The organism is Sphingomonas faeni (assembly GCF_030817315.1).
In the GTDB taxonomy this organism is placed as follows: Bacteria; Pseudomonadota; Alphaproteobacteria; order Sphingomonadales; family Sphingomonadaceae; genus Sphingomonas; species Sphingomonas faeni_C.
Genome location: NZ_JAUSZF010000001.1, coordinates 491,275 through 547,670, shown reverse-complemented (window position 1 = coordinate 547,670; position 56,396 = coordinate 491,275). Strand labels below are relative to the sequence as shown.

General features: G+C 66.3%; 53 protein-coding genes, 1 tRNA gene and 2 pseudogenes (2 of these 56 only partly in view). 22 read left to right on the top strand and 34 right to left on the bottom strand.

The annotated features are described in order from the left end of the window. The 3 genes and pseudogenes from QFZ54_RS02610 to secG all read right to left on the bottom strand — a co-directional run. Positions 1–98: pseudogene (locus tag QFZ54_RS02610) on the bottom strand (TonB-dependent receptor); it reaches 2,327 nt to the left of the window's first position. A 289-nt stretch (positions 99–387) separates the two neighbouring features. After that, the gene (locus tag QFZ54_RS02605; protein ID WP_307084150.1) at positions 388–2,022 is read right to left on the bottom strand and encodes a CTP synthase; all 1,635 of its coding nucleotides are present in this window, start codon (positions 2,020–2,022) and stop codon (positions 388–390) included. A 92-nt stretch (positions 2,023–2,114) separates the two neighbouring features. Beyond that, complete coding sequence (gene secG, locus QFZ54_RS02600) at positions 2,115–2,504, bottom strand: preprotein translocase subunit SecG (protein WP_307084148.1); 390 nt, start codon at positions 2,502–2,504, stop codon at positions 2,115–2,117. 247 nt (positions 2,505–2,751) lie between these two features. On the opposite strand from secG, the gene QFZ54_RS02595 reads away from it, so the two are divergent. The 8 genes and pseudogenes from QFZ54_RS02595 (at position 2,752) to eda (ending at position 10,236) form a co-directional block, all read left to right on the top strand. Then, the gene (locus QFZ54_RS02595; RefSeq protein ID WP_254686617.1) at positions 2,752–3,096 is read left to right on the top strand and encodes a MarR family transcriptional regulator; all 345 of its coding nucleotides are present in this window, start codon (positions 2,752–2,754) and stop codon (positions 3,094–3,096) included. Between the two features lie 49 nt (positions 3,097–3,145). Further along, positions 3,146–3,454, top strand: a complete 309-nt coding sequence (locus QFZ54_RS02590; protein ID WP_307084146.1) for an SH3 domain-containing protein — start codon at positions 3,146–3,148, stop codon at positions 3,452–3,454. Continuing rightward, positions 3,451–4,376: pseudogene (gene argC / locus QFZ54_RS02585) on the top strand (N-acetyl-gamma-glutamyl-phosphate reductase). The gene QFZ54_RS02590 and the pseudogene argC overlap by 4 nt, the downstream one beginning before the upstream one ends. Positions 4,377–4,399: 23 nt before the next feature. After that, the gene (zwf, locus tag QFZ54_RS02580) at positions 4,400–5,863 is read left to right on the top strand and encodes a glucose-6-phosphate dehydrogenase (RefSeq protein ID WP_307084144.1); all 1,464 of its coding nucleotides are present in this window, start codon (positions 4,400–4,402) and stop codon (positions 5,861–5,863) included. Between the two features lie 122 nt (positions 5,864–5,985). Beyond that, positions 5,986–6,690, top strand: coding sequence for a 6-phosphogluconolactonase (pgl, locus tag QFZ54_RS02575; protein ID WP_307084142.1), 705 nt, complete (start codon positions 5,986–5,988; stop codon positions 6,688–6,690). 2 nt (positions 6,691–6,692) lie between these two features. After that, on the top strand, positions 6,693–8,507 hold the full coding sequence (gene edd, locus QFZ54_RS02570; RefSeq protein WP_307084140.1) for a phosphogluconate dehydratase: 1,815 nt from the start codon (positions 6,693–6,695) through the stop codon (positions 8,505–8,507). Between the two features lie 155 nt (positions 8,508–8,662). Further along, the gene (gene glk, locus QFZ54_RS02565; RefSeq protein ID WP_307084138.1) at positions 8,663–9,631 is read left to right on the top strand and encodes a glucokinase; all 969 of its coding nucleotides are present in this window, start codon (positions 8,663–8,665) and stop codon (positions 9,629–9,631) included. Then, positions 9,628–10,236, top strand: coding sequence for a bifunctional 4-hydroxy-2-oxoglutarate aldolase/2-dehydro-3-deoxy-phosphogluconate aldolase (gene eda, locus QFZ54_RS02560; RefSeq protein WP_120299114.1), 609 nt, complete (start codon positions 9,628–9,630; stop codon positions 10,234–10,236). Before glk ends, eda begins: the two co-directional genes overlap by 4 nt. Positions 10,237–10,360: 124 nt before the next feature. Here the strand turns inward: eda and mltG are convergent, their stop codons facing one another. The 6 genes from mltG to fabD form a co-directional block, all read right to left on the bottom strand. After that, positions 10,361–11,329, bottom strand: coding sequence for an endolytic transglycosylase MltG (gene mltG / locus QFZ54_RS02555; protein WP_307084135.1), 969 nt, complete (start codon positions 11,327–11,329; stop codon positions 10,361–10,363). A 98-nt stretch (positions 11,330–11,427) separates the two neighbouring features. Then, positions 11,428–12,690 (bottom strand): beta-ketoacyl-ACP synthase II, encoded by a 1,263-nt coding sequence (gene fabF / locus QFZ54_RS02550; protein ID WP_121904024.1) that lies wholly within the window; start codon positions 12,688–12,690, stop codon positions 11,428–11,430. Between the two features lie 121 nt (positions 12,691–12,811). Next, on the bottom strand, positions 12,812–13,048 hold the full coding sequence (locus QFZ54_RS02545; protein ID WP_031393971.1) for an acyl carrier protein: 237 nt from the start codon (positions 13,046–13,048) through the stop codon (positions 12,812–12,814). A 77-nt stretch (positions 13,049–13,125) separates the two neighbouring features. Next, positions 13,126–13,863 (bottom strand): 3-oxoacyl-[acyl-carrier-protein] reductase, encoded by a 738-nt coding sequence (gene fabG, locus QFZ54_RS02540; RefSeq protein ID WP_307084129.1) that lies wholly within the window; start codon positions 13,861–13,863, stop codon positions 13,126–13,128. An 11-nt stretch (positions 13,864–13,874) separates the two neighbouring features. Beyond that, positions 13,875–14,294: a GxxExxY protein gene (locus QFZ54_RS02535; protein ID WP_307084127.1), complete on the bottom strand. Its 420-nt coding sequence runs from the start codon at positions 14,292–14,294 to the stop codon at positions 13,875–13,877. Between the two features lie 27 nt (positions 14,295–14,321). Next, entirely contained in the window at positions 14,322–15,281 is a 960-nt protein-coding gene (gene fabD / locus QFZ54_RS02530) for an ACP S-malonyltransferase (protein WP_307084125.1), read from the bottom strand. Between the two features lie 209 nt (positions 15,282–15,490). On the opposite strand from fabD, the gene QFZ54_RS02525 reads away from it, so the two are divergent. The 4 genes from QFZ54_RS02525 to rplI all read left to right on the top strand — a co-directional run bounded on the left by QFZ54_RS02525 (position 15,491) and on the right by rplI (position 17,293). Further along, complete coding sequence (locus tag QFZ54_RS02525; protein WP_307084123.1) at positions 15,491–15,847, top strand: RcnB family protein; 357 nt, start codon at positions 15,491–15,493, stop codon at positions 15,845–15,847. 175 nt (positions 15,848–16,022) lie between these two features. After that, positions 16,023–16,457: a 30S ribosomal protein S6 gene (rpsF, locus tag QFZ54_RS02520; protein ID WP_132739164.1), complete on the top strand. Its 435-nt coding sequence runs from the start codon at positions 16,023–16,025 to the stop codon at positions 16,455–16,457. 2 nt (positions 16,458–16,459) lie between these two features. After that, on the top strand, positions 16,460–16,684 hold the full coding sequence (gene rpsR, locus QFZ54_RS02515; protein WP_031393978.1) for a 30S ribosomal protein S18: 225 nt from the start codon (positions 16,460–16,462) through the stop codon (positions 16,682–16,684). A 12-nt stretch (positions 16,685–16,696) separates the two neighbouring features. Next, a complete protein-coding gene (gene rplI, locus QFZ54_RS02510) occupies positions 16,697–17,293 on the top strand; it encodes a 50S ribosomal protein L9 (RefSeq protein ID WP_307084114.1) in 597 nt (198 codons plus the stop codon). 403 nt (positions 17,294–17,696) lie between these two features. Here the strand turns inward: rplI and rmuC are convergent, their stop codons facing one another. The 3 genes from rmuC to recR all read right to left on the bottom strand — a co-directional run bounded on the left by rmuC (position 17,697) and on the right by recR (position 20,762). Further along, positions 17,697–19,148: a DNA recombination protein RmuC gene (gene rmuC, locus QFZ54_RS02505; protein ID WP_307084112.1), complete on the bottom strand. Its 1,452-nt coding sequence runs from the start codon at positions 19,146–19,148 to the stop codon at positions 17,697–17,699. 437 nt (positions 19,149–19,585) lie between these two features. Continuing rightward, on the bottom strand, positions 19,586–20,110 hold the full coding sequence (def, locus tag QFZ54_RS02500; RefSeq protein WP_307084110.1) for a peptide deformylase: 525 nt from the start codon (positions 20,108–20,110) through the stop codon (positions 19,586–19,588). Between the two features lie 55 nt (positions 20,111–20,165). Then, the gene (recR, locus tag QFZ54_RS02495; RefSeq protein WP_307089232.1) at positions 20,166–20,762 is read right to left on the bottom strand and encodes a recombination mediator RecR; all 597 of its coding nucleotides are present in this window, start codon (positions 20,760–20,762) and stop codon (positions 20,166–20,168) included. A gap of 52 nt (positions 20,763–20,814) precedes the next feature. Between recR and fmt the strand changes: the two genes are divergently transcribed. Next, complete coding sequence (gene fmt / locus QFZ54_RS02490) at positions 20,815–21,741, top strand: methionyl-tRNA formyltransferase (protein WP_307084107.1); 927 nt, start codon at positions 20,815–20,817, stop codon at positions 21,739–21,741. Beyond that, positions 21,738–22,496, top strand: coding sequence for a tRNA pseudouridine(38-40) synthase TruA (gene truA, locus QFZ54_RS02485; RefSeq protein WP_307084105.1), 759 nt, complete (start codon positions 21,738–21,740; stop codon positions 22,494–22,496). Before fmt ends, truA begins: the two co-directional genes overlap by 4 nt. Before the next feature lie 55 nt (positions 22,497–22,551). Here truA and QFZ54_RS02480 read toward each other — a convergent pair whose 3' ends face one another. The 11 genes from QFZ54_RS02480 to dapA form a co-directional block, all read right to left on the bottom strand. Then, entirely contained in the window at positions 22,552–23,766 is a 1,215-nt protein-coding gene (locus QFZ54_RS02480) for a class I SAM-dependent RNA methyltransferase (RefSeq protein WP_307084103.1), read from the bottom strand. Further along, complete coding sequence (locus tag QFZ54_RS02475; RefSeq protein WP_307084101.1) at positions 23,763–25,247, bottom strand: NAD(P)H-hydrate dehydratase; 1,485 nt, start codon at positions 25,245–25,247, stop codon at positions 23,763–23,765. The genes QFZ54_RS02480 and QFZ54_RS02475 overlap by 4 nt, the downstream gene beginning before the upstream one ends. Continuing rightward, positions 25,244–25,600, bottom strand: coding sequence for a hypothetical protein (locus tag QFZ54_RS02470; RefSeq protein ID WP_307084099.1), 357 nt, complete (start codon positions 25,598–25,600; stop codon positions 25,244–25,246). Before QFZ54_RS02470 ends, QFZ54_RS02475 begins: the two co-directional genes overlap by 4 nt. A 19-nt stretch (positions 25,601–25,619) precedes the next feature. Continuing rightward, on the bottom strand, positions 25,620–27,341 hold the full coding sequence (ilvD, locus tag QFZ54_RS02465) for a dihydroxy-acid dehydratase (RefSeq protein WP_307084097.1): 1,722 nt from the start codon (positions 27,339–27,341) through the stop codon (positions 25,620–25,622). 329 nt (positions 27,342–27,670) lie between these two features. Next, complete coding sequence (locus QFZ54_RS02460; RefSeq protein WP_056062573.1) at positions 27,671–28,021, bottom strand: response regulator; 351 nt, start codon at positions 28,019–28,021, stop codon at positions 27,671–27,673. Positions 28,022–28,080: 59 nt separating this feature from the next. Beyond that, positions 28,081–30,462, bottom strand: coding sequence for a hybrid sensor histidine kinase/response regulator (locus QFZ54_RS02455; RefSeq protein WP_307084095.1), 2,382 nt, complete (start codon positions 30,460–30,462; stop codon positions 28,081–28,083). Between the two features lie 487 nt (positions 30,463–30,949). Next, positions 30,950–32,998, bottom strand: coding sequence for a M13 family metallopeptidase (locus tag QFZ54_RS02450; RefSeq protein ID WP_307084093.1), 2,049 nt, complete (start codon positions 32,996–32,998; stop codon positions 30,950–30,952). 142 nt (positions 32,999–33,140) lie between these two features. Then, complete coding sequence (locus QFZ54_RS02445) at positions 33,141–35,228, bottom strand: M13 family metallopeptidase (protein WP_307084090.1); 2,088 nt, start codon at positions 35,226–35,228, stop codon at positions 33,141–33,143. 93 nt (positions 35,229–35,321) lie between these two features. Further along, entirely contained in the window at positions 35,322–35,861 is a 540-nt protein-coding gene (locus tag QFZ54_RS02440; RefSeq protein ID WP_373458578.1) for a DUF2062 domain-containing protein, read from the bottom strand. 24 nt (positions 35,862–35,885) lie between these two features. Continuing rightward, a complete protein-coding gene (smpB, locus tag QFZ54_RS02435; protein ID WP_055879372.1) occupies positions 35,886–36,368 on the bottom strand; it encodes an SsrA-binding protein SmpB in 483 nt (160 codons plus the stop codon). A 209-nt stretch (positions 36,369–36,577) separates the two neighbouring features. Beyond that, the gene (gene dapA, locus QFZ54_RS02430) at positions 36,578–37,462 is read right to left on the bottom strand and encodes a 4-hydroxy-tetrahydrodipicolinate synthase (RefSeq protein WP_307084086.1); all 885 of its coding nucleotides are present in this window, start codon (positions 37,460–37,462) and stop codon (positions 36,578–36,580) included. 123 nt (positions 37,463–37,585) lie between these two features. On the opposite strand from dapA, the gene QFZ54_RS02425 reads away from it, so the two are divergent. The 4 genes from QFZ54_RS02425 to QFZ54_RS02410 all read left to right on the top strand — a co-directional run bounded on the left by QFZ54_RS02425 (position 37,586) and on the right by QFZ54_RS02410 (position 41,312). Beyond that, positions 37,586–39,571: a lytic transglycosylase domain-containing protein gene (locus QFZ54_RS02425; protein WP_444965512.1), complete on the top strand. Its 1,986-nt coding sequence runs from the start codon at positions 37,586–37,588 to the stop codon at positions 39,569–39,571. Between the two features lie 24 nt (positions 39,572–39,595). Continuing rightward, positions 39,596–40,072: a transcription elongation factor GreB gene (greB, locus tag QFZ54_RS02420; RefSeq protein WP_307084082.1), complete on the top strand. Its 477-nt coding sequence runs from the start codon at positions 39,596–39,598 to the stop codon at positions 40,070–40,072. 84 nt (positions 40,073–40,156) lie between these two features. Beyond that, a complete protein-coding gene (locus tag QFZ54_RS02415) occupies positions 40,157–40,537 on the top strand; it encodes a DoxX family protein (protein ID WP_307084080.1) in 381 nt (126 codons plus the stop codon). A gap of 10 nt (positions 40,538–40,547) precedes the next feature. Continuing rightward, positions 40,548–41,312: an NYN domain-containing protein gene (locus QFZ54_RS02410; RefSeq protein WP_132897656.1), complete on the top strand. Its 765-nt coding sequence runs from the start codon at positions 40,548–40,550 to the stop codon at positions 41,310–41,312. Between the two features lie 127 nt (positions 41,313–41,439). Here the strand turns inward: QFZ54_RS02410 and QFZ54_RS02405 are convergent, their stop codons facing one another. The 6 genes from QFZ54_RS02405 to QFZ54_RS02380 all read right to left on the bottom strand — a co-directional run bounded on the left by QFZ54_RS02405 (position 41,440) and on the right by QFZ54_RS02380 (position 50,421). Then, the gene (locus QFZ54_RS02405; RefSeq protein ID WP_307084078.1) at positions 41,440–42,954 is read right to left on the bottom strand and encodes an MATE family efflux transporter; all 1,515 of its coding nucleotides are present in this window, start codon (positions 42,952–42,954) and stop codon (positions 41,440–41,442) included. Positions 42,955–43,293: 339 nt separating this feature from the next. Further along, complete coding sequence (locus QFZ54_RS02400) at positions 43,294–46,098, bottom strand: valine--tRNA ligase (RefSeq protein ID WP_307084076.1); 2,805 nt, start codon at positions 46,096–46,098, stop codon at positions 43,294–43,296. Between the two features lie 134 nt (positions 46,099–46,232). Then, a complete protein-coding gene (locus QFZ54_RS02395; protein ID WP_307084074.1) occupies positions 46,233–46,808 on the bottom strand; it encodes a DUF2497 domain-containing protein in 576 nt (191 codons plus the stop codon). Positions 46,809–46,843: 35 nt separating this feature from the next. Then, on the bottom strand, positions 46,844–48,373 hold the full coding sequence (locus QFZ54_RS02390; protein ID WP_307084073.1) for a TolC family outer membrane protein: 1,530 nt from the start codon (positions 48,371–48,373) through the stop codon (positions 46,844–46,846). Positions 48,374–48,381: 8 nt separating this feature from the next. Continuing rightward, positions 48,382–49,011 (bottom strand): protein-L-isoaspartate O-methyltransferase family protein, encoded by a 630-nt coding sequence (locus QFZ54_RS02385; protein WP_307089229.1) that lies wholly within the window; start codon positions 49,009–49,011, stop codon positions 48,382–48,384. A 351-nt stretch (positions 49,012–49,362) separates the two neighbouring features. Further along, entirely contained in the window at positions 49,363–50,421 is a 1,059-nt protein-coding gene (locus QFZ54_RS02380; RefSeq protein WP_307084072.1) for a helix-turn-helix domain-containing protein, read from the bottom strand. A gap of 219 nt (positions 50,422–50,640) precedes the next feature. Between QFZ54_RS02380 and QFZ54_RS02375 the strand changes: the two genes are divergently transcribed. Together QFZ54_RS02375 and QFZ54_RS02370 are read left to right on the top strand one after the other, a co-directional pair. Further along, positions 50,641–50,714, top strand: a tRNA-Cys gene (locus QFZ54_RS02375). A gap of 328 nt (positions 50,715–51,042) precedes the next feature. Beyond that, positions 51,043–51,366 (top strand): hypothetical protein, encoded by a 324-nt coding sequence (locus tag QFZ54_RS02370; protein ID WP_307084071.1) that lies wholly within the window; start codon positions 51,043–51,045, stop codon positions 51,364–51,366. A gap of 374 nt (positions 51,367–51,740) precedes the next feature. On the opposite strand, the gene QFZ54_RS02365 is transcribed toward QFZ54_RS02370, so the two are convergent. Next, positions 51,741–52,181, bottom strand: coding sequence for a (deoxy)nucleoside triphosphate pyrophosphohydrolase (locus QFZ54_RS02365; RefSeq protein ID WP_373458421.1), 441 nt, complete (start codon positions 52,179–52,181; stop codon positions 51,741–51,743). Between the two features lie 63 nt (positions 52,182–52,244). On the opposite strand from QFZ54_RS02365, the gene QFZ54_RS02360 reads away from it, so the two are divergent. Continuing rightward, the gene (locus QFZ54_RS02360) at positions 52,245–52,418 is read left to right on the top strand and encodes a Flp family type IVb pilin (protein ID WP_307089225.1); all 174 of its coding nucleotides are present in this window, start codon (positions 52,245–52,247) and stop codon (positions 52,416–52,418) included. 66 nt (positions 52,419–52,484) lie between these two features. On the opposite strand, the gene QFZ54_RS02355 is transcribed toward QFZ54_RS02360, so the two are convergent. From QFZ54_RS02355 to QFZ54_RS02340, 4 genes are read right to left on the bottom strand one after another with little or no spacing between them, the layout of a single operon-like run. Further along, complete coding sequence (locus QFZ54_RS02355; protein WP_307084070.1) at positions 52,485–53,432, bottom strand: acetyl-CoA carboxylase carboxyltransferase subunit alpha; 948 nt, start codon at positions 53,430–53,432, stop codon at positions 52,485–52,487. 9 nt (positions 53,433–53,441) lie between these two features. Continuing rightward, positions 53,442–54,362: a tyrosine-type recombinase/integrase gene (locus QFZ54_RS02350; RefSeq protein WP_307084068.1), complete on the bottom strand. Its 921-nt coding sequence runs from the start codon at positions 54,360–54,362 to the stop codon at positions 53,442–53,444. Then, on the bottom strand, positions 54,359–56,194 hold the full coding sequence (locus QFZ54_RS02345) for a hypothetical protein (protein WP_307084066.1): 1,836 nt from the start codon (positions 56,192–56,194) through the stop codon (positions 54,359–54,361). Before QFZ54_RS02345 ends, QFZ54_RS02350 begins: the two co-directional genes overlap by 4 nt. Next, positions 56,178–56,312 (bottom strand): hypothetical protein, encoded by a 135-nt coding sequence (locus tag QFZ54_RS02340; protein ID WP_267904487.1) that lies wholly within the window; start codon positions 56,310–56,312, stop codon positions 56,178–56,180. The genes QFZ54_RS02345 and QFZ54_RS02340 overlap by 17 nt, the downstream gene beginning before the upstream one ends. An 80-nt stretch (positions 56,313–56,392) precedes the next feature. Here QFZ54_RS02340 and QFZ54_RS02335 point away from each other — a divergent pair, with 80 nt between their 5' ends. Continuing rightward, on the top strand, positions 56,393–56,396 hold the start of the coding sequence (locus QFZ54_RS02335) for a shikimate kinase (RefSeq protein WP_307084062.1). The gene runs 560 nt beyond the window's last position; 4 of the gene's 564 nt are visible here — the first part of the coding sequence; its start codon is at positions 56,393–56,395; the stop codon falls past the right edge of the window.

Below are 56,396 nucleotides of genomic sequence, written 5' to 3'. Positions count from 1 at the left end.
GGCTCGGGCGCCTGATCCCCGGCGGGCGCCTGGGGGGTGACCGGTGGCGTGACGGTAGCGGCCTGACCGGCGAGCAACAGCGCGAGCGTAAGCGACATGAATTTTTCCCCTGAACCTCGGCGCGCAAAGTCTACTGATTTGGGGGAGATTCAATGCGAGCTTGTCTTGGGGGGTGGAAAGCGGGACTTCGCGATGGTCATTCGCGCACGCAAACGGTTGATGCGTCCGCCACGCAGCCGGAGCAGCCGGCGTCCGCCACCGTGTGTCCCCGCGAAGGCGGGGACCCAGACTGGGCTCCCGCCTTCGCGGGAGAACAAGGAGATGGACGGCTAACGCTGCAAGTGAGGCGCTGGAATATCCCTCTCCTTTTAAGAGAGGGAGTTCAGGTCAGACCAGGCGGCTCTGCTTGACGGCGGCTTCGATGAAGCTGGCGAACAGGGGGTGCGGGTCGAAGGGCTTGGACTTCAGTTCGGGGTGGAACTGGACGCCGACGAACCAGGGGTGGTCGGGGCGTTCGACGATTTCAGGCAGCGTGCCGTCGGGGGACATGCCCGAGAAGACGAGCCCGCCCTGTTCGAGCGCTTCCTTATACCCGGTGTTGACCTCGTAGCGGTGGCGATGGCGCTCCGAAATCTCGGTCCCGCCATAGATCGAGGCGACGACACTGTTGCCGGTGAGCTTCGCGTCATACGCACCCAGCCGCATCGTGCCGCCCATATCGCCTTCGGCCGCACGCGTTTCGAGGCCTTCGCGGCCCATCCATTCGGTGATCATGCCGACCACCGGCTCGTCGGTCGGGCCGAACTCGGTCGACGACGCATTGGGGATGCCGCCGAGATCGCGCGCGCCCTCGACGCAGGCCATCTGCATGCCGAAGCAGATGCCGAAATACGGAATCTTTCGTTCGCGGGCGAACTTCACCGACGCGATCTTGCCCTCGGCACCGCGCTCGCCGAACGCGCCGGGGACGAGGATCGCGTCGCACGGTTCCAACTGACCGGCGATGTCGCTCTCGGCATTCTCGAACAGCTCGGCATCGATCCAGCGGACGTTGACCTTGACGCGATTCGCGATGCCGCCGTGGACCAGCGCCTCGTTGAGCGACTTATACGCGTCCTGAAGGCCGACATATTTGCCGACCACGCCGATCGTGACTTCGCCTTGCGGGTTGGTCAGGCGGTCCATGATCTCGGTCCAGCGCGACAGATCGGGCGCGTCGGCGGGTTCGATCCCGAACGCGCGGAGCACTTCGATATCGAGCCCTTCGCCATGATACTGGAGCGGGACGGCGTAGATGCTCTTCGCATCGAGCGCTGGGATGACGGCACTGGCGGGGACGTTGCAGAACAACGCGATCTTGGCGCGCTCCGACGGCGGCAGCGGGTGTTCGCAGCGGCACACGAGAACGTCCGGCTGGACGCCGAGCGCTGCGAGTTCGCGGACCGAATGCTGGGTCGGCTTGGTCTTCAATTCGCCGGCGGCGGCGATGTACGGCACCAGCGTGACGTGGATGCTGATCGCGTTGCCGCGGCCTTCCTCGTTCTTGAGCTGGCGAATCGCCTCGATGAACGGAAGCGATTCGATATCGCCGACGGTGCCGCCGATCTCGCAGAGAACGAAATCGATGTCGTCGACTTCGGCGCGGGCGAACGCCTTGATCGCGTCGGTGACGTGCGGGATGACCTGGACGGTGGCGCCGAGATAATCGCCGCGACGCTCGCGCGTGATGATCTGCTGATAGATGCGGCCGCTCGTCACGTTGTCCGACTGGCGCGAGGGAACGCCGGTGAAGCGCTCGTAATGGCCGAGATCAAGATCGGTCTCGGCGCCGTCGTCGGTGACGTACACCTCGCCGTGCTGATAGGGCGACATCGTGCCGGGATCGACGTTCAGATACGGATCGAACTTCCGAATCCTGACGGTATATCCGCGTGCCTGGAGGAGAGCGGCAAGCGATGCCGCCATGAGACCTTTACCGAGCGACGAAACCACGCCCCCGGTGATGAAAATGTACCGAGCCATGGGAAGAGTCTCGTAGCGTGTGTTGGGGACGAACGACAAGAGCCCCGCGGTTCACGCAGGGTCATTTGTCGGCGAATGGAGTGTTTAGTTGGCTAGCGGGACCGCGCCGTTATCGGCCGGCGTGGTCGTGCCGGCGCGGGGACCCCGGCATTCTCGGCGCCACCGGCGAACGGTGCCGCGTCGCCCTTGGGCTGCGCGGTCGGGACGGCCGTTGCCGCCGCCGGGGTGCGCGCGAGCGACGTGTCGATCGTGGTGGTGCGGTGATTCGCCGCGAGAACCGCGAGCAGGATCGAGAACAGCACGAACATCGTCGCCAGAACGCCGGTCGCGCGGGTCAGAAAATCGGCCGCGCCGCGTGCCGACATGAGACCCGACGGGCTACCGCCCATGCCCAGACCGCCGCCTTCCGACCGCTGCATGAGGATCACCGTGACGAGGGCGGCCGCGATGATCGCGTGGATGACGAGCAGGAAGGCGAACATTGCGCGGAAAACCCCGGAACTTTTGCGAAGGCGCGCACATAGGCGACACCGCGGCTTCGATCAACCGGGCGATCAACCGGATCGGTGGCACGGCATATCGCATGCCGCGTGCGAAACTACGGAAACAAGCCGTGCGGGCGGGCGTTGTGAACCCGTAATGACGCTCATGACTGGGTATCGTGCATATAAATTCAGATGGCGGATCAACGCTGTGGCATCAATGGCAGCCAATACCTTATCGACCTGGATGACCGCTCTGGTGGATTATGTCCGCTCGGGCGAACCCGATCTGACCAATCGTCAGATGGCATTGCTCCTGCTCGTTTACCTTAAACCCGGACCGCATACGGTGCGCGGCCTTGCCCGGGCGCTGAACGTATCGAAGCCGGTCGTCACGCGCGCCTTGAACAGATTGGGTGCCCTCGGCTATCTGCGCCGGCAACGTGACGACAGCGACAAGCGCAACATTTTCGTCGCGCGCACGACCGAAGGGGCAGATTTTCTTGAAGAGTTCGGGCAATTCATCGGCGACGGCCCCGCCCCCAACGATGCTGGCGCCGGCTCAAACGGCCGTACCCCCGCTCACGCTTGAGCCATTCGACGACAAGGCCCGTACGAGCTTTTCGCTGACCGGCCGTTCGGTGAATCTGGACCCGCGCACGCATGCGGTTCGGCGCGATATCGCCGACATTCGGTTGGCCGAATACGTATTCGCTCCACACTATGCCGTGCCGATGATACGGGCCGTCGCGCGCACAGCTTTGTTGCGCAGTGGACGAGACGAAGCGAGCGATACGATGGTCGACCTCAAGCCTGGCGACAGTTTCGAAGTACTGGAGATTGCTGGCGTTTCCGCATGGGGCGTCGCGCGGCCAAGCGGTCTGGTCGGCTATGTCGAGACTGCGGCGCTCGATTTGCCCGCCGATCTGCCAGCGGACGCCGCGGCATGACCAGCGTCTTCATCGATGGCGCCGTCGGCACCACCGGCCTCGAAATCCGCGAGCGGCTTGCCGGACGAAGCGATATCTCGATCGCGTTGCTGGCCGAGGATCGCCGGAAGGACCCGGCGGCACGGCGCGAGGCCTTGAACGATGCCGATTTCGTCATCCTCTGCCTGCCCGACGACGCGGCACGCGAAGCGGTGGCGCTGATCGACAATCCGCGCACCCGCGTGATCGACGCGTCGAGCGCACACCGCGTCGCTGCGGGCTGGACTTACGGCTTCCCCGAACTGCCGGGTCAGGCCGAGAAGATTGCGAGCGCCGCTCGGGTCGCGAACCCGGGCTGCTATCCAACCGGCTTCCTCGCGCTCGTCGCGCCGCTGGTTTCCGCCGGGCTGATCCCCGCCGACCTACTGCTGAGCATCAACGCGACTTCAGGCTATTCGGGCGGCGGCAAGGCGATGATCGCCGAGTTCGAGGCCGGTGGCTCCACGACCGCCTTCCGCGCCTACGCGCTAGGCCTCGCACACAAGCATATCGCCGAGATGACGCAGCATGCGGGCCTGACCCACGCACCGATCTTCGCGCCCGCGGTGGCCAACGCCTATCGCGGCATGGTCGTGGAAGTGCCTCTGCATCTCCACGCCCTGCCTAGCCGCCCGACTCTCGCGGCGATTGAGGACGTCTTGCGCGTGGCGTTCGATGGCTCGACGCGCTCGTGACGGTGGCACCCGGCGACATCGGCGCGATCGATATCGAGGAGAATGCGGGGACCGACCGGCTCACGCTGCGGGTCTGCGGCAACGACGCGGTCGGCCATGCACGGCTGGTCGCGACGCTCGACAATCTGGGCAAGGGCGCCGGCGGCGCCGCGGTCCAGAACCTCAACATCATGGCCGGGGTCGACCCGGTCGCCGGCCTGGTTTTCTGAACCGGCCAGTTCCAGGAGCTTTCATGCACCGTAATTCCGTAGCCAAGCTGCTCCTGTTCGGCGCGACCGGCGATCTCGCGCAGCGCATGCTGTTGCCGTCGCTCTATGGCCTGCACGCCGATGGGTTGCTGCCCGAGGACCTGACGATCACCGGTGCCGCGCGTCACGAGCATGACGACAAGGATTACCGCAAGTTCGCCAAGAAGGCGCTCGACGAGTTCCTGCCCGAGGACCGTAAGGACGAGAGCGCGATCGGGACGTTCCTCGACCGGCTGTTCTATCAGGCGACCGACCTGTCGGACCCGGCCGCGTTCCAGCCGCTGGCGGACAAGATCGGCGATATCGCCGGCGGTCTGGCGATTTATCTGTCGACAGCCCCGTCGCTGTTCGAATCGGCGATCGAAGGACTGCACAAGGTCGGCCTCGCCGGCGAGACGGTCCGCGTCGGGCTGGAGAAGCCGCTCGGCTACGACCTCGACACCAGCCGCGAGATCAACGACGCGGTGGCGAAGGCCTTCCCGGAAGACCGGACCTATCGGATCGATCATTACCTCGGCAAGGAAACCGTCCAGAACATCCTCGCGCTGCGCTTCGGCAACTCGTTCTTCGAGCCCGTGTGGAACGCGCAGGGGATCGACAACGTCCAGATCACGATTTCCGAGACGGTCGGCCTGGAGGAGCGCGCAGGCTATTACGAGAGCGCCGGCGCGCTGCGCGATATGGTCCAGAACCATATGCTGCAACTGCTCGCGTTGATCGCGATGGAGCCGCCCGCGCGCTTCGAAGGCACCGACGTCCGCGACGAAAAGTCGAAGGTGTTCCGCTCGCTGCGCCTGATCAAGCCCGAGGAAGTGCCCAACGTCACCGTCACCGGCCAGTACGGCGAAGGCGCGGTGAAGGGGAAGTTCGTCAAGAGCTACTCCGACGAACTCGGCGAGCCGTCGAACACCGAGACGTTCGTCGCGATCAAGGCGCATGTCGACAATTGGCGCTGGCGCGGCGTGCCCTTCTATCTGCGTACCGGCAAGCGGATGGCCGCGCGCCGCAGCGAGATCGCGATCCAGTTCAAGTCAGTGCCGCATTCGATGTTCGCCGGGCGTGGTGGCCTGTTGCAGCCCAACATGCTGATCATCCGCCTCCAGCCGGAGGAATATGTCCAGCTGCTGGTGATGGCGAAGGAGCCCGGCCTCGACCGCGACGGCGTCCGCCTGCGCGAGGTTCCGCTGAACCTCAGCATGGACGCCGAGTTTGCCGGCACGCGTCGGCGCATCGCCTATGAACGCCTGCTGCTGGACCTGATCGAGGGCGACCAGACGTTGTTCGTGCGCCGCGACGAGGTCGAGGCGCAATGGACCTGGATCGACGCGATCCGCGAGGGCTGGAAGGCCAACGCGATGAAGCCCAAAAGTTATTCCTCGGGTAGCTGGGGTCCGTCCGCGGCAATCGCGTTGACCGAGCGCGATGGCGTGACCTGGCAGGACGACTGAGTTTTTGGGGGAATAATATCCCCTGCCCGTTCGCCCTGAGCGAAGTCGAAGGGTAGCCCGCTTGTGGCATTGTCCTTCGACTTCGCTCAGGGCGAACGGAAAAGTTTTCAAGGAAAGATAGAATGACCGAAATCGAATGGTGGGATTACGAGGATTCCGACGAGCTCGCCAATGCAGTCGCGGGCGACATCCAGTTCGTCATCGAGAGTGCGCTCGATGCGCGCGGCTCGGCGGTGATCGCGCTCGCGGGCGGCAAGACGCCGTTCGCCGCGTATGAGAAGCTAGCCCAGGCCAAGCTCGACTGGAAGAAGGTCACGATCATCCCCGGCGACGAGCGTATCGTGAAGCTCGGCGATCCGCTGTCAAACGTGACCGCGCTGGCCAAGATCTTCCTGCCCAAGGGCGCGCGCGTGAAGCCGATCGTTCCCGAGGCGATGTCGGATTACAAGGCGGCGGGTCGCTCGGCCGATGCGCTGATGCAGGACCTGCACTGGCCGCTCGACTTCTGCCTGCTCGGCATGGGCGGCGACGGGCATACCGCGTCGATCTTCCCCGGCCCCGATTACGACGAGGCGCTGAGCGGTCCAAAGGAACGTCGTGCGCTCGGCGTGATGCCCGATCCGCTGCCGCCCGAAGCGCCGCTGGCGCGCGTGACGCTGTCGGCTGCCGCCATCGCATCGTCGAAGGCGCTGATGATCATGATCACCGGCGACGCTAAGAAGAACGTGCTCGAACAGGCGATCGAACAGGGGCCGTCCTCGTCCTACCCGATCGGTCGCGTGCTGGCCGAAGTCGAGCTGCCGGTCGACGTGCACTGGGCGCCGTGACGATGCTCAACGCCGTCGTCTCCGCAGTCACCGACCGGATCATCGAGCGGTCTCGCGACAGCCGCGCCGCCTATCTCGCGCTGATCGAGCGCGAGGCGGCGGCGCAGGTCCGGCGTCCCGGCCTCGGCTGCGCAAACCTCGCGCACGCCTATGCCGGGACCGAGGAAGACCGCGACGCGATGAAGGCCGATGCCGGCATGAACATCGGCATCGTTACCGCGTATAACGACATGCTGTCGGCGCATGCGGTCTATTACCGCTACCCGGAGCTGATGAAGATTTGGGCACGCGAAGCCGGCGCCACCGCGCAGGTAGCAGGCGGCGTGCCGGCGATGTGCGACGGCGTGACGCAGGGCTATCCGGGCATGGAGTTGTCGCTGTTCAGCCGCGACACGATCGCGCTGAGCACGGCGATTGCCTTGTCGCATGGGACGTTCGAGGGCGCGGCGCTGCTCGGCATCTGCGACAAGATCGTCCCCGGTTTGCTCATGGGCGCGCTTAGGTTCGGCCATTTGCCGATGGTGCTGATCCCCGGTGGGCCGATGCCGACCGGGTTACCCAACAAGGCGAAGGCGGCCGTCCGCGAGAAGTTCGCGGAAGGGCTGGTCGGGCGCGAGGAACTGCTCGAGGCCGAGATCGGCGCGTATCATTCGAAGGGCACGTGCACGTTCTACGGCACGGCCAACACCAACCAGATGATGATGGAGGTCATGGGCCTCCACATGCCGGGCGCGGCGTTCGTCAATCCGGGCACCAAGCTGCGCCAGGAACTGACGCGGGCGGCGGTGCACCGGCTGGCGAAGATCGGCGCACGCGGCGATTCGTACCGGCCGCTCGGCCATTGCGTCGACGAGAAGGCGATCGTGAATGCCGCCGTCGGCCTGCTCGCGACTGGGGGCTCGACCAACCATCTGCTCCACGTGCCAGCGATCGCTCGCGCGGCGGGGATCATCATCGACTGGGAGGATTTCGACCGCCTCTCCTGCGCAGTCCCGCTGATCGCGCGCGTCTATCCGAACGGCTCGGCAGACGTGAACGCGTTCGAGGCTGCGGGCGGCATGCCGTATGTGATCCGCGAACTGCTCGGCGAAGGGCTGCTGCACGGCGATATTATGACGATCGGTGGCGACGATCTGTCGGCGTATGCGAAAACAGCGGTCGTCGAGGGCGACAAACTCGCCTGGCGCGATACGCCCGACAGCGGCGACGAGACGATCCTGCGCCCTGCCACCGCGCCGTTCTCGGCCGATGGGGGCATGCGGATCCTTGACGGCAATATCGGCCGTGCGTGTATCAAGGTCTCCGCGGTCGAGCGCGAGCGCTGGATCGTGGAGGCGCCCGCGATGGTGTTCGACGACCAGCTCGACGTGATCGAGGCGTTCAAGCGCGGTGAGCTTGATAGGGACGTCGTCGTCGTCGTCCGGTTCCAGGGGCCGCGCGCGAACGGGATGCCGGAATTGCACAAGCTGACGCCGCCGCTGGGCGTGTTGCAGAACCGCGGGTTTAAGGTGGCGCTAGTTACCGACGGCCGCATGTCGGGCGCTAGCGGGAAAGTGCCGTGCGCGATCCATTGCTCGCCCGAGGCGCTGCTTGATGGCGCGATCGGGTTGATCCGGGATGGCGACATGATCCGGGTGGATGCGGTCAACGGTACGTTGGAGGCGTTGGTCGATGCGGACGTTTGGGCGACCCGCGAAATGGTCGCGACTCCGCCGCCGGTGAGCGGCATGGGCCGCGAGTTGTTCGGGATGTTCCGCGGGCTTGCCGATGAAGCTGAAAAGGGCGCGTCGGCGATGCTGGCGGGGGCTGGGCTTTAGAACGTCGCACACGCCGCCGTCGCCTCAGCCACACCCCCGTCATCCCGGCGAAAGCCGGGACCTCGCGCCACGAGGACGGACTATGCGGCTTGAGATCCCAGCTTTCGCTGGGATGACGGGGGTGGCGGTAATGATAAAATCGGACGGAGGATGACATGGAAATCGTAGCGGCAGATATCGGCGGAACGCACGCCCGCTTCGCGATCGCCGAGGTCGAGAACGGCCGTGTCGTCTCGCTCGGCGAGCCGGCGACGCTGAAGACCGCGGATCACGCGTCGCTCCAGACCGCGTATCAGGCGTTCGAGGCGGGCCTCGGTCGCCCCCTCCCCCGCGCGCTGGCGATCGCGGTCGCGTCGCCCGTCGCGAACGACGTCATCCGGCTCACCAACAACCCGTGGATCATCCGCAAGTCGCTGATCACCGAGCGGCTGAAGGCGGACCAGTGGGTGGTCGTCAACGATTTCGGCGCGGTCGGTCATGCCGTCGCGCAGGTGCCGAGCAGCGACTTCATCCATCTTTGCGGGCCAGATACCCCGCTGCCCTCCGAGGGGATTACGACGATCTGCGGCCCGGGCACCGGGCTCGGCGTCGCACAGCTGCTGCGGCGTAAGAACGGCTATCAGGTCCTCGAAACCGAGGGGGGGCATATGGACTTTGCCCCGCTCGACGGGATCGAGGACGCGTTGCTGAAGCGCCTCCGCCATACTTTCACGCGCGTTTCGGCCGAGCGGGTCGTCGCGGGACCTGGCATCGTCGCGATCTACGAAACACTTGCCGCCCTGGAGGGCCGCGCGGTCCCCAGCCATGACGACAGGACGATCTGGACGGAGGCGATCGACGGCACCGATTCGATCGCACTCGCGGCGCTCGACCGATTTTGTCTCGCGCTAGGCGCGGTCGCGGGCGATCTCGCGCTCGCGCAGGGCGCAAAAGCGGTCGTGATCGCCGGTGGCCTGGGCTTCCGGATCAAGGACCGCCTGATCCGCTCGGGCTTCGACCAGCGCTTCGTCGCCAAGGGCCGTTTCCAGACGATGATGGCGGCGATGCCCGTCAAGCTCATCACCCATCCCCAGCCCGGCCTGTTCGGCGCCGCGGCGGCCTTCGCACAGGAACACACCCAATGACCGTCACTATCGCAGACATCATGCAGACCAGCGCCGTCATCCCGGTGCTGGTGATCGAAGACGCCGCGCTCGCCCGTCCGCTCGCCGAGGCGCTGGTCGCCGGCGGCCTGCGCGTGCTCGAGGTGACGTTGCGCACCGGCGCGGCACTTGAAGCGATCGCCGAGATGAAGAAGGTGCCGGGCGCGATCGTCGGCGCCGGTACCGTCGTCAACACACAGCAGTTCACGCAAGTCCGCGATGCGGGGGCGGAATTCATCGTGTCGCCGGGGCTGACCGAACGCCTCGCCACGCCGATCATCGAGAGCGGCATTCCGTTCCTGCCGGGGATCGCCAACGCGGCGGACATCATGACGGGGCTCGACCTGGGACTGACGCATTTCAAGTTCTTCCCGGCCGAGGCGAATGGCGGGTTGAAGGCGCTGAAGGCTCTGGCCGCGCCGTTCTATCAATGCAGCTTCTGTCCGACTGGCGGGATTACCGAAGCGAGCGCACCCGAATGGCTGGCGTTCAAGCCGGTGCTTTGCGTTGGCGGGAGTTGGGTGACCGGCGGGACGATGGCCGAGATCGAGATCAAGGCGCGCGCGGCTAACGCGCTGCGGGGGTGACTTTCCTTCCCCCTCCCTGAAAGGGAGGGGCCGGGGGTGGGTCGGCCGCTTGGCGGGCGTGTCGGCAATTGCACACCGACCCACCCCCTACCCCTCCCTTTCAGGGAGGGGGGCCGGACGGTGACTACATCTCGCCGCGGGCTTTGCGGATCGCGTACCATTTCTTCACGTTGGCGTTGTGTTCGGCCAGCGTGTTCGCGAACACGTGGCCGCCGGTGCCGTCTGCTACGAAGTAGAGCGCCTGGGTCTGCGCCGGGTCGAGCACCGCGTCGATCGAGGCGCGGCCGGGGTTGGCGATCGGGCCGATCGGCAGGCCGGCTTCGGCATAGGTGTTGTAGCCGTTCTTTGCGTGAAGTTCGGAGCGCAGGATACGGCGGCCGAGCGGGCGGCCCTTGGTGATCGGGTAGATCACGGTCGGGTCCGCCTGGAGCGGCATGCCGTTGCGCAGGCGATTGCCATAGACCGCGGCGACGGTGCGGCGTTCGGAGGGCTTGCCGGTTTCCTTCTCGACGATCGAGGCGAGGATGATCGCCTGTTCTGGCGTCGTCACCGCAATGCCGGGCTTGCGCGCCGCCCATGCCTTGGCGAGATACGCCTTCATCGCCGCCTGCATCTGCGCGACCACCGCCGCACGCGTGTCGCCGCGTTCGAACGCATAACTGTCGGGGAGGATCGAGCCTTCTGCGGGAACCGGTACGGTCCCGGTGAGCCCTTCCGCCTTCATCAGAGCGCCGTGGACCAAGACAGAGGGATAGCCCTCGGGCACCACTACCAGCCGCTGGACGACCTTGCCGCCCTGCATGAGTTTCAGGATGTCGGACGGGCTGGCATGTGCGGGGATTTGGTATTCACCTGCCTTGATCGGATCACCCGAGCCGAACACGCGCGCGTAGAGGCGGAACCGTGTGGCGGACCGGATCGCGCCGGCCTTTTCGAGTTCGACCGCCGCGGCTGCCAAACTCGAACCTTGGGGAACCTGGACCGACAATGCGCGCGGCGCTGGCCCCGCGCCGCCCCAGCCTTGGACGACCAGGAACAGCGCGACGACCGCCACCAGGCCTAAGACGAGTCCGAAACAGCCGACCTTGCGCACTATAGTTCCCCGGCGGAGGCCGGGGCCCAGTTGGGCAGGCCCTCCGATAAATCGCACCAATCACCCAACTGGACCCCGGCCTTCGCCGGGGAACAGGATTACTGGACCTTCGTCATCACCAGCGACGCATTCGTGCCGCCAAAGCCGAACGAGTTGTTCAGCACCGCACGGACTTCGCGCTTCTTCGCCACGTGCGGAACGAGGTCGACCCCCACGCAGCTGTCACTCGGATTGTCGAGGTTCAGCGTCGGCGGAACGATCTGGTCGCGCAGCGCCAGGATGCAGAAGATGCTCTCGACCGCGCCGGCGCCGCCGAGCAGATGGCCAATCGCCGACTTGGTCGACGACATCGACAGACCCGAGATCGCATCGCCGAACAAACGGCGCACCGCGCCCAATTCGAGCTCGTCACCCAAAGGCGTCGAGGTGCCGTGCGCGTTGATGTAGTCGATGTCTTCTAGCTTCAGGCCCGACTTCTTGATCGCCATCTGCATCGAGCGGAACGCGCCGTCACCTTCCGGATGCGGCGCGGTCACGTGATACGCGTCGCCCGACAGGCCGTAGCCGATCACCTCGGCATACATCTTCGCACCGCGCGCCTTGGCGTGCTCATATTCCTCGAGCACCAGCACGCCGGCACCCTCGCCCATCACGAAGCCGTCGCGGTCCTTGTCGTAGGGACGCGAAGCCTTCTCGGGCGAATCGTTGAAATTGGTCGACAGCGCGCGTGCCTGCGCGAACCCGGCGATGCCGAGCGGGCAGACGGTGCCCTCCGCGCCGCCCGCGAGCATCACGTCGGCATCGTCCATCGCGATCATCCGCGCGGCATCGCCGATCGCGTGCGCGCCGGTCGAGCAGGCGGTGACGACCGCGTGATTCGGACCGCGCAGGCCGTATTTGATCGAGACCTGGCCCGAGATCAGGTTGATCAGACGACCGTGGACGAAGTGCGGCGAGACGCGACGCGGGCCCTTGGTGTGGAGAACGATCGATTCGCTCTCGATCCCCGGAAGCCCGCCGATACCCGAGCCGATCGAGACGCCGGCACGCCAGCTTTCCTCGAGCGTCATCTCGGTGAGGCCGGCATCTTCCAAGGCCTGACCAGCGGCGTCGATGCCGTAGATGATGAACGGATCGACCTGGCGCTGGACCTTGTGGTCGACGCGCTTGCCTGGATCGAAGCCGTACTCGTGGTCGGCCGGCTTCACCTCGCAGGCGATGCGGCACACCTGATCCGACGCGTCGAAGCGCGTGATCGGGCCCGCGCCCGACTTGCCGGCGAGGATATTCGCCCAGGCCGTTTCAACATCCGCCCCCAGGGGGGTGACCAGGCCTAGCCCGGTTACGACGACACGCCGCATGGCTTCAAACTCCGTCTGCTCTCAAAACGAAACGGCTCCCCGCCCTCTTTGCCCAAGGACGGGGAGCCGCTCAAATCACACCCATCAGGGCAGGTCCAAAGGTTTGAACCCTAGACCCTGATCAGGCCTTGTGCTCGTCGATGTAAGTGATCGCATCCTTGACGGTTGCGATCTTCTCGGCGGCATCATCGGGGATCTCGACACCGAATTCTTCCTCGAACGCCATGACGAGTTCGACGATGTCGAGGCTGTCTGCGCCTAGGTCGTCGATGAAGCTCGCGTCCTCGGTCACCTTGTCGGCTTCGACGCCGAGATGCTCGACGACGATCTTCTTCACGCGGTCAGCGGTCTCGCTCATGGTAGTTCCCTCTTCAAATCTGGGGGTTTTCGGTATTTCCTGAACGCACCTAGAACGCGGCAGTTCAGCGCGCAAGTTCAGATCATCACCATCCCGCCGTTCACGTGCACGGTTTGTCCCGTGACGTAGCCGGCTTCACGGCTCGCGAGATACACGATCGCGGCGCCGATGTCTGCGCCTTCGCCGAGGCGACCGGCGGGAATCTTGGTGGTGAGCGCCGCCTTCTGCGCCTCGGGCAGCGCGTCGGTCATCGGCGAGGTAATGAAGCCGGGCGCGACGCAATTGACGGTGATGCCGCGGCTGGCGAGTTCCTGCGCCATCGATTTCGACATGCCGATCAGGCCGGCCTTCGACGCGGCGTAGTTCGCCTGGCCGGGATTGCCGGTGACGCCGACGATCGAGGTGACCGAGATCATCCGGCCGAAGCGCGCCTTCATCATCGGCTTGGCGGCGGCGCGCATGAGGCGGAACGCGGCTTCGAGATTGACGCGGATGACGCTGTCCCACTCGTCGTCCTTCATCCGCATCGCGAGGTTGTCGCGGGTGACGCCGGCGTTGTTGACGAGGATGTCGAGCTTGCCGAGCTTCTCGACTGCTTGGGGGACGAGGGCGTCGACGGCGGCGGCGTCGGAGAGGTTGCAGGGGAGCGCGACGTGGTCGCCGCCGAGGCTGGCGCGGAAGGCTTCGAGTTTTTCGGCGTTGGAGCCGGATACGGCGAGGCGCGCGCCTTGGGCGGCGAGGGCCTTGGCGATCTCGGACCCGATCCCGCCGGATGCCCCGGTGACTAGGGCGGTCATGCCTGTGAGGTCGAACATTTTGGTCTCCATTAGATTTTGTTCACGCGAAGGCGCGATGGCGCGAAGGGGGTGTAGCCGTTGACGATCCGGCGGAGCCCCTCCTTCAGCGTTTCGCCTCCGAAGTTGATCAGCAGCCCCAAGGGCTGTTTGGTTAGTCGCAGATACGTCAGCAGTTGCTTTGCGTGAGCGGCGTTCAGCCGCTCGACCGATTTGATTTCGACGAGCAGCCGATTGCCGATGATGAGATCGATGCGAAACGCGGCATCAAAGTGCAGTCCCTCGAAATCGATCGAGACAGAGCGTTGCCGCTCGACCTGATATCCCATACCGGCGAGTTTGCTCGCCAACACAGTCTCGTAGACGCTTTCAAGCAATCCAGGCCCAAGCTCCCGGTGAAGGCGAAGCGACACATTAATGACGTCGGAAGCGGCAGCCTCAAGATCCATCATCTTTGCGCCTTTGCGCCTTCGCGTGAATCACATGTTCTTCACGAATTCCTCGATGTCGTCCACCGTGATGACGCTAGTGGTCTCGACGTCAGGGGCGATGCGCTTGACCATCGGGCTGAGCACCTTGCCGCCGAATTCGACGAAGTGCTCGACGCCCGCCGCGTGCATCGCCAACACCGATTCGCGCCAGCGGACCATGCCGGTGACCTGCTGCACCAGCAGGTGACGGATCGCACCGGGGTCGGCGACCGCGGTCGCGTCGACGTTGGCGAAGACCGGGACCAGAGGCGCGCGGAGGTCTGCGTCCAGGAGGGCGGCTTCCATCGCTTCGGCGGCGGGCTGCATGAGGGGGCAGTGGAAGGGGGCGGAGACGGGCAACAATACCGCACGCTTGGCGCCGAGGTCCTTGGCCAGCGTGATCGCCTTTTCGATGGCGAGGCGGTGGCCGGAGATGACGACTTGCGACGGATCATTGTCGTTTGCGACGGTGCAGATCAGTTCGGGGCCGCCTTCCCCGAGGATCGCGTCGACGGCGGCGCCGGCGATGACCTGCGCTTTTTCGAGGTCGGTGCCGAGCAACGCGGCCATCGCGCCCTCGCCTACCGGCACGGCGGCCTGCATCGCGCGACCGCGGAGTTTCAGGAGGCGCGCGGTGGTCGAGAGGTCGAGCGCACCAGCGGCGCACAAGGCGGTGTATTCGCCGAGGCTGTGGCCGGCGACGTAGTCGGCCTTGTCGGCGAGGCGGATGCCGCCTTCCTTCTCGGCGACGCGCAGGGTGGCGATCGCGTTCGCCATGATCGCGGGCTGCGCGTTCTCGGTGAGGAGCAGGTCGTCGGCTGGACCCTCGCTCATCAGGCGAAACAGATGCTGGCCGAGCGCCTCGTCGACTTCGGCGAAGACCTCGCGGGCGGTGGCACTGGCGTCGGCGAGCGCCTTGCCCATGCCGACAGACTGGCTCCCCTGGCCGGGGAAGATGAACGCGCGCATGACCTCTCCTCTAAGTTGGGTCTTCGTTTGAGCGCGGGGCCTAGAAAGGTGCGCGGCGAGTTGCAACTGCGCGAACCTGAACGAAGCCGGCGCGTTTGCGACAAATGGCGACCATTTCGCGCAGGCTGCGACATGCACCTGCGACAATCCGGTCCCAGATTAGGGATGACGCCGCAAAACGGCGCCGTGTTTCAAACGGGAGATTACCCATGAAGAAGTTCATCCTCAGCGCACTTGCCGCTACCCTCGTCGCCAGCCCGCTGCTCGCCGCCGCGCCCGCCGAGGCACAGCAGCGCCGCGAAGTGACCACCGTGCGCCAGAACAACAATGGCCGCACCGTCGTCACCAAGAAGACCGTGGTCCGCCCGAACCAGTATCGCAACTGGCGCGCCGGCCAGCGCTTCGATCGCCGCTATGCGCAGAACTACCGGGTGATCACGACGTATCGCAACTATCGCCTCGCCGCCCCGCCGCGTGGCAGCCAGTGGGTTCGCTCGGGCAACGACGCGCTCCTGATCAACGGTCGCGGCAACGTGGTCCAGGTTCGTGGCGGCGCGTTTCGGTAAACCCAACGCCAACCTTGCCTTTGCCGGATAATCGGCTAAGGCCCATTGCAACCGGGGTGAGAGATTCGCGTCTCTCGCCCCTGTTTGCATTCTAGACGCCGTTTTCTAAGACGACAGCCGGAGGGGTGCACGCATGGGGCGTGTATCAGCGATCGGCCAAGACGAAGGACAAGACATGGCTCTTTACGAGCACGTGTTCCTTGCGCGCCAGGATCTGGCACAAGCGCAGGTGGACGCACTGGCGGAAATCGCCACCAAGATCGTGAACGACAACGAAGGTCGGGTCGTAAAGACCGAGAACTGGGGCCTGCGTTCGCTGGCGTACAAGATCGCCAAGAACCGCAAGGCGCACTATGTCATGCTCGAGATCGATGCCCCGGGCAGCGTGATCGCAGAACTGGAGCGCCAGACCCAGATCAACGAAGACATCATCCGTTACATGACGGTCAAGGTCGACACCCTCGAAGAGGGCCCGACCGTGATGATGCGCAAGCAGGATCGTGACCGCGAGCGTCGTGGCGACCGTGAGGGTGGCCGTGGCGACCGTCCGGATCGTGGCGATCGTCCCGATCGTGGCCCGCGCCGCGACCGTGAAGAGGGAGCAGAATAACCATGGCACGTCCATTCTTCCGCCGCCGCAAGAGCTGCCCATTCTCCGCTAAAGATGCTCCCCGGATAGACTATAAGGATGTCCGGTTGCTGCAGGGCTTCGTGTCCGAGCGTGGCAAGATCGTCCCTTCGCGCATCACGTCTGTTGCAGCGAAGAAGCAGCGCGAACTGGCCCAGGCCATCAAGCGTGCGCGTCATCTGGGCCTGCTGCCCTACATCGTTAAGTAAGGAGGGCTCCCCATGGACGTCATTCTGCTGGAACGCGTCGAGAAGCTCGGCGCCATCGGCGACGTGGTTAAGGTAAAGGACGGCTACGCCCGTAACTTCCTTCTCCCGAACAAGAAGGCCCTTCGTTCGAACGACGCGAACCGCAAGGTATTCGAGTCGAACCGTGCGAAGATCGAATCGGACAACGCATCGCGTCGCAGCGATGCCGAGACCGAAGCGAAGACCTTCAACGACGCGACCGTGACCCTGATCCGTCAGGCGTCGAACACCGGTCAGCTCTACGGTTCGGTCGCGGTTCGCGATCTGGTCGATGCGCTGGTGGCCGACGGTCACAAGGTCGGCAAGTCGGCGATCGTCCTCGATCGTCCGATCAAGGCGATCGGCGTGTATACCGTCAAGGTTGCGCTGCATCCTGAAGTGTCGGTGTCCGTCAAGGTCAACGTCGCACGCTCGCCTGAAGAGGCCGAGATGCAGGCTTCGGGCGTCGACGTGATGTCGTCGATGTTCGAGCGCGACGAGGCTGGCTTCGTCGAGGATTACGATCCGAACGCAGAGCCCGGCGCGACCGCCGAAGCACCGCGCGACCAGGAGGAAGAGGCGCAGGGTTGATCCCTTCGCTTCCCTTCTAGCCGATACAGGAAGGCCCGCCCGGAGTGATCCGGGCGGGCCTTTTCGTTTGTGTCTGCGCGACGGTTATCAGGGGCAGGTGACGCAGGCGCCGATCATGGCGGCGAAGGGGATCAGGGCGCAGAGGACGGGGACTAGGGTTTTCATGGCCGAGTGACTCTTCGAGGGGGTGTTGCCGAGGTTAATGCGCGGCGTTGGGAAAGGTTTCCGAGAGGTGAACGAATTTTGTACCGATCGGTTTTTGGGAGACAAGTAACGCTACCTTCCTACCTCCCCGGCGAAGGCCGGGGCCCAGTTGGGAAAGCTAGAGTAACGGATCGCAGCGTCCATCATTCGCGTCCCCCAACTGGGCCCCGGCCTTCGCCGGGGTGGTGGTATTGGAAGGTCAGCTTTCGACGTTTTCTGGCTTCTCGATCAGTGCCGGCCCCTCGCCTAGCGCTAGCGCTTCTACCAGCGGCACGTCCTCAAGATCGCGTGGGCCCGTCTCGATATTCAGATCGCGAAATTTTCGGCCCGTGCCCATCAATCGACTATTGAACGAGTTGGTGAAGCCGTTGAAGTTCTTCACCGCGCTGTTGAGGCCGACGCCGACTTTCCGCAGGTCGTCAGCGACCTTGGCGAGGCGGTCGTGCATTTCCTTGCCGAGTTCTCCGATCTTCCGTGCTTCGTTGGCGAGTTTCTCTTGGCGCCATACCGCGGCCACGGTGCGGGCGATCGCGATCAGGTTGGTCGGAGTTGCCAGCAGCACGCGCTTTTCGAACGCGAAGTCCCAGAGTGTCGGGTCGTGTTCGAGCGCCGCAGACAGGAAGTGTTCGCCGGGGACGAACATGATGACGTAGTCGGGCGTGTCGGCGAACTGGCTCCAATAGGCCTTGTTGCCGAGGCCATTGACGTGGGCGCGCATGGATGCGGCGTGCGCGGCGAGTCCGATCAGGCGTTCGGCGTCGTCGACTGCGCCGAAGGCGTCCTGGTAGGCGTTGAGTGAGACCTTCGCGTCGATCACCAGCGCCCGGCCACCGGGGACGCGGATGATCGCGTCGGGGCGGAGGCGGGCGCCGTCGTCGCCGACTGCGACCGAGACCTCGGTCTGGAAGTCGGTGTGTTCGCTGAGCCCGCAGGTTTCGAGGACGTTCTTGAGCTGCTGCTCGCCCCAGCGGCCGCGCGACTTGGGGGCGTTGCGGAGCGAGTTGACGAGCTTAGCGGCTTCCGTGGAGACTTTTTCCTGGCCGAGGCGCATCTGTTCGATCTGGCCCTTCAGGTCGCCGAACGCGTCGCGGCGCTCGGCTTCGACCTTGGCGACGCCTTCTTCGTAGCGTTGCAGGCGATCGCTGACCGGTTGGAGCATCGATTTCAGGTTGAGGCCGGCGGATTCCTCGGACTGGCGGAAGCGGGCGTCGGCGCGTTCGAGGAAGGTCTTCTGCGCGTCGCTGAGTAGCTTGTTGGCGACGTCGCCGAACTGCGCGGCCATGACGTCCTTCGCCTCGCGGAGTTCGAGCAGGCGCGCTTCGAATGCCTCGCCTTGGGCTTTCAGCGTGGCGATTTCGGTGCGGGCGGCGTCGCGGTCGGTACGGATCGTCGCGAGATCGAGGCGGAGACGATCGGTGTCGGTGGCGCGCTCGGCGTTCTGCGCGCGGAGCGTGGCGAGGTCCTGCATCGCGGCGTTGCGTTCGCGTTCGACGGCGTCGCGCGCGGTGCGGATGAGGTCGGCGTCGGCGACCTTGGTCTGCGCGACGGCGAGTTCGCTGGCTAGGGTGGCGGCTCGGCGGGAGGCCAGGAGCCAGCCTAGGAGGATGCCGGCGGCTAGCGCGAGGACGGCGATGATGGCGAACTCAGCCATTTTGCGCCACCGGAATGGGAGTGAAGTATAGGAAGTATAGACGCTGGCGTAGCATTCCCTGGGGGGGAAATGGGCGCGTGAGCGTGCGGGTTTGGGAGGGGGATGGAGACGTCATGCGTGGAACATACGTCGAACGGTTGATGTAGGACAATCGGAATATTGTCTGCTGCGAAGGCAGGAGCCCAGGGTTACGGGCGGGGGCGTTCGTGGTCCTGGGCCCCCGCCTTCGCGGGGGAACTGGGGTGGGGGCGAACTCCAGAGAGTCAGTACCCGCTAAAATATACCACCCCGGCGGAGGCCGGGGCCCAATTGGAAAGGTTGCAGTGACGAGAGCCTGCGCTCAGTTGGCGATGTCCCCCAATTGGGCCCCGGCCTTCGCCGGGGTGGTCGCTAGCTAGGCGAGCGGGTCGCTATACAGTCGCATCACCCGAGCCCCCTCACCCCAGCTTGCGCATCTTCGCCAGCTTCTTCATCACCATGTCGCGCTTCAGGCGGCTGATGTGGTCGATGAACAGCACGCCGTCGAGATGATCGATCTCATGCTGCATGCACGTCGACAGTAGGCCGTCGAAATCTTCCTCATGCGCCGCGCCGGTCTCGTCGAGCCACTTCACGCGACACCGCGCCGGCCGTGCGACCTCGGCATATTGCTCGGGGATCGAGAGACAGCCCTCGTTGTAGGTGGAGACCTCGTCGCTGACCGACAGGATCTCGGCGTTGATGTACGCCTTGGGGTTCTTGATCGGCTTGTCTTCCTCGTCCTTCTCCTCCTGGAGATCGATGACGAGGACGCGCTTCTGGACGCCGACCTGGGTGGCTGCGAGGCCGATGCCGTTGAAGTCGTACATCGTCTCGATCATGTCGGCGACGAGCGTGCGGATGGAGTCGTCGACCGTCTCCACCGGCTCGGCGACAAGGCGCAGGCGGGGATCGGGGACTTCGAGAACGGTCATGACGGTCATCCTGCGCAGCTAGGTTCCGCGCGGGGGTGCGTCAAGCCATTGGGGTCGCTGGCGCTCAGGCCATTGGCCGCCTTGCCCTTAACGCCTGGGCGAGCGTGCCCTCGTCGAGATAGTCGAGCTCGCCCCCTACCGGCAGGCCGTGCGCGAGCTGGGTCACGCGGACGGGGAAGCGTTCGATGCGCTCGGCGATGTAGTGCGCGGTGGTCTGGCCCTCGAGCGTGGCGTTCATCGCGAGGACGACTTCGTCGATGCCGCCGGCTTCGATGCGGCGGACGAGGCTGTCGATGCTGAGATCCTCGGGGCGGATGCCTTCGAGCGCGGACAGGCGGCCGCCGAGGACGTGGAAACGGCCGGGGAACAGCCGCGAGCGATCGAGTGCCCAGAGATCGGCCACTTCCTCGACCACGCACAGCGATCGCTGGTCGCGGCGCGGGTCGGCGCAGATCGCGCAGGGGTTGGTGGTGTCGACGTTGCCGCAGACCGAGCAATTCTCCAGCCGCTCGTCGACCGCGGTCAGCGCCTCGCGCAACGGCCCCAGCGCCGCGTCGCGCTTCTTGAGCAGATGCAGCACGGCGCGACGTGCGGACCGGGGGCCGAGGCCGGGGAGCCGGGCCAGCGCCTGCGTCAGCGCCTCGATCTCGGGGGATGCCATATGGAACAGATAGGGGGTTGCGCGGCTCCCCGCCAGCGTGTTCGAGAGGGCCATGCGGATCATCTTCATGGGAACGCCGGACTTCGCGGTGCCGGTGCTGGAGGCCCTCGTCGCGGCGGGGCATGACGTGGTGGCGGCGTATTGCCAGCCGGCGCGACCGGGCGGGCGGCGCGGGCGCGAGCTGGTGCCGTCACCGGTGCAGGTTAGGGCCGAGGCGCTTGGGATCGAGGTGCGGACGCCGGTGTCGTTCAAGGCGTCTCTGTCGGAGGGACTAGAGGCTCGCGAGGCGTTTGCCGCCTTGAACGCGGATGTGGCGGTCGTTGCGGCGTATGGTCTTATTCTGCCGCGCGCGGTGCTGGAGGCGCCTCGGTTCGGCTGCCTGAACGTGCATGGGTCGTTGTTGCCGCGGTGGCGGGGGGCGGCGCCGGTGCAGCGGGCTATCCTCGCGGGGGATGCCGAGACGGGCGTCGGGATCATGCAGATGGAGGCGGGACTAGATACCGGGCCGGTGCGGCTCGAGGGGCGGACGCCGATCGTGGGGAAGACCGCGGGCGATCTGACCGCCGAGTTGTCGGCGATGGGGGCTCGGCTGATGGTCGAGGTGCTGGGCGATCTCGACGCCTACCCTGCCCGGCCGCAGCCCGAGGAGGGCGTCACCTATGCGGCCAAGATCGAGAAGGCGGAGGCACGGATCGATTTCGAGCGGTCGGCGGTCGAAGTCGAGCGGCTGGTGCGCGCGATGAACCCGGCGCCGGGGGCGTGGTTCGAGCATGCAGGCGAACGCGTGAAGGTGCTGGCGGCGGACGTGCTGCCGTTCTCGTTTCTCGGTTGCGAGGGGCTGACGGTCAATGCCGAGCTGACGATCGGGTGCGGCGACGGGGCGATCCGGCCGACCTTGGTGCAGCGGGCGGGGCGCGGGGTGACCTCGACCACGGAATTGCTGCGTGGGTTTGCGATCCCGTCGGGGACGCAGCTTTGACGCGGTTCGCGTTGACGGTGGAGTTCGACGGGCGGCCGTTCATGGGCTGGCAGCGGCAGAAGCATGGGCCGAGCGTGCAGGCGGCGCTGGAGGCGGCGGTGCTGAAGATGACCGGCGAGACGGCGTCGGTGCAGGCGGCGGGGCGGACCGATGCGGGCGTGCACGGAATGGCGATGCGCGCACATGTCGATATCGAAAAGCCACTCGCGGCGTTTCGGTTGATGGAGGGGCTGAACGCGCTGGTGAAGCCCGCGCCGGTGTCGGTGCTGGCGTGCGAGGTGGTCGACGACGATTGGCATGCGCGGTTTTCGTGTGTCGGGCGGTCGTATGAGTACCGGATCGTCAACCGGCGCGCGCCGTTGACGTTCGAGGCGGGGCTGGCGTGGCAGGTGCCTCAGCCGTTGGATGCGGGGGCGATGGCGGAGGCTGCGGGGGCGCTGGTCGGGCGGCATGACTTTACGACGTTCCGGTCTGCGCATTGCCAGGCGGATAGTCCGGTGCGGACTTTGGACCGGCTGGAGGTGGTGCGGGAGGGGGAGCGGCTTTTCGTCTATGCCGCCGCGCGGTCGTTCCTGCATCATCAGGTGCGGTCGATGGTCGGATGCTTGGCGCTGGTGGGTATGGGGCGTTGGGCGGTTCGCGATGTAGCCGCGGCGCTTGAGGCGAGGGATCGGGCGATGCTGGGGTTGAACGCGCCGCCCGATGGGTTGTTCTTCGTGAGTGCCTTGTACCCTTCTCCGTCATCCCGGACTTGATCCGGGACCCAGAGTAACGGGGCGCAGCGTTCGGTACCCTGGGTCCTGACTTTCGTCAGGATGACGGTTGGGGAGTGTCGCGGACGAACTTCGCCGCCAATTCCACATGGGTCGACCAGCGAAACTGGCCGACCGGCTGGACCCAGTCGATCCGCCAGCCGGCATCGCACAGCTCCTTCGCATCACGCGCGAAGCTGGCCGGGTTGCACGAGACATAGACGATCACCGGCGTCTTGCATTCCGCCAGCGCGGTCGCCTGTTCGCGCGCGCCGGAGCGTGGCGGGTCGATCACTACCGCGTCGAAGCGGTCGAGTTCGGCGACAGTCAGCGGGCGGCGATAGAGGTCGCGGTGCTCGGGGTAGACCGGGCGCTGGGTGCGGTGCGCGGCCGCCTTGAGCGAACCCAGCGCATCGCGTGCGCCTTCGGCCGCGTAGACCTTGGCCGGGATCGCGAGCGTGAAGGTGCCGAGGCCGGCGAACAGGTCGGCGACCGTCGCGGGTTTGCCGATCGCTTCGAGGACCGCGGCGGTGAGCGCGGCTTCGCCGTCGGGCGTTGCCTGCAGGAACGACGCGGGCGGGAGCGGTACGGGCACGCCGCCCAGCGTGATCGTGACCGAATCGGGCTCCCACCGCGTCTCAGGGCCGAGGCCGTCGTCGAACGCGACCCGGGCGATCTTGTGGTCCTCGCAGAATCTGGTGAGCGCTTCGGCGGCGGGGAGGCCTTCGGGAGCGAACCCGGTGATCAGGATGTCCGCGCCCTGGTCGGCTAGCGTCAGGTGGATGTCCGCGCGGCGACGGAAATTGAGACGCTTGAGCAACTGGCGGAGCGGCTGGACGAGCGCGAACAGGCGCGGATCTAGGATCCAGCATTCCTTGATGTCGACAATCGTGTGCGCCTTTTCGGCGGTGAAGCCGAGCGTGATCTTGCCCCCCTTGCCCTCGGCGTGGAGCGTCGCGCGGCGGCGGCTGCGTTCGGGGGAAATGTGTGGGGTGCGGATCGGGGCGGACAGGTCCTGGCCGTCGAGCGCCGACGCGATGCGGTCGGTGACGAACTCGGCATAGGCCTGGTCGTCGAGATGCTGGAGCTGGCAACCGCCACAGGTCGGGAAATGCACGCAGGGGGGCGTCTGGTGGTGCGGGCCGGGGATCACGGTGCCGTCGGCGGCGAGCGTGTCGCCAGGCGCGGCGAAGGCGGCGTGGCGTCCGTCGGCGGTCATGCCGTCGCCGCGGGCTGCGACGCGGATAATGGTGTTAGGTGTGTCGGAGGTCATAGCGCCCCTCTGGCGGACCGGAGCGCTTCCGCCAAGTCGTCGGCGATGAATGCGGGCCCCAATCGGCGGGCAGCGTCACCGTGGAGCCACACTCCGGCGCACGCTGCGTCGAGTGGATCGAGCCCGGCGGCAAGCATCGCGCCGATCGCGCCGGCGAGGACGTCGCCGGTGCCGGCGGTGGAGAGCCAGTCGCTGGCGCCCTGTGCGATGCGGACGCGGCCGTCGGGTGCGGCGATGACGGTGTCGGCGCCCTTGAAGACGACGACGGCGTTCGTGAGGACGGCTGCTTCTCGCGCTCGCGTGATCTTATCGGCGTCGGATTTGCCGAAGAGCGCGTCGAACTCGCCGGCATGGGGGGTGAGGATGACGGGGACCTTCAGCGCTTTGATACGCTCCGGGTCTAGGAGGCGGAGGGCGTCGCCGTCGATGATCAGCGGGTGGTTTGAGGTCAGTGCCGCTTCGAGACGGCTCCTGGCGATGCCGTCGCGGCCGAGGCCGGGGCCGATCACAAGCGCGCCGATGCGGTCGTTGGCGAGCGCGTGGTCGGAGAATGGCGTGCGGACGAGGGCGTGGGGCGGGCCTGCGGTGTCGCCGAGCAGGGTTACGTAGCCGGCTCCGGCGCGCATCGCGGCGAGGGCTGCGAGGTCGGATGCGCCGGACATGATGCCGGCGATGACCGCGAGCATGCCTCGGGTGTATTTGTGGGCGTCCGGGCCGGGGTTTGCGAGGGTTGGCGGTTTCAGGACTTCGGCTTGGCTGGTGGTGGGAACGCCGATGTCGAGGAGGCGGATGTGGCCGCAGTAGCGGGCTGCGGGTTGGAGGAGGTGAGCGGGTTTTACCGCGCCGAGGGCTAAGGTAAGGTTGAATACTGGCGGTTTGCTGAGGGCTTGGCCGGAGTCGGTGCCGAGTCCACTGGGGAGATCGACGGCGATGCGGAGCTGGGCGGCATTGGCTAGGAAATGGAGGCGCCCGACAACAGTCTGTTCCCCCGCGGAAGCGGGGGCGCAGAGTAAGCCGTCCGGATAGCCCTTGGAACTCAGCTGGGCCCCCGCGTCCGCGGGGGAACGGCTTAGGGTGGGGACTGGTTCGGCATCGAGCGGTCGGGTCAGGCCGGTGCCGAACAGCGCGTCGACTATGATTGGGGCAGGCTTTGCCTCCGCCAGCGTTTCGACCACGCCGGACCACCCTGCCCTCGCCGACTTCGCCGCAGCCGTCTTCGGTTTCGACAGCGCCGCGACGCGGACTGTCGCGCCCATCTCCGCCAGCACACGCGCGGCGACATAGCCGTCGCCGCCGTTGTTGCCGGGGCCGCAGAGGATCAGCACCTCGTTCACACCCGCCAACCGGCGGACCACGTGCGCGATCGCGGTGCCGGCGCGGTTCATCAACGTCTCGACCGAGACGCCGCAGGCGATTACTGCGTCTTCCGCTGCGCGCATTTCGGCGGCGGTGAGGATGGGCTGGCCTTCGATGTCGATCATGACGTCTTGACGGTTGCCGGAAGGCGGTAGCGGTCGCTGCCCAGCGCGACCTCAATGCCGTCCGCGCCGGTGATCGTGACCTTGGCGACCTCGGCGCCGTCCGCCGCGACCACACCGCGACCGTCCTGCGTCACCAGCAACCGACGGAACGCGCCATCGGGGTGGCGGACGGTCAGGATAAGGCCATCCCTGCCCTGCGTCTGCTCGATCGTGCAGGCCGACGCGAACGCGGAGTCGCCTCGCGCGCAGGCAATCCGGATGTCGCCCGCGGTCTCGCTGCGCCGCTGCGCCTCGACCTGCGCGCTGGCCGGCTTCTCTCGCCCGCATGCTGCAAGCGGAAGCGAGAAAAGCACCGCAAGCGCCGGTATTCGCTTAGATATCCGCGTAGACATGGGTTTCGGCTGCGGCTCCGGGGTGCGTGACGGCACCCTTGTAGGCCGGGCCGACGGTCTTCGCATAGCGCCACAATGCGCCCGAGCCGTAATCGTTGGTGCGCGGCACCCAGGCGGCACGGCGCGTGGCCATTACGTCCTCGGGAACGTCGAGGTCGATCGTTCCGGCCTCGGCGTCGATGTGGATGATGTCGCCATTCTCGACCAATGCGATCGGGCCGCCGTCAGCGGCTTCGGGGCCGACATGGCCGATGCAGAAGCCGCGCGTGCCGCCGGAGAAGCGCCCGTCGGTGATCAGCGCGACGCTCTCGCCCATCCCGAGGCCGTAGAGCGCGGCGGTGGTCGACAGCATCTCGCGCATGCCTGGGCCGCCTTTTGGCCCTTCGTAGCGGATGACGATGACTTCGCCTTCGTTGATCTCGCGGTTTTCGACGGCGGCGAAGGTGTCTTCCTCGCAATCGAAGACGCGGGCCGGGCCGGAGAACTGGAGGCGATGCATGCCCGCGACCTTCACGATCGCGCCTTCCGGCGCGAGGCTGCCGCGCAGGCCGACCACGCCGCCGGTCGGCGTCAGCGGGGTCTTGATGTCGTAGATGACTTTCTGGTCGGGGTTCCACGTCACCTGGTCGATATTCTCGCCGAGCGACTTGCCCGTCACGGTCAGGCAATCGCCGTTGAGGAACCCACCCGCGAGCATCGTCTTCATCAGCATGTAGACACCGCCGGCCTCGTACATATCCTTCGCCACATACTTACCACCGGGCTTGAGGTCCGCGATGTAAGGCGTTGTCTTGAAGATCTCGGCGACGTCGAACAGGTCGAATTCGATGCCGGCCTCGGACGCCATCGCCGGCAGATGCAACGCGGCGTTGGTCGAGCCGCCGGTCGCGGCGACGACGCGCGCGGCGTTGATAAACGCCTCGCGCGTGCAGATATCGCGCGGGCGGATATTGTCGGCGAGGCAATCCATGACCTGCGCGCCGGCCGCCACCGCAATCTGTTCGCGCGTGGTGTAAGGTGCGGGCACCATGTTGCTGTTCGGGATCGACAAACCGATCGCCTCGGCAACGCAGGCCATCGTGTTGGCGGTGTATTGCCCGCCGCATGCGCCGTGGCCGGGACAAGCGACCTTCTCGATCGCATGGACTTCGGACAGCGGGCACGCGCCGGCGGCGTATTTGCCGACGATCTCGAACACGTCGACGACGGTGACGTCGCGGTCCTGATAGCGGCCGGGCAGGATCGAGCCGCCATAGACGAACACGCTCGGGATGTTGAGGCGGAGCATCGCCATCATCATGCCGGGCAAGGATTTGTCGCAACCGGCGAACCCGACGAGCGCGTCGTAGCAATGGCCGCGAACCGAGAGTTCGACCGAGTCGGCGATGACTTCGCGGCTGACGAGGCTGGCCTTCATCCCCTGATGGCCCATCGCGATGCCGTCGGTGACGGTGATGGTGTTGAACCGGCGCGGCATGCCGCCACCCTGGATGACGCCCGCCTGCGCGGCATCGGCCTGCGCATCGAGCGTGGTGTTGCAGGGCGCGGAATTGTTGCCGGCGGAGGCGAGCGCGACGAACGGCCGCGCGATCTGCTCCTCGTCGAGGCCCATCGCATAGTAATAGCTGCGGTGCGGGGCGCGTTCGGGGCCGACAGAGACGTGGCGGCTCGGCAGGCGTGATTTATCGAATGTGCGGGTCATGGCGAACGCCTATGTCGCGGGAGGGGGTATTTGCGCAAGAGAGTTGCGTTTAATTTTGGGGGTGGGAGGACCGCGATCGAGGTCGTCATCCCCGCGCAGGCGGGGATCCAGAATGGCAACGGTCAGCGATCTTGATGGTGAGCCCTGCCGGTATGGGTTCCCGCCTCCGCGGGAATGACGGGAGGTGCTCCCCTCCCTGGAAGGGAGGGGTTGGGGGTGGGTTGGCCTGTTGGCGGACGTCATCCTCCCCAAGCGGCCTACCCACCACCGGCCCCTCCCTTTCAGGGAGGGGGGCAGAAGGGCGCGCATCGGCGTTCCGTTGACAGAGATTAGAGGCCTTCGAGGGCCTTTGCTACGCCGTCCATGGTGAAGGGCTTTTGCAGGCGCGGGCGGTCGCGGAATTCTGGTGCTACGCCGTCGTCGCCGCCGCCGGTGGCGAAGACGAAGGGGACGCCCCTGGCGGCGAGCGCTTCGGCGACGGCCGTGCTCTTTTCACCACCGCGCAGGTTCACGTCGAGGATCGCGCCGTCTACGCCGCCCTCTTCGATCCGCTTCAACGCGTCGGCCACGGTGTCGACGGAGCCGGCGACTCCCTTGTCCAACACCTCAAGGAAATCCTCGAGCATCATGGCGATCAACGGTTCGTCCTCGACGATGAGGATCTGCTGGGTAGCGGTCATGCCTGACGCATAGTCGGGATTGTTACGACTTGCCAACATCTTGTTCGAGTCCCCCTGGCTTAGTCTCGGCGCGCTGCGAGCACGTCTCGTGCCGCTTCGGCAAGTTCCTGAACCGAGAAGGGTTTGGGCAGGAACGCGACGTTGTCGAGGTCGATCGACTTGCGGAGTTGCTCCTCGGCATAGCCCGACATGAACAAGATCGGCAGGTCGGGGAATTTGTCGCGCGCATGTCGAACCATCGTCGGGCCGTCCATATGCGGCATGACGACGTCGCTGATGAGCAGATCGGGGCGGCCGTGCCTCTCCAGCACGTCCAATGCGTTCTCGCCGTTTTCGGCCGTAAGCACGGTGTAGCCCTGCCGCGTGAGCGCACGTTCGGCGACTGCGCGGACCATGTCCTCGTCCTCGACCAGCAGGATCGTGCCCGTACCCCACAGGTCGACGGGCTTCGGCGTCGGCTTGACGGCCAAGGGACGGGTCGCGGCGGGGGCCGAATGGACCGGCAGGTACATCGAGAAGGTCGCGCCCTGCCCCGGCTTGCTGTCCGCAAAGATGTAGCCGCCGGACTGTTTGACGATGCCATAGACCGTGGAAAGGCCGAGCCCGGTGCCCTTGCCGAATTCCTTCGTCGTGAAGAACGGCTCGAAGATCTTGGGCAGGACGTCGGGCGGGATGCCGGTGCCGGTGTCCTGGACGATCAGCGCGGTATAGTCCGCGACGGGCAGGATATCGGACGCCATTTCGCGCACTTCGGATGCGGGCACCGCGCGGGTGGTGATCGTGAGCACACCGCCGCCGCGCGCGTTTGCCGAGACGATCGCGTCGCGCGCATTGACCGCGAGGTTGACGACCACCTGCTCGAGCTGGCCGGGATCGGCACGGACGGGGCCCAGGTTGCGGCCGTGCGTCATGTCGAGACGGACGTTCTCGCCCATCAGGCGCTTGAGGAGGTTCGAGACTTCGGAGACGACGTCGGGGAGCTGCAGGATCTGCGGGCGGAGCGTCTGCTGGCGCGAGAAGGCGAGCAGCTGGCGCGTCAGGCTGGCGGCTCGGTTCGAGTTGGTCCGGACCTGCTGGATGTCGTCGTAATCGCTGTCGCCGGGCGAATGGCGCATCAGCATCAGGTCGCAGTGGCCGATGATCGCGGTCAGGATGTTGTTGAAGTCATGCGCGACACCACCGGCGAGCTGGCCGACCGCCTGCATCTTGGTGGCCTGCGCGACCTCGCGCTTGAGGCGGCTTTCCTCGCTGTTGTTCTTGAGGCTGAGCAGGACGGCCGCGTCGCCGAGCCCGCGCGCGCCGGCAATGGTGAGCGCGACCGGCTCGTCGGGGTGATCCTTGAGACGGACCGCCATGTCGGCCGAGTGCGTCGCGCCGTTCGCGAACTTGCGTATCGCGTCGGCGACCGCCGCCTTGTCCTCGCGGACGACGAGATCGCCCGGATAGAGCGGCGGCGCGACCGAATTGACCCCCGCCGCGCGCAGGAACGAATCGTTCATCTGGAGAAAGCGGCCGTCGCGGTCGACCAGAGCCATCCCGAACGGCATCATGCTGACCAGGCTGCGAACATGTGCGGAAGCACTGGCACCGAGCGCCGGGGCGTTCTCCTCCTCGTCGAGTAGCGCGATCAGTACGGGGGCGTCGTCGCCGTCGAGGAACGGGATCTGGAGGACGCGCAGCGGCGTGCCTTCGAGCCCTTCGCGTTCGAAGCGGACCAGACCGCGGCTGTCGGTGATGAGGAAGCGCGCGAAGTCGCGGCCTTCGATCGAGTCGTATTCGTCGCCGCACGCTCTGGCGCGTAGCACACGGTTGGCGGTGTGGATGCGACCGTCGGGCGACAGCAACGCGGCCATGATACCGCTGCCGCCGAGCCGGTCTCCGGTCGGGCCGGTCAGCAGTGCGGCGAGGGTTTCGGCGAGGTCGTGCTCCTGCGCGGTGACGAAGCGCCAGACGAGCATGTCGGCATCGTCGCCGGCGCGGGCGATCTGCGCGGAGAGGCAGAGGTTGCGGGCGTTGAGGCGATCGACTTGCGCGCTGCCGTCGCGCCAGGCCACGCGGCCGGCGTCGGCGAGTGCTGCGTTGCCGGCTTCGTCGAGCGGCAGGTCGGGGGGCGTGGGAAAGCCTTCGAACAGCGCTTCGTAGGCGTCGTTGGCGCAGACGAGCCGCCCGGCGCGATCGGTGATCGCGAGCGCGTCGGTACCGGCTTCGGCGACGGTGCGGGTGAGGTCCCAGTCGACCGGGCGGAGCGTGTCCTTGGCGACGGGATTGACCAGGCGCCAGGCGATCAACGCGCCGACGACGATGACGGCGGCGGCGAAGAAACCGGCGGCGGCGATCCAGCTGCCGACGAGCAGCAGCACGATCGCGGCGGCGGCGATCGCCGAGGTGGCGGCGACGAGTGCCGCGTTGCGGGCGGGGGTGGGTAAAGCGAACGATGCCATCGCGGGGGGTCATCCGCTGTTGCGGGGTTAGGCGTCAAGCGGGATGCGGTGGTGTTGGGGAGTGCGTCTGTAATTGCACCACCCCGGCGAAGGCCGGGGCCCAAGTGGAAAGGTGGTCGTAACGAAGCGCCGTCCGTCGTCAGCACCGTCCCCCAACTGGACCCCGGCCTTTGCCGGGGTGGTGGCTTCGATACGTACACCTCGCCCCCTCCTGTTCCCCCGCGGAGGCGGGGGTCCAGGGTTACGGGCGGCAGCGTTCGTGATTCCTGGCCCCCCGCTTTCGCGGGGGAACCGAGGTATCGCCGCCGAGCGGGGCGACGCGATATTCTACTCCCCTCCCTGGAAGGGAGGGGTTGGGGGTGGGTCGGCTTGTTGGCGAACGTCGTGCTTCCCAAGCGGCCTACCCACCCCCTGCCCCTCCCTTTCAGGGAGGGGAGACCGTTGGGGTTGGGCAGACTTGGGCGCATTCCTCCAGTTCGCGAACGGGTTACCAGATCCGAACGCGCTGTTCCGGGGTAAGGTACAGCTTCTGCCCAGCGGTCGGCTTGTACGCCGCGTACCAGGGGTCGAGGTTCCGCACGACCCACGCGCGCTGCTGCGACGGCGAGTGAGGGTCGGTCAGCAACCGGTTGCGAAGGTTGGCTTCGCGGTAGTTGCGGCGCCAGACCTGCGCCCAGCCGAGGTAGAAACGCTGGTCGCCCGTGAAGCCGTCGAGCACCGGCGCGGTCTTACCGCCGAGCGCGGTGTGGTAGGCGTCGTACGCTACCGTCAGACCCGCGAGATCGGCGATGTTCTCGCCCATCGTGAGTTGCCCCTTCACGTGCATGCCGGGCAACGGCTCGTACGCGTCGTACTGCGCGCCGAGCTTGCCGGTGAGCGCGTTGAAGCCGGCGATGTCCTTCGCCGTCCACCAGTCGGTGAGCTGGCCCTTCGCGTCATATTTCGAGCCCTGGTCGTCGAAATGATGGCTCAGCTCGTGGCCGATCACCGCGCCGATGCCACCGTAATTGACCGCGTCGTCGGCCTTCGGATCGAAGAACGGCGGCTGCAGGATCGCGGCGGGGAAGACGATCTCGACCATGCCGAAATTGGCATAGGCGTTCACCGTCATCGGCGTCATGCCCCATTCCCAGTGCTGCAAGGGTTTGCCGAGCTTGGAGATATTGTCCTGATGCTGCCATTCGTTCGCGCGCCACTCGTTGCCGAATGCATCGCCCGACGTGATCGTCAGGCCGGAGAAATCCTTCCACTGGCTGGGATAGCCGATCTTCGGCGTGAACGCGGCGAGCTTGGCGTGCGCCTTCACCTTCGTCTCGGGCGCCATCCATTCGAGCTTGTCGATCCGGCGGCCCATTGCGGCGAGCACGTTCTTGACGAGCTTGTCGGCCGCGGCTTTCGTCTCGGGCGGGAAATACTGCGCGACGTAGAGCTTGCTGACCTCGTCATCGAGCGCGCCGGAGGTGAACTGAACGCCGCGCTTCCAGCGGGCCTCCTGCTCGGGAGTGCCGCCGAGGACGGTGCCGTAGAAGGCGAACTGCTCGGCGTCGAACGCCTTGGGGAGGACGTCGGCATAGCCGTCGAGCGAGCGCAGGATCAGCTGGTCTTTGAGCACGCCGATCGGCGCGGTCGAGACGAGCTTGGCGATGCCGGTGATCGCCGAGGGCTGCGCGACGATGACGGTCGGGACGGGCGTGCCGATACCCCTGAAATAGGCGACGAAATCGAAGCCGGGCGCGCGCTTGGCGAGGTCGGCGACGGTCATCTTGTTGTAGGTCTTGGTGGCGTCGCGGCTATCGACGCGGGTCCAGCTGACCTTGGCGATCTCGGTCTCGAATGCGAGCAAGGCGGTGGCGCGCGCCTCGGCATTGGGTTCGCCGGCGAGGGTCAGCATCTTGACGATGTGCGCACGGTAGGCGTTGCGTGCCTCGACCAGTTTCGCGTCGGTGCTGAGGTAGTAATCGCGATCGGGGAGGCCGAGGCCCGACTGGCCGAGCGAAAGCGCGTATTGCTCAGGGAGCTTGTCGTCCTGGCCGACGCCGCCGCCGAACGGGCCGCCGATGCCGGCGCGGTCAGCCTCGGCGAGCAGGGCTGGATATTGCGCACGGTCGGTCAGTGCGGCGATCTTCTTCAGCCACGGGCGGATCGGCGCGAGGCCCTTGGCCTCGATCGTGCCGGTGTCGAGGAAGGTGGCGTAGGCGCGGCCGATCTTCGAGTTCGGGTCCTTGGCGGCGGTGTCGAGGATGCCGCGGGTGCGCGTCTCGGACAGGTCGGAGAGGAGGTTGAACGCGCCGTAGTTCGACTTGTCGGCGGGGATCGGGGTGTTCTTGGACCAGTTGCCGTTGGCGTTATTGTAGAAGTCGTCACCGGGCTGGACGGTCTTGTCCATGCCCTTCTCGTCGAAGCCGAAGGTTCCGAACTGGGCGCCGGTCGAGGTGGCGGGCGCTGGCGGGGTCGGCTCAGCCGTTTGCGAGATGGCGGCGGTGACGCCAGTGATGGCGGTGGCGGCGAGAAGGCCGGCGACGATGAACGACTTCATGGGGTTCTCCGGGAGAAGCTTAGGCAAACACTATACCGTTCGCCGATGCCGTTCCCCTGCGAAAGCAGGGGTCCAGGGTCACGCACGGCGTCTTTCGTGACCCTGGGCTCCCGCTTTCGCGGGAGAACGGTAGGGGCGTCAGTTACCAGATTCGGACGCGGTTGGCGGGGGCGAGGTAGGTGGCTTCACCCGGCTTGGCGCCGAACGCGGCGTACCACGGGTCGAGGTTACGGACCGTGAGGACGCGCTGGTGGCCCGGCGAATGCGGGTCGGACAACAACGTCTGCTGGAGCGCGGCGTCGCGGAACTTGGTGCGCCAGACGCCGGCCCACCCATAGTAGAAGCGCTGGTCGCCGGTCGTACCGTCGATGATCGGCGCCTGCTTGCCGCCGAGCGACTTGTGGTACGCGTCGTACGCGACCGTCAGGCCGGCCAAGTCGGCGATGTTCTCGCCGAGCGTCAGGCCGCCCTGGATGTGCTGACCGGGGAGCGGTTCGTACGCGTCGTACTGCTTCACGAGCGCGTCGGTGAACACCTTGAAGCGCGCGACGTCCTGCGGCGTCCACCAGTCGGTAAGCTTGCCGTTGAGGTCGTATTTGCGGCCCTGGTCGTCGAAATGATGGCTGATCTCGTGGCCGATCACCGCGCCGATGCCGCCGTAATTGACCGCCGGGGCCGCCTTCGGATCGAAGAACGGGGGCTGGAGGATCGCGGCGGGGAAGACGACCTCGTTCATCGTCGGGTTGGCGTAAGCGTTGATCGTCATCGGCGTCATGAACCATTCGCCACGATCGATCGGCTGGCCCAGCTTCTTCAGGTCGCGGTCGTATTCGAACGCATTGGCGCGCGCGACGTTACCGACGAGATCGCCACGCTGGATCTGGAGCGCGGAATAATCGCGCCACTTGTCCGGATAGCCGATCTTGGGGGTGAAGGCGGCGAGCTTGGCAAGCGCCTTGGTCTTGGTCTCGGGTGCCATCCATTCGAGGTTCTTGAGACGCTCGCCCATTGCCGCGATGACGTTCTTGACGAGGTCGTCGGCCGCCGCCTTCGATGCGGGCGGGAAATACTTTGCGACATATTGCTGGCCGATCGCCTCGCCCATCGCGCCCGACACGGTCGACACGCCGCGCTTCCAGCGGACCTGCTGCTCGGGCGTGCCCGACAGCGTGGTGCCGTAGAAGGCAAAGTTGGTCTTGTCGAAATCGCTCGACAGATACGGTGCGTACGAGCGCAGCACCTTGAGCATCGCATAGTCCTGAAGGACGTTGATCGGCGTATCGGCGAACACCTTCGCCTCGCCGGTCAGCGCGCTCGGCTGTGCGACGAGGTAAAACGGACGGCCGGTGACGCCCATCGCGGTCATGTACTGCGCCCAAGGGAAGCCCGGTGCCTTCGCGGCGAAATCGGCGGCGGTCCACTTGTTGTAGGTCTTGTCGGCGTCACGGCTCTCGATCCGGGTCCAATGCGCGGTGGCGAGGCCCTTCTCCATGTTGAAGACGGCGGCGGCGCGGACGGCGGCGTTGGGCTCGCCGGCGAGCGTCAGCATCCGCGTGAGATACGCCTGGTAGGCGGTACGGATGGTGGCGAGCTTCGCGTCGTCCTTGAGGTAGTAATCGCGGTCGGGAAGGCCGATGCCGCTCTGGCCAAGACCGACGACATAGGTGGTGGGGTCCTTATCATCCTGCTGGACGCCGACGCCGACGAGGCCGCCGACGCCCTGGCGCTGGAGCTTGGCGATCTCGGTGACGAGCGCGGTCTTGTCCTTGGTCGCCTTCAGCGCGGCAAGCATCGGCTTTACCGGGCCCGCGCCCTTAGCGTTGACGGCGGCCTCGTCCATGAAGCTGGTGTAGAACTCGCCGACCTTGTCGCCCGGGGTCTTCGCGGCGCCGTCGAGGATCGTGCGAGTGCGTTCGAGCGACAGGTCCTGAAGGACGTGGAACATGCCGTAGGACGAGCGATCCGCGGGGATCGGCGTGGTCTTCACCCAGCCGCCATTGGCGTAATCGAAGAAGTCGGTGCCCGGCGTCACGCTGGTATCGCGGCCCGCCATGTCGAAGCCGAAATCGCCGATCTGCGGCTTGTTGGCATCCTTTGGCGCGACGGGGCCTTTGGCGGCCTTGGCCAGTGCCGGCGACGGCGCAGCTTGGTTCGGGCCGGTCTGATTGGTCTGGGCGATGGCCGAAGCGGCGGACGCGAGCAGGATCACGGTAACAATCGACTTACGCATCTAAAAAACCTCGGGAAGGACTTCAGGATGCCGCGTGTTCTACGCCGATAGGACGGTCCGTCAATTCCAAGCGGTGTCAAATGTTACGAAATACTACGCCGTACGATTATCGTGCCGATGCCGCCACTTGCGCGCGATCCATAGGCGCCAGCCGAGCGCGCTGAGCGCATAGCCACCGACCGAACAGACGACCGTGATCACTAGCAGGCCGAGCGCAGTGGCGGGGCCAGCTTGCATCAGCCACGGGATCCATTCGGTACGCGCCGCGGCGTCCGCGACCGGCTGACCGGGAACGTGATCGTCGAGCCTCAGCAGTGACGAACCGATCCAATAGGCGGCGATCCAGAGCGGCGGCGTGGTCAGCGGATTGGTGATGAAGGTGGTTAGCGCGGCGGTCGGCACGTTCGCGCGGAACGGAAGCGCGAAGATTGCAGCAACGGGCGTCTGCGCGACCGGGATCAGGATACCCGCGACCATGCCGAGCGCCACGCCGCGGGGGACCGATCGACGGGTGAAGCGCCAAAGCTCGGGCGCGAGAACGCGGTGCGCGACGGGACGCAGCAGCCGGTTCCGCTCCATCGATTCGCGGGTCGGCAAGTTACGATGCGACCACGCCGCGAGACGTGCGAAAATGCTGCCCGGCGTTCTGGGCACAGCCTATCCGCGATCCCGCATGATGCGGCCCTGCTCGCGCTTCCAGTCCTGTTCCTTCACCGAATCGCGTTTGTCGTGGTTCTGCTTGCCCTTGGCGAGCGCGAGTTCGATCTTTGCGCGGCCCTTCGAGTTGAAGTAGATCATCAGGGGCACGAGCGTCATGCCCTGGCGCGCGACCGCACCGAACATCTTGTTGATCTCGCGCTCGTGGAGCAGCAATTTGCGCGGGCGCTTGGGCTCGTGATTGAAGCGGTTGCCGTGACTGAATTCGGGAATGTTCGAATTCACCAGGACAACGTTCTTGCCCTTCACCTCGGCATAGGCCTCGGCGATCGAGCCCTCGCCGCCCCGCAGCGCCTTCACCTCGGTGCCGGTGAGCGCGATGCCCGCCTCGAACACCTGCTCGATATAATAATCATACCGCGCGCGCCGGTTCTCGGCGACGATCTTGGTCTTCTCGAAAGTCGGGGGTTTGGGACGTGCCATGGGACGCGCGATGTAGGAGGTCGCGAGGCTTAGGGGAAGCGGTGGTCGTGACTTCTTATTGGTCTCGACCTCCTGCTCTTCTCCGCCCCTCCCTGGAAGGGAGGGGCAGGGGGTGGGTCGGGTTCCGCATATCCGGACCGCTGTGGCTCAAGCTGGCCGACCCACCCCCTGCCCCTCCCTTCCAGGGAGGGGGGACCGTGATGGTCTGGTCAGACGAGGTGCGCATGCTTCAGAGCTGCGTCGACCGCGGCGCGCGAGGCCTCGCCGGCCGGGGTCATCGGCAGGCGCAGCGTCTCGGGGAAGCCAGCACGCACCTTGGTCATCGCGTATTTTACCGGGCCTGGGGACGCGTCGGTGAAGAGCGCTTCGTGGAGCGGGTAGAGCTGGTCCTGATACGCCAGCGCCTTGACGAAATCGCCCGCCTGGCACGCCGCCTGGAACTCGGCGCAGAGCTTCGGCGCAACGTTGGCGGTCACCGAGATGCATCCGGTGCCACCCATCACGTTGAACGCCAGCGCCATGTCGTCATTCCCAGACAGCTGGCAGAAGTCCGGCCCGCACGACGCGCGGTGCTGCGAGACGCGGGCGAGGACGCCGCTGGCATCCTTCACGCCGACGAACACGTCGGGGAACGCCTTCACGATCCGCGCGAGCGTCGCGGGCTGGATGTCCGTCACGGTCCGTGCGGGGACGTTGTAGAGGATGATCGGCAGCGGGGTCGTCTGCGCGAGCGCTTCGAAATGACGGAAGATGCCTTCCTGCCCGGGCCGGTTGTAATAGGGTGGCACCATGAGGGCGGCGTCGGCGCCAGCCTCTTTGGCGGCGCGCAGGTTGGCCGAAGCGACACGCGTATCGTTCGAACCTGCACCGGCGATCACCGGCACGCGGCCCTTCGCCTGATCGACGCAGACGCGGACGACGTGAAAATGCTCGTCATATGACAGAGTCGCCGCTTCCCCCGTGGTGCCGCACGCGACCAGCCCTGACGAGCCCTCCGCGATCTGCCACTCGATGAAGTCGCGATAGGCGGGTTCGTCGAAGCTGCCATCGGCGGCGAACGGGGTGACGAGCGCCGGAATAGATCCTGAAAACATGCGGTAGCCTGCATCCATTCTATAAGAAAAGTCTGGCCTGTTGCGCCAAATACCGGGCGAAATCCGGATTTCGTTCAGGACAGATACGGGTTCGATCCCTATGCTGTCCACATGGTAGCATCGATGTTTAAAACGAGCCTTCTTCTCGCAGCTGTGGCGGGGACGGTCGCCGCGTCCGGAGGCGGTCAGCAGACGCTGGATCGCTACAGCACGCAACTCGCCAATATGGGGCCGCAGGCTCAGCCGATGGCGACGGACGGCGCGATCGCCTCGACGATCGCGCAATGGCGCGCGTTGCAGCAGACCGATGCGCTGCCGTTCGACAGCTATGCGGGGTTCCTGATGGCACATCCGGGCTGGCCGAACGAGGCCGCGAACCGGCGTGCGGCCGAGCGCAAGGCGGCCACCGGGTCGCCGACCAGCGTGGTCGCGTTCTTCCGCCGGTATCCTCCGCAATCGGCTTCGGGCGGGGTCGCCTATGCACGGGCTTTGCAGGCGACCGGCGCGCGGGATCAGGCCTATGCGGCGGTGCGGACGGCGTGGCGGAGCAGCGGGCTGACGCCGACCGACGAGGCGATGGTGACGTCGGGCTTCCCCGGCGCGCTGACGCCGGACGATCAGGACGCGCGGATGGATGCGCTGTTGTGGGCGGGCCAGACCGGCGCGGCGCAGCGGCAGATCGTGTGGACCAGCGCCGCACGACGGCCGATATTTCAGGCGCGGCTCGCGTTGCGGACGAATGCGCCGAACGCTTCGGATATCTCGGCCTCGACGCAGAGCTTGTATGCGAACGACGCGGGCTATGTCGCGGACCGTGCGCAGTGGTTGCGCAATTCGGGCGCGAGTCCTTCGGCGCGGGCCTGGCTGGCGCGGCCTCGGTCGCTGACGACTCGGCCGGGCAATGCGGCGGAATGGTACGAGGTGCTCGTCACCAACGCGAACGGCGCGGCGAACGACGGGCAGTATCAGGTCGCTTACGACATCGCGCGGCAGATCGACGACGCGTATCCGTTCGGTACAGACGTCTCGACGAAATCCTATGCCGAGCGCGACGAATATACCAATCTCGCCTGGCTCGGCGGACGAGTGGCGATGAAGCAGCTCGGGCGGCCGGCGGATGCGATGACGCTGTTCGACCGGTACGCGCGCGGCTCGCGTTCGCCTCAGGTGCGGTCGAAGGGCTATTACTGGGCGGGCCGTGCGGCCGAGGCGGCTGGGCTGGCACCTCAGGCGGCGGCGTTCTACGGCCAGGCGGCGGGATACCGCGATCAATATTACGGACAGCTGGCGAACGAGCGGACCGGGCGTGCGCTGGTCGCGCCGCCTTCGGTGGCGTCGGTCGCCGTCGATCCGGCAGCGCGAGCGGCGTTCGACCGGCGCGAGACGGTGCGCGCGGTGAAGTTCCTGGGGCAGATCAACGACTGGCAGGACCAGACCGCGTTCGTCCGCCAGATCGCGACGGACGCCACGACCGACACCGACCACCTGCTCGCCGCCGAACTGTCGAAGAGCATCAACCGCCCCGATCTCGGCGTGATGGTCGGGCGGAGTGCGTTGACGAACGGGCTCAGCGATTATTCCGCAGTCGGCTTCCCGATGGTCTCGGTGCCCGCGGGGTATGAGGATAACTGGACGATAATCCACGCGATCTCGCGGCAGGAAAGCCAGTTCGATCGGGCTGCGGTGTCGCATGCAGGGGCTCGCGGGCTGATGCAGCTGATGCCGGCGACCGCGCGCGAGCAGTCGGGGAAGATCGGGTTGGCCTATAACCAGGCGGCTCTGACGACCGATCCGAACATGTCGATCATGCTGGGGTCGAGCTACTTCCAGCGGGTGTACGCCAATTACGGCAGCTATCCGCTGGCGGTGGCGGCGTATAATGCGGGCGGCGGCAACGTGAACAAATGGCTCCGCGCGAACGGCGACCCGCGGACCGGCTCGGTCGATATCATCGATTGGGTCGAGGCTATCCCGTACCAGGAGACGCGCAACTATGTGCAGCGCGTACTGGAGAATGCGGTGGTCTACGATCTGATGAACCCCGCGCGGGCGAAGAGCCGGGGGGCGGCACGGTTGTCGTGGTATTTGGGGAAGAACCGGCCGGGTTGATCGCTGAAGAGTATTGGCAAGCGCATGGATCGCCCGAACTACATTACCCCTGCCGGCTACACCGTCTTGCGCGAGGAGTACGAACACCTGCTTGCCGGCGAGCGACCGAAGCTGGTCGAGGTCATCTCCTGGGCGGCGGGAAACGGCGACCGGTCCGAGAACGGCGACTATATCTACGGCCGCAAACGGTTGCGCGAGATCGACCGGCGGCTGGGGTGGCTTTCGAAGCGGATGAAGGCGGCCAAGGTCGTCGATCCCGCCGCGCAGGAAGACCGATCTCGCGTTTGGTTCGGAGCCTGCGTGACGGTTGCCGACGAGGACGACGTGGAGCGCGTGCTGACCTTGGTCGGCGATGACGAGACCGATGCCAGCAACGGGCGGATCGGCTGGAACTCGCCGTTCGCGCGTGCCTTGCGCGGAGCTGCGATCGGCGATGTGCGGCGGGTGGACCTGCCGGCAGGCGAGCGCGAATACGAGGTGATCGCGATCGGCTATCCCTAAACGGTCCGTTTCGGTTTCAGTTGATTGACGCTGCCCCGCCCCCGTGTGACGTTTCACCTTCGCAACGACATCGAGGACTCCGCCATGCCGATACCCGCCACCTGGTCCGCCCGCCTGCTCAGCGTCATGCGCATCGTCGTCGCGCTGGTGTTCTTCAGCCACGGCATCTCGAAGTTCTTTGGCCTGCCGCCCTTCCCGATGCCGATGAACCCGCTGCTCTACGTCGCGGGGATCCTCGAAGTCGTCGGCGGCGGCATGCTGATCATCGGCCTGTTCACGCGACCGGTGGCGTTCGTGCTGTCAGGCATGTCCGCGGTCGCGTATTTCATGGCGCATTTCCAGCAAGGTCCATTCCCGATCGCCAATGGTGGCGAGCCGGCGGTGCTCTACTGCTTCGTCTTCCTGTATCTCGCAGCGGCCGGTGGCGGCGCCTGGAGCGTGGACGCGACGCGCGGGCGCGGCTAACCTCGCGCGCATGATCGATACCACAACGCGCAACGTCGCCCTCCTGATCGACGCGGACAATGCCTCCGCCGCGACCCTCGACCCGGTGCTGACCGTCCTCGCCGAGCTCGGCACGGTCAACGTCCGGCGGGTGTATGGCAACTGGTCCAAGCCCGCACTGAAGGCGTGGAGCGACATGTCGATCAAGCATGGCATCGAGCCGCAGCAGCAGTTCGACCTCACCAAGGGCAAGAACGCGACCGACATGAAGATGACGATCGACGCGATGGACCTGCTGTTCCGCGGGCGCATCGACGGCTTCGGCATCATGTCGTCGGACAGCGACTTCATGCCGCTGGCGACGCGCATCCGGCAGGACGGCATCCCGGTTTACGGCTTCGGCACGAGCCGCACGCCGGAGGGCTTCCGCCAGGCCTGCACGCGGTTCATCGACGTTGGCGCGCTGAACGAGACATCTCAGGCGATGCCCGCGCCGGCCCCTGCTCCCGTGGCGGGTGAGAAGGCTGCGACGCCGGCGCCGGTCGCTCGACCGAAGACCGCGCAGCCGATCGACGAGCAGGTCATCAAGCTGCTGATCGACGCGTACAACGCCGTGAAGCGCGACGAGAAGGGCTATGCCAGCGTCGCCGAACTCGGCCAGCTGGCGGGCAACCGATCGAGCTTCGATGCGCGGAATTACGGGTTCAACCGGCTGTCGGACCTGATCGAGACGATCCCGAACTTCCAGCATGAGCGCCGCGAAGGTGGCCGGTCTTTCGTGAAGCGGTTGCGGTAGACTTTCCCCCCTCCCTGGAAGGGAGGGGTCGGGGGTGGGTCGGCTCCCGCATCGTGAAACCGTGGCGACCAAAGCCGGCCTACCCACCCCCAGCCCCTCCCTTTCAGGGAGGGGAGCGCGTTTCACCTCACCCCGTAGGCTGCAACCGCCCGCCAGGCTCGCTCATCCCGTGGGCCTGTTCCTCGCTATCGTCGGGCACCACCAGCGCCCCCTTCCGCCAGTTCCCATAGCGATAATACCACGCCGCAATCGCCAGCGTCGCCAGCGACCCGAGCGGGAAGCTCCACCACAACGCATCCGCCCCGAGCCACGGCTTCGCCAGCAACGCAAAGCCGATCCGCACCGGATACAGCGCGACGATCAGCGCGATCAGCGGCGCGATCACCGCGCCGTTCGCGCGGACCGTCGAGAAAAGCACCATCGTCATGCCGAACAGGATGAAGTTCCAGCTCGCGATCAGCTGGATATGCCGCGCGATCGGCAGCGCGGGGCTGTCGCTGCCGATGAACAACGTCATCACCGGGCGGTCGAACAGGATCACCACGCCGACCATCGCGCCGGTTAGCGCGACGTTGAAGAACAGGCCGTACTTAGTGATGTCGCCGACCCGGTCCCAGCGGCTCGCGCCGATATTCTGCGCCGCCATCGAACTGACCGCCGCGCCGATCGCCAGCGCGGGCATCTGGATATAGGTCCACAACTGCTGCGACACCGCATAGGCCGCCGCGGTGTCGACGCCGAGTCGGTTGACCAGCCCGACCATCGCGAGGCCCGCGGTCGACATGACGAGCATCTGCGCGCCCATTGGCAGACCCTTTCGGACGATCGTCCCGGTCAGCGCGCGCTCGGGGATGAGGTAGCGGAGTTCGTTGCCGCGGAGCCTCAGCGGCAGGTCGCGTTTGTAGATATAGACGATCAGCCCGAGCAGCGAGACGTGGCTGGCGATCAGCGTCGCCATCGCCGAGCCGGCGATCCCCATCTGCGGGAACGGGCCGATGCCGGCGATCAGCAACGGGTTGAGCGCGCTGTCCAGGATCGCGCTGAGAAGCATGAACCAGAGCGGCGTCATCGAATCACCGGTGCCGCGCAGGCCCATCATCAGCAGCACCATCATCATCGACGCGGGCAACCCGAGGAAGATCACGCGCAGATAGGCAAGCGCCAGCGGCATCGCGTTGCCGGGGGTGGCGAGCAGGTGGAGGATCTCGGGCGCGAATACCCAGCCCAGCGCGGCGATCACGATCGCTCCGCCGAGGACGAGCCCGACCGCAGATCCGAACGCGCGGCGTGCGCCCTCCAGATCGTGCCGGCCGAAGCTCTGGCCGACCAGGATCGTCGCAGCCATGCCGAACCCGAACACCGCCCCGAAGGTGAGGAACATGATGATGTTCGCGTTCGAGGTCGCGGCGAGCGCGCCTTCGCCGAGATAGCGCCCGACCCAGATCGCGTTGATCGAACCGTTGAGGGATTGGAGGATGTTCGAGCCGAGCGTGGGGAGTGCGAACGCGAGGAGCGTGCCGCCGATGTGACCGGTGGTGAGATCGCGCTGGCCGGGTTTGCTGCGGGGGCGGGTTTCGGTCTTGCCGCTAGAAGGATCGCGATCGTCGGCGCGTGTCTCGACGTTGGATGGCAGGTCGCTCACACAGTCTCTCCGTCAGGCCGGTTTTCCGGTGTCCACCGGCGGACGGTCGGGCGCCCTCTCAAGCTTCGTCCTAGCGGCGGAGTGAACGCCGGAACAAGCTGGTAGGTCCGCTGCTCCAAACCAAGCGCACGTGTTTTCCCGCGAAGGCGGGGACCCAGACTGGGCTCCCGCCTTCGCGGGAGAACAAGAAGTAGGGCAGATAATTTGCCGATCAGTCCAAACACGCATTCCCCTCCCGCTTGCGGGAGGGGTCAGGGGAGAGCGCGACGTACGTACTGGCGTCCGGTCAGTGGGGCACTCCCCTCCCCCAACCCCTCCCGCAGGCGGGAGGGGAGCAGGTCATCCCAGGCGTCCGAGTGCCGCCTGCAACCGTGTAGCTTCGGCGGCCTTGTCGGCGTGGTCGGCCTTGGCCTTTTCCACCGCCTCGGGCTTGGCCCGTTCGACGAAGCTGGCGTTGCCGAGACGGCCGGACAAAGCATCGCGCTCCTTCTCCGCTGCCGCGATCGCCTTGGTCAGGCGGGCGCGTTCGGAGTCGAGGTCGATGACGCCTTCGAGGGGGAGGACGAACGTCGCTTCGTCGACCACCACCTGCGCCGCGCCGCCGGTGGCTTCGCCCTCGGCATGCGTGACACGGGCGAGACGGGCGAGCGCGGGGGCTTGGCGCTGAAGCCGCGCCAATGTCGCCGCATTCGCATCGCGGACGTGGAGCGGCAGGCGCGCGCCCGGCGGCACGTTCAGTTCGTTGCGCGCGGTGCGGATTTCCTGAACCAGGCGGATCAGCCAGTCGACTTCCTTGCTCGCTTCGGGATCGAGCGAGCGCGCGTCCGCCATCGGCCATTGTGCGACGATCAGGTCGTGCTCGCGCGGGTGGGCGGGGTCGGCCATCGCATGCCACAGCTCTTCGGTGATGAACGGCATGAACGGGTGGAGAATGACCAGGATCTGGTCGAGCACCCAGCCCGCGACCGCCTTCGATTCGTCGTCGATCTGGCCGCGCTCTTCGCCGACCATCTGCGGCTTGATCAGCTCGAGATACCAGTCGCAGAACCGGCTCCACGCGAACTGGTAGATCGCGTTGGCGGCGCCGTCGAAGCGGTAGTCGGCGAGCGCGAGGTCGACCGTCTGGACGGTCGCGATCGTCTCGGCGATGATCCACTTGTTGACGGCGAGTTCGGCGCGCGGCGCCTCCAAGGTAGTGCTGGCGACGATGCCGTTGGCCTGTGCGAACCGGGCGGCGTTCCACAGCTTGGTGGCGAAGTTGCGATAGCCCTCGACGCGCTTCTCATCCATCTTGATGTCGCGCCCCTGGCTCTCCATCGCCGCCATGAAGAAGCGCAGCGCGTCGGCGCCATAGGTGTCGATCAGCCCGAGCGGGTTGACGACATTGCCCTTCGACTTCGACATCTTCGCGCCATCCGCCGCGCGGACCAGGCCGTGGAGGTAGAGCGTGCGGAACGGCACGTCCTTCATGAAGTGCAGCCCCTGCATCATCATCCGCGCGTTCCAGAAGAACAGGATGTCGAAGCCGGAAATGAGCACGTCGTTCGGGTAGCGGCCGCCAAGCTGCTTCTGCTCCCTCTCCCCTGCGGGGAGAGGGTCGGGGTGAGGGGTCGTACCGGGCGTTGCGCTGCTTGGCTGCCCCTCACCCTGGCCCTCTCCCCGGAGGGGAGAGGGAACGGCACCCTCCTCAGCCCAGCCGAGTGTAGCGAAGGGCCAGAGCGCGCTGGAGAACCACGTGTCGAGCACGTCGGGATCGCGCGTTAGCGTCACGCCATCACCCGCCAGAGCCTGCGCTTCGGCCTCGGTTTCCGCCACATACGGCGTACCGTCCGGACCGAACCATGCCGGGATCTGGTGCCCCCACCAAAGCTGGCGGGACACGCACCAAGGCTGGATGTTGTCCATCCAGTTGAAGAACGTCTTCTCCCAGGTCTTCGGGACGATATCGATCGCGCCAGTCTGGACCGCCTCGATCGCCGGCTGGGCGAGCGTCTTGGCATCGACATACCATTGGTCGGTCAGCCACGGCTCGATCACCACGCCCGAGCGGTCGCCATATGGGGTCTGGATCGTGCGCGGTTCGGCGTCGTGCTCAACGCCGTCCTTGTCGACATGCGCGATAAGGAAGCCTTCGTCCTTGAGCCGCGCAACGATGGCCTTGCGCGCCTCTGCGGTCGTAAGTCCGAGAAGGTCGGCCGGGATCAGGCCGTCCGAGACCTGCACCACCCGCGCTTTGGCATCGAGCATGTTGAGCATCGACCCGGCAGCCATCCCTGCCCGCTTGCCGACCTCGAAATCGTTGAAGTCGTGCCCGGGCGTGATCTTCACCGCGCCCGACCCGAGCTCCGGATCGGCATGGTCGTCGGCGATGATCGGGATCAGCCGGCCGGTGATCGGCAGCTTCACCTGCTTGCCGATCAGCGCGGTGTAGCGCTCGTCCGCGCCGTTCACCGCCACCGCCATGTCGGCGAGCATCGTCTCGGGGCGCGTGGTCGCGACCTCGATGAAGCCCGACTCGTCGGCGAGCGGATAGCGCAGGTGCCAGAAGCTGCCCTTGATCTCGCGCGTCTCGACCTCGAGGTCGCTGATAGCGGTGCCGAGGCCCGGATCCCAGTTCACGAGGCGTTTGTCGCGGTACAGCAGCCCCTCTTTGTGGAGGTCGACGAACACCTTGATGACGGCCTTCGAAAAGCCCTCGTCCATCGTGAAGCGCTCGTTCGCCCAGTCCATCGAGCACCCGAGCCGGCGGAGCTGCTGCGTGATCTCGCCGCCGCTCTCTTCCTTCCACGCCCAGACCTTCGCGACGAACTCCTCGCGCGTGAGGTCGGTGCGCTTCTGCGGCGGGGTCAGCGCGCCCATCTGGCGCTCGACCACCATCTGCGTGGCGATGCCGGCGTGATCGGTGCCGACCACCCACAGCGCGTCCTTGCCCTTCAGCCGCGCGTGACGCGTGAGGATATCCTGCAACGTGTTGTCGAGCGCGTGGCCGATATGCAGGCTGCCCGTGACGTTGGGCGGCGGGTTGACGATCGTCCACGGCTCGGCGTTCGGACGGTCGGGCCGGAACTGGCCGCTCGCCTCCCAATGCGCGTACCAGCGCGATTCGATGGAGGCCGGGTCGAAGGTTTTTGGAAGCTCGCTCATGCCCGAGCCTTAGCGGGCGTGTCTGGGCTAGGCCAGCCTTAGGGGAGCGTGTGGGGTTTGGAATTGGCGTCGCGGCGCGACAACGGGCCTACCCACCCCCGACCCCTCCCTTTCAGGGAGGGGAGCAGGTTGGTTCAGGGCTGCTGGTTCATGATCTTGGCGATCTCGCGCGAGACCATGTCCTCGACCATGTTGGGAAGGTTCGCATCGATCCATTCGCGCAGCATCGGGCGGAGCATCTCGCGGACTAGGCCCTCGAGCGTGCCGTCATTGCCTGACTCGGGTTTTACCATCATCCGCGTCAACGCTTCGAGCGGCGCGCGCGTTGCAGCGGCGGTATGGCGCGAGACGATCGGTTCGGCCGTGGCATCGGTCGCTGGCTGTGGCTTGGCGCTCGGCGCGGCCTTTGGCGGTGTCACTTGGGGGGCCATCTGCGGAGCGGCGTGGCGTGGTTCGGACGGGGTATCGACGGAGGCAGGCACCGGGGACTTGGGCGAGCGCGGCGTACGATCGGGCATGGGGTCGCTCAGCTCGAGAATCTCGTCGTCGTCGTGATCGCCGTCGAGAAACGCAGGATCGAGATCGACCGGCGCAGTCGTCGTGCGCGAAGGCCGACGCGAACGGCCCGGCGTGTCGCCCTCTTCCGCGATGATGCGTTTGATCGACGAGAGGATTTCCTCCATCGACGGCTCGCCGTTGACATCCCCCATCCGGACCATCCCAAACCCCGTTGCCCCGCGCGCCCCTATTGGCGGCTCGGTGCATCCTTACCTGTCGTCAAGGCGGGGTTCCTGTCAACCGGCGTATCGAGCAACGGGTCGGCTTGTGGCGCGACCGTGGCGTCCTGCGCGGGCGATTGCGCCGTGCGGGTCGCGACCGGCACCGGCTCGCCGTCTCCGCCAAAATCCCAGATCTTGTGACGGACGCGATTATAGTTCGCGACCGGGTCGTACAGCACACCGCCGTCGAGCCCCAGGTCACGTGCCTCGGCCTGTCCCATTGCGGCCAGTAGCGCGAAGCCCGCGACATACGCGTCGCGGCGCGCGGTCACGAGCGTCACTTGGCTGTTGAGCAATTCCTGCTCGGCATTGAGGATGTCGAGGATCGTGCGCGTGCCGACGCTGTTCTCGGCGCGGACGCCCTCGAGGCTGAGCTTGTTCGCGTTGACCGCGGTTTCGGACGACTGGATCACCTGCTCCGACGAGCGCCACACGGCATAGGCGGAGCGCGCCTGTGCGATCACGTTGCGCTCGGTCGCGGTGACGTTCTCGATCGCGCGCGACTGGAACGCCTCGGCCTGGCGAACCTGCGCGGCGGGACGCCCGCCCTGGAATAACGGCAGCGTTAGCGAAAGTCCGGCCTGCACCGCCTTGTTGGCGTTGGGGATGCCGTTGGCGCCACTGGGCAGCGCCGCGATCGATCCGAGGTAATTGGTGTAGCTCGCGCCACCGACCGCGCTGATCTGCGGCAGGCGGCTCGCGCGGGCGACGCCGACGTCGTAGCGGCTCGCGTCCCTCTCCTTGGCGGCGGCGATCAGCACCGGATTATTGTCGATCGCCACGGTCACGGCCGAGGCCGGACTGTCGGGCAGATGCGGCAGAGTCGGTGGGGTATCGAGCGCGCCCGGCGGGGTCCCGACGAACCGGATATAGCTTTCACGGCTCGAGATCAGATTGGCTTGCGCGGACTGGAGCTGGGCGCGGGCGAGCGCGAGGCGCGCCTCGGACTGCGCCACGTCGGTACGGGTCAGGTCGCCGACCTGGAAACGATCGCGGCTGGCTTGGAGATTGACGTCGAGGACGCGGACGTTCTGCGTGTTCAAGCCGACGATCGCCTCGTCGCGGATCACGTCCATGTACGCCGCGACGACGTTCGTGAACAGATCGGCTTCGGTACCGCGCAGCGTCGCGCGGCCACCCTCGACGCGGGTCTTGGCCGCCGCAACCGAATTGCGGACCTGCCCGCCGAGGTACAGCGGGACCGACACGTTCGCACGCGCCACCGCCTGGCGAGGCGGCGCGACGAAGTTGTTCTGGCCAGTGACGAGGAATTCGGTGAGATCGCCGGTCGCGTTGGCCGACGGCAGCCCCGAAGCGCGCGCGATCGGCACGTTCTCGTCCGTCGCGCGCAGGGTGGCCCGCTGAGCGGTGATCGTAGGGTTGGTATTGTACGCCTTGACCAACGCCTCTCGCAGCGTTTCCGCCTGGAGTGGTGCAGCGCTATACGTCAGCGCAACACCGAGAAGCAGGCTACGGATATGCGCGGCGCGGGCCATGGCTTAACTCAGAACCGGAAGGGTTTGGGAGCGTCGAAGCCGGGAAGGCCCACGCATTCGACATCGACGAACGCCGCGAGCGCGAACCCGCCCTCGGTCTTGCGCCCCGATGCAAGCCGGGTCAGCCCGCGCTCGGCGATGCCAGCGGTGACGCGACCGCCCGACTTGACCTGCGCGATCAACGCGTCGGGTACGGTCTCGATCGCGCCGTCGACGATCAGCACGTCATAAGGCGCGCCGGCGGCGTGGCCGTCCTGCATCGGACCTTCGACGAGTTCGACGTTGCCGGTCCCGGCGAGTGCCTCTCGGGCGATCGCGAGCAAGGCGGGGTCACTCTCGACCGCAACGACCGAGCCGACGATCCCGGCCAGCACCGCGGCGGTGTAGCCCGTCGCGGCACCGATCAGCAGGACACGGTCCGTCGCGGTCAGATAGGCTTCGGTCAGCAACCGGCCGGTCGCCATCGGCAGATTGGCGTAGCGCCCGCCGCCCAGCGGGATCGTCGCATCGCGATATGCCAGCGCGCGAACGTCGGCGGGCATGAACACCTCGCGTGGTACGCGTCCCATCGCCGCGACGACGCGCTGGTCGTTCACCGCGTTGGTGCGCAACTGGCTTGCCACCATCGCATGACGCATCGTGTCGAAGGTCGCGGGGGCTAAGGACACGGTGGTCCCGCCGATGTCATGGGTATCGGCTGCGAGCGAGGGAGTATCGAGAGTCGTCGTCGTCATGGCGCATCCTGTCGCACAACTGTTTTAGCCACGCAATACACTTGTTTCGGATCAATCCGATATCGCGCGGCCGGATATGACGCGTCTGTTACCGTGTGGGCGCGGCAACGCCAAGCATCGGTTGATCGGATTTCGCCACGTTTGGCGACCGTGAACGGTATGGAAGACGCCCCGCCCGCCCGTGTGACACCGAGATGCCGCGGACGGGGCGCCGAGGGTGCACGCGAAATCGCCGGCAACACCTCTGCTGCGGGCTTAGCACCTTAGCTCGGACTCGTCGTGCAAAATGACCCGTCGTTGCGCGTTGGCGGACGAGTCGCGCGGATGTCCGTCGCGAGATCCGTCCCGGGGTCCGTCGCGAGCCGGGGCCTTCTCGATGTCGTGCAGCACCTGGGTTGGCGACCCCAGCACTGCGTTTCGTGCGCGCAGGCTCGCCTCGAGAAAGGGTTTGGTGAGCGCTATGAACCGCCGCGGCGTCATGCCCAGGAACGTCGTCGCATCGCGCAGGAAATGCGACGCGTCGAAATAAGAACGGTCGATCGAGCCATAGTCGGCCTCGCCGCCAGCCATCATCAACCGGACGAACGAGCGCAGGAAGCGCGCGCGCAGCAGCAACATCTTGGGCGGAAAGCCGAAATGGCGCACCGACAATCGACGCAGCGCGTGCGTCGGCATGTCGAGCCGGGCGGCGGCCGACGCGATGTCGGTCGGACCGTCGGTCGCCAATACTTCCATCAGTCGCCTGATCTGCGGCGCATCGGCGTGCGGCGGCCCCAGCCGCGCGAGCAGCATCGCATCTAGAATCGGCGCGACAGCGGCATCGCTCGACGCACCCTGCAACGCGGATACGAGATCGCGCGTGAAGGCCTTGCCCAAAACATCCTCCAGCGGGACGACCCGGTTGCGGAAATCGACGGCCGATCGGCGAAACAGTCGCGCCCACCCCAGCGCACTGACGCCGAAACCGATCATCACGCCGCCGTGGGTCACGGCCTTCAACGCCTGGCTGGTCGGCCCGAACAAGCTCGCCACCGGGAGGGGATCGTAGGTCCGCCGACCGATCGACACCGCGATCGGTCCGGCATCGATCGCGATCCGGACGTTGGCGGTCGCGGGGAGGAACCAGTCCACCTGCCCCGTCCCCGGCCCCGTGCCCCGATCGGCGTCGGAGCGATAGACGTGATACCCGGTGATATAGTCCGCGAGCGCCGCCGCGGGGCGGTCATACCGGATCGCCATGCCGAACGGCATCGCAAACACATCCTCGTCCACGCCCGTCGTATTCGTTCCGCCCGCAATCATATTCGTCTTCAAGTGCCTGCCCCCAAGCCATTGCCGCAATTGCACTTAACCTTAGGCAAAGTCGCATAGCGGCGCGAGTCACCATCGCCGCGCCCGGCGCGACACAACACGGCAGGTTCTGACGAAGCGGCCGTGGCATGGCCACCAGCGCAGGATTATTCCGTCGCGAGCGACAACGGCGGTTGACCGCAGCCAAAAAACGAAGCATTTGCGCCGCCTTCACGCAATCGGGGCCCGATGGCGGAGTGGTGACGTAGAGGACTGCAAATCCTCGCACCCGGGTTCGATTCCCGGTCGGGCCTCCAGTGAATTTCCGTGCAACCCGGCCGTTCGGCGCTGTGCCGATGCATCAGAACAGCATAAGTTCACCGGTTTGTCGCGTATTTCCGTGGTGGTTCGACCCTGGGCTGCAATACGGAACTCGCACGCGGTGCGATATCAACTCGGCGGCGGGTCGCGATCCAGCCAGACGTTTGCAATCAATCCATCGCTTGCCGCTCTAAACGCTCGATCCCGCATCGAGTACCGGCGCTACCGTGGACCTCGGGGCTTGCGTACCGCACCACGGCGCGACGTCGGTTGTCGCACTGGCGCATCCTTGCATTCGATGCGGATCTCGGCTGTGGCTCGGACATGAATATTCCCGCGGCGTATCATTCGGTTATTATTTGGATTGGAGACGGCACCGGCCTTCCGGATGCGATTCTTCATATCCATGCCGGGCTCATCATTCTCATGCTCGTACGGCTCGTCAGCGGCCGATCATTGGGCACGTTCATCCCCTTGTCGTTCGTGGTCCTTGCGGAACTTGGGAACGAGACGCTCGACTACCTGAACTACGGCATGCGCTGGGCCGATACGCTTTCCGATATCGGCAACACCATATTCTGGCCCCTGGTAATCAGCCTGGGCGTGAGATTGCGTCCCATGGTGCGACGAGATCGGATCGCGGACTGACAAGGCGGTCGGCGTCATGCCGAACGACGCGACACCGCGGTTCGTTTGGATATGGTATCGAGCGTCGCTGCGCGCGATGTCCCGTTACCGACGGAAACGGCTCGCTCGAGAAAAGGGAATAACGCGTGCGAGCCGCAGTCCGGATGGCCGGATACGGTCTTGGGACGTAACCAGCCGAAAAATTATGCACCAGCAAGCACCCGGGATCAAGCGCTTTTTCGAACACAGAGTATGCCGACACGCCTTGGTGACGAGCCAAAGAGTAATGGCGTGCCGGCATACCCGCGCATCAACTACCGGACGGGCATGTCGGGCGCATTATCCGGGGATTTGAGTGCTTTGCAGCGTGCTCGCCTACCGAACGGACAAAAAGGTCAGATCAGGGCGTCGAGCAAGCCGATGAGCGGGCGATCGGCGGGCGGCATCGGCAGGGCGTGCATCTCGTTCGGCTTTACCCACCGCAGCGCGGTCGCTTCGAGTGCACGCGGCACGCCGGTCCATTTGCGCGTGATGTAGAGCAGCAGCAGCAAGTGGCGGTCGCCGAGCGGTGCGCTGGCGAAGGCGGCGGGCGCAAGGCAGGCGTGCGGCACCGCGATCGCCAACTCCTCCTCGAGTTCGCGAATCAGCGCCGCCTCGGGCGTTTCGCCGGGCTCGACCTTGCCGCCGGGAAACTCCCAGAGGCCCGCAAGCGACTTGGCCTCCGGACGCTGCTGGAGAAGCACGCGGCCTTCGAGATCGACCAGCGCAGCCGCTACGACGGGCAGCAGCAACGGTGCCGCGGGCATCGGTCCGGGTACGGACGGATCATTGGTCATTCTCAATTTCCCCGCGATTACATCGCATCCATAAGCCCTATATCCGTCGCGACGCATGCCGTCATCCGAACGATCGTCCGCGTGCTGCGCGACAAACGCGGCGCTACCGCGATCGAATACGGCCTGATCGCCGCGCTGATCGCCGTTGCTGCAATCGCCGCAATGACGAACCTCGGTACGAGCGTGGGCGGAACGTTCAATAACGTCAGCACGAAGCTCAACACGTCGATCAAATAGTAAACGAACGGCCTCCGGATCGAATAGGGCGGCGGAACCTCGGTTCCGCCGCCCTTTCTGCGTAGGTCAGAGACGACCCATCTTGAGGAACTTGGCCTGACGGTCTTTGCGCAGTTCGGTCGGGGTGAGCGGGGTGAGGTCCCTCAGCGCGGACGTCAGCGCTGAGGCGAGCGATTCAATCGCGGCCGCACGGTCGCGGTGCGCGCCACCCAGGGGCTCGGGTACGATGTCGTCGATAACGCCGAACGCCAGCAAGTCCTGCGCGGTAATTCGCATCGCTTCCGCCGCCTCGGGTGCCTTGTCGGCGGTACGCCACAGGATCGAGGCGCAGCCTTCGGGGCTGATCACCGAATAGACCGCGTGTTCGAACATCAGCACGCGGTTGCCCGCGGCGAGCGCGACCGCGCCACCCGAACCGCCCTCGCCGACGATCGCCGAGACGATCGGGACGCCTGCATTGAGGCATGCTTCGGTGGAGCGGGCGATCGCCTCGGCCTGGCCGCGCTCTTCGGCCTGGATGCCGGGGAACGCGCCGGAGGTGTCGACCAAGGTCACGATCGGCAGGCCGAACCGGTCGGCGAGTTCGACCAGACGGATCGCCTTGCGATAGCCCTCGGGCTTGCCCATGCCGAAATTATGGCGAAGGCGGCTGGCGGTGTCGTCGCCCTTCTCATGGCCGAGCACCATGATCTTGCGGCCCCGGAACGTCGCGAAGCCGCCGATGATCGCCTGATCGTCGCCGAATGCGCGATCGCCCGCGAGCGGCACGAATTCGTCGAACAACGCGGCGACGTAATCCTTGAAGTGCGGACGCTCGGGATGGCGCGCGACCTGCGTCTTCTGCCACGGGGTCAGGCGCGCGAAGGTGTCCTTCAGCAGCTTGTCGGACTTCGCCTGCAAGCGGGCGATGTCGGCGGCGAGGTCGACGCTGCCTTCGGAGGCGGTGTCGCGGAGTTCGTCGATCCGGCCCTGGAGTTCGGCGATCGGTTTCTCGAAGTCGAGGAAGCTTGGCATCAGCGGCGGTTACGGCGCGGGCGCGTCCGCGTCAACGAGGTGGCAGGCTGCCAGCGGGTGACGCGTGTTGACGAGTTCGACGAGACGGCTTGAATCGACGTGCGTGTAGATCTCGGTTGTGGCGATATCGGCGTGGCCGAGCATCGATTGCAGCGCGCGCAGGTCGGCGCCGCCTGCCAGCAGATGCGTTGCGAAGGCGTGGCGCAGGACGTGCGGGCTGACGCGATCGGGGGGAATGCCGGCTTCGGCGGCGATTGCCTTGACGAGCTGGTACAGGCGGATGCGGGACAAATGGCCCTTGCCCGAGGGGAACAGCCAGAGCCGGTCGGCCGCGACATAGGTGCGCCACACCGCGACGGCAGCGCGCGCGCGGTCGGAGATGGGGACGAGGCGCTCGCGTCCGCCCTTGCCGCGCAGGATCAGGAACGGGCGATCGGGGTGGACCGCGTTGCGCGGCAGGCTGACGAGTTCGGTCGCGCGCAGGCCGGAGCCGTAGAGAAGTTCGAACAATGCGGAGAGGCGGAGGTCGTTGGGATCCAGCGGATCGCGCGCGGCGCGTTCGGCGATCGCAGCGAACAGGCGATCCACATCCGCGTGGCTAAGAATCTTCGGCAAGGTGCGCGCGGTGCCGGGCCGGGGCAGCGCCTTGCCGGGATCGTCGACGCGGTGGCCTTCTTCCACCAGGAACGCGAAGAAACGGCGGAGCGAAGCGGACTTTCTACCCACGGTCGACCGGGACAACGCCGACCATCCGCTCGCCAGCTTGGCCAGCGCATCCGCATCCGCATCGACCAGGCCGCCGTCGAGCGCCTGCGAGGCAAGCGTCAGGTCGCTGCGATAAGCGGCGACGGTGTTGGGCGCCGCCCCAGCCTCCGCCGCCATCATCTCCAGGAACCGGTCGATCAGCGCACGGTCGGCCGCGTGCGTCACGCCCGCGCGATCGCCTCGGCCGCGATCATACGCGCCTCGCCGTCGAGACCGACGCCGCGGAGTGCGCCGACGATCCGGTACAAGGCTTCCGGGGGGATGTCCTTCCAGCTCGCCGCCTGCATGCCGACCGCCGCGAGCAGGACGACCGTCCCGGCTTGGCCGTCGCGTGCAGCACGATCGAGCGCGCGGGTCCATGCATTGTCCGCGCTGATACGGACGCCGAGCGACTGCGCCGCGCGTTCGATATCGCCTTGGCTGAGACGGCCGAGGCCTGCGAGGCCCGCGAACAACATGCGCTGTTTCAAGGCCGAATCACCTGCGCCGCCAGTGTAGGAGGCAAGGTCGGAATAGCTGAGGCGGCGATAGGCGTCGGGGTCGCTGAGCGCGATCATCGCCCAGGCGTCGCTGCCGACGGGTACCGAGCCCAGCCAGCGAGCCGCGGTGCGGTCGAGCCCGGCGGACAGCATCGATGCCACCAGACGATCGGCTTCGGCTTTCGCAAGATTTGGATTCAACCGGGAGGCTGCGCGTGCCGTCAGGACGAGCCGCGCATAGCTCGGCCGGGCATTCGCGCCGCCCCACAATTGACGCAGGGCATTCAGTCGGGAGTCCGGATTGCGATCGGCGTAGGCGGTCTGGAGATCGTTGGCGGTCGCGGTCGCATTGCTCTGCGCATCGTCGTCGGCCGCAGCGGCAGCGTAGAGATCGACGAGCGCGGCGCTGGATAGCACCCCCTGCCCCGCCGCAGCTTCTGCTGGGGCCAGTCGGTCGCCGAGCGCGACCGACGGCGACAGCGCCTGCCAGTATTTCACCTGCGGCCCCGCTGTGCCGTACAGCTCGTCGGGCACCGTGACTCCGGTCGCCATCGCGAGCCCGAACCGCCATGCGGTCAGCCGGTCGACGCCGTCCCATTCGATCGTCACGGCCTGACGCCCCTGCGCGCCGGCGCCGACGACCTTCTGCGCGAGCAGCAGGTCGACGCCGCTGGCGACGTTGCGGCGCTTTGCGGTCGCGACCAGCGGGCTCGCCTGTGCGGGATTGCCCGACAGCCCGGCGCACATCGCCTGTGCCATCGTCCAGCCGCGTGCCGGAGCGTACCGCATCGCGCCGGTCACCAGCGGGCACAGGCCAGCCGGATCGCCGGTCGCCAGCGCGGTGTTCATCGCGACCTGATAGAGTTTGGGCGTATAATTATCGGTGTCGACGCTCTGCGCGACAGCCCGCGCGGCGACTGATTCGCCCATCCTTAGCAACAGCCACGCGCGCTCGGCGGCGAAGTCGGCGCCGTTGGTGCGACTGGGCGTATCGACATGCGACGCCAGCGCGCGGCGCAACAGGATCGACATCCAGCGCGACGGCAGCGGCGCACTGAGGCGGCGCATCAGCGTCTCGACATATTGGCCGTCCGCCTCACCGAACGCATCGATATCGAGCCCGCCCTGGCTGGCCGTGACCGGCCCCACCGTCGCAAGCGAGCGACGCGCGAACTCCGGCATCTCGTACCGTGCCAGCACGGCTGGATCGATCGGCGCGGGCGCCGCGACGGGTGGCGCCAACGGCGCGTCTGTCGGTGTCGTCGGCGGCAACGGCTGGATCATCGCACCCGGCTGTGCGGGTGCCGGCGATGGGGCATTCGGCTGGGTCGGACCAGTCGGACGCGCCGGCTGCGTACCCGTCGGAGGCGTGGGTCGTGGTGCAGGCGCAGGGGTCGGCTCGCCGAACCCCGGTGGCAGGATCGATTCGGGGCGATCCTGCCCGATCGCGGGTGCCAGCGCGACTAAGGCTCCGACGGCAACCGCCGCCGCGAGGGATGCCTTAAGAGAGGTTCGCAAGCGTCACGGCCTTCTCGACGCGGCTCTGCGGACGCTCGGTCGCGCGCCCGGCTAGCAGGAACAGGCCGCCGACCACCACGACAAGAACGACGACGACCGAGACGATGAAACGGGACATACGACGTAACCTTGTAGTGGACAAAACAGGCGCCAAGAGCTTTTGCCCTCGCGCGGAGCCGCTGTATAGCGCGGGCTACGATGT

Bases quoted from the DNA above. Each gene is read 5' to 3' on its own strand.
- QFZ54_RS02605 (WP_307084150.1), bottom strand. From the start codon at position 2,022: ATGGCTCGGTACATTTTCATCACCGGGGGCGTGGTTTCGTCGCTCGGT.
- secG (WP_307084148.1), bottom strand. From the start codon at position 2,504: ATGTTCGCCTTCCTGCTCGTCATCCACGCGATCATCGCGGCCGCCCTC.
- QFZ54_RS02595 (WP_254686617.1), top strand. From the start codon at position 2,752: ATGACCGCTCTGGTGGATTATGTCCGCTCGGGCGAACCCGATCTGACC.
- zwf (WP_307084144.1), top strand. From the start codon at position 4,400: ATGCACCGTAATTCCGTAGCCAAGCTGCTCCTGTTCGGCGCGACCGGC.
- pgl (WP_307084142.1), top strand. From the start codon at position 5,986: ATGACCGAAATCGAATGGTGGGATTACGAGGATTCCGACGAGCTCGCC.
- edd (WP_307084140.1), top strand. From the start codon at position 6,693: ATGCTCAACGCCGTCGTCTCCGCAGTCACCGACCGGATCATCGAGCGG.
- glk (WP_307084138.1), top strand. From the start codon at position 8,663: ATGGAAATCGTAGCGGCAGATATCGGCGGAACGCACGCCCGCTTCGCG.
- eda (WP_120299114.1), top strand. From the start codon at position 9,628: ATGACCGTCACTATCGCAGACATCATGCAGACCAGCGCCGTCATCCCG.
- fabF (WP_121904024.1), bottom strand. From the start codon at position 12,690: ATGCGGCGTGTCGTCGTAACCGGGCTAGGCCTGGTCACCCCCCTGGGG.
- QFZ54_RS02545 (WP_031393971.1), bottom strand. From the start codon at position 13,048: ATGAGCGAGACCGCTGACCGCGTGAAGAAGATCGTCGTCGAGCATCTC.
- fabG (WP_307084129.1), bottom strand. From the start codon at position 13,863: ATGTTCGACCTCACAGGCATGACCGCCCTAGTCACCGGGGCATCCGGC.
- QFZ54_RS02535 (WP_307084127.1), bottom strand. From the start codon at position 14,294: ATGATGGATCTTGAGGCTGCCGCTTCCGACGTCATTAATGTGTCGCTT.
- fabD (WP_307084125.1), bottom strand. From the start codon at position 15,281: ATGCGCGCGTTCATCTTCCCCGGCCAGGGGAGCCAGTCTGTCGGCATG.
- QFZ54_RS02525 (WP_307084123.1), top strand. From the start codon at position 15,491: ATGAAGAAGTTCATCCTCAGCGCACTTGCCGCTACCCTCGTCGCCAGC.
- rpsF (WP_132739164.1), top strand. From the start codon at position 16,023: ATGGCTCTTTACGAGCACGTGTTCCTTGCGCGCCAGGATCTGGCACAA.
- rpsR (WP_031393978.1), top strand. From the start codon at position 16,460: ATGGCACGTCCATTCTTCCGCCGCCGCAAGAGCTGCCCATTCTCCGCT.
- rplI (WP_307084114.1), top strand. From the start codon at position 16,697: ATGGACGTCATTCTGCTGGAACGCGTCGAGAAGCTCGGCGCCATCGGC.
- rmuC (WP_307084112.1), bottom strand. From the start codon at position 19,148: ATGGCTGAGTTCGCCATCATCGCCGTCCTCGCGCTAGCCGCCGGCATC.
- def (WP_307084110.1), bottom strand. From the start codon at position 20,110: ATGACCGTCATGACCGTTCTCGAAGTCCCCGATCCCCGCCTGCGCCTT.
- recR (WP_307089232.1), bottom strand. From the start codon at position 20,762: ATGGCATCCCCCGAGATCGAGGCGCTGACGCAGGCGCTGGCCCGGCTC.
- fmt (WP_307084107.1), top strand. From the start codon at position 20,815: ATGCGGATCATCTTCATGGGAACGCCGGACTTCGCGGTGCCGGTGCTG.
- QFZ54_RS02480 (WP_307084103.1), bottom strand. From the start codon at position 23,766: ATGACCTCCGACACACCTAACACCATTATCCGCGTCGCAGCCCGCGGC.
- QFZ54_RS02475 (WP_307084101.1), bottom strand. From the start codon at position 25,247: ATGATCGACATCGAAGGCCAGCCCATCCTCACCGCCGCCGAAATGCGC.
- ilvD (WP_307084097.1), bottom strand. From the start codon at position 27,341: ATGACCCGCACATTCGATAAATCACGCCTGCCGAGCCGCCACGTCTCT.
- QFZ54_RS02460 (WP_056062573.1), bottom strand. From the start codon at position 28,021: ATGACCGCTACCCAGCAGATCCTCATCGTCGAGGACGAACCGTTGATC.
- QFZ54_RS02455 (WP_307084095.1), bottom strand. From the start codon at position 30,462: ATGGCATCGTTCGCTTTACCCACCCCCGCCCGCAACGCGGCACTCGTC.
- QFZ54_RS02450 (WP_307084093.1), bottom strand. From the start codon at position 32,998: ATGAAGTCGTTCATCGTCGCCGGCCTTCTCGCCGCCACCGCCATCACT.
- QFZ54_RS02445 (WP_307084090.1), bottom strand. From the start codon at position 35,228: ATGCGTAAGTCGATTGTTACCGTGATCCTGCTCGCGTCCGCCGCTTCG.
- smpB (WP_055879372.1), bottom strand. From the start codon at position 36,368: ATGGCACGTCCCAAACCCCCGACTTTCGAGAAGACCAAGATCGTCGCC.
- dapA (WP_307084086.1), bottom strand. From the start codon at position 37,462: ATGTTTTCAGGATCTATTCCGGCGCTCGTCACCCCGTTCGCCGCCGAT.
- QFZ54_RS02425 (WP_444965512.1), top strand. From the start codon at position 37,586: ATGTTTAAAACGAGCCTTCTTCTCGCAGCTGTGGCGGGGACGGTCGCC.
- greB (WP_307084082.1), top strand. From the start codon at position 39,596: ATGGATCGCCCGAACTACATTACCCCTGCCGGCTACACCGTCTTGCGC.
- QFZ54_RS02415 (WP_307084080.1), top strand. From the start codon at position 40,157: ATGCCGATACCCGCCACCTGGTCCGCCCGCCTGCTCAGCGTCATGCGC.
- QFZ54_RS02410 (WP_132897656.1), top strand. From the start codon at position 40,548: ATGATCGATACCACAACGCGCAACGTCGCCCTCCTGATCGACGCGGAC.
- QFZ54_RS02400 (WP_307084076.1), bottom strand. From the start codon at position 46,098: ATGAGCGAGCTTCCAAAAACCTTCGACCCGGCCTCCATCGAATCGCGC.
- QFZ54_RS02395 (WP_307084074.1), bottom strand. From the start codon at position 46,808: ATGGGGGATGTCAACGGCGAGCCGTCGATGGAGGAAATCCTCTCGTCG.
- QFZ54_RS02390 (WP_307084073.1), bottom strand. From the start codon at position 48,373: ATGGCCCGCGCCGCGCATATCCGTAGCCTGCTTCTCGGTGTTGCGCTG.
- QFZ54_RS02385 (WP_307089229.1), bottom strand. From the start codon at position 49,011: ATGCGTCATGCGATGGTGGCAAGCCAGTTGCGCACCAACGCGGTGAAC.
- QFZ54_RS02370 (WP_307084071.1), top strand. From the start codon at position 51,043: ATGAATATTCCCGCGGCGTATCATTCGGTTATTATTTGGATTGGAGAC.
- QFZ54_RS02365 (WP_373458421.1), bottom strand. From the start codon at position 52,181: ATGACCAATGATCCGTCCGTACCCGGACCGATGCCCGCGGCACCGTTG.
- QFZ54_RS02355 (WP_307084070.1), bottom strand. From the start codon at position 53,432: ATGCCAAGCTTCCTCGACTTCGAGAAACCGATCGCCGAACTCCAGGGC.
- QFZ54_RS02340 (WP_267904487.1), bottom strand. From the start codon at position 56,312: ATGTCCCGTTTCATCGTCTCGGTCGTCGTCGTTCTTGTCGTGGTGGTC.